Origin of the sequence: Aquimarina mycalae, assembly GCF_029906345.1 — a bacterium.
Taxonomy (GTDB): Bacteria; Bacteroidota; Bacteroidia; order Flavobacteriales; family Flavobacteriaceae; genus Aquimarina.
In genome coordinates this window covers 230,685-288,355 of sequence record NZ_JARYGY010000006.1, presented here as the reverse complement: position 1 = coordinate 288,355, position 57,671 = coordinate 230,685, and the positions used below count along the sequence as shown (strand labels likewise).

57 protein-coding genes (2 of these 57 cut by a window edge) are annotated in these 57,671 nt (G+C 31.9%); 34 read left to right on the top strand and 23 right to left on the bottom strand.

Annotated features, from left to right (window positions below):
* A protein-coding gene (locus QBK95_RS15820; protein ID WP_280935519.1) for a LytR/AlgR family response regulator transcription factor crosses the window boundary here: on the top strand, positions 1-19 show its end. The gene continues 701 nt to the left of window position 1, outside the view; only the last 19 of its 720 coding nucleotides appear in the window; its start codon lies off the left edge, out of view; it ends in the stop codon at positions 17-19.
* Positions 20-85: 66 nt separating this feature from the next.
* Here the strand turns inward: QBK95_RS15820 and QBK95_RS15815 are convergent, their stop codons facing one another.
* From QBK95_RS15815 to QBK95_RS15800, 4 genes are all read right to left on the bottom strand, one after another.
* Positions 86-1,132, bottom strand: a complete 1,047-nt coding sequence (locus QBK95_RS15815; RefSeq protein WP_280935518.1) for a TonB-dependent receptor — start codon at positions 1,130-1,132, stop codon at positions 86-88.
* Positions 1,133-1,155: 23 nt separating this feature from the next.
* A complete protein-coding gene (locus QBK95_RS15810; RefSeq protein ID WP_280935517.1) occupies positions 1,156-2,448 on the bottom strand; it encodes a tetratricopeptide repeat protein in 1,293 nt (430 codons plus the stop codon).
* A gap of 164 nt (positions 2,449-2,612) precedes the next feature.
* Positions 2,613-3,227: a DUF4331 family protein gene (locus QBK95_RS15805; RefSeq protein ID WP_280935516.1), complete on the bottom strand. Its 615-nt coding sequence runs from the start codon at positions 3,225-3,227 to the stop codon at positions 2,613-2,615.
* 26 nt (positions 3,228-3,253) lie between these two features.
* Entirely contained in the window at positions 3,254-3,937 is a 684-nt protein-coding gene (locus tag QBK95_RS15800; protein WP_280935515.1) for a DUF4331 family protein, read from the bottom strand.
* Between the two features lie 167 nt (positions 3,938-4,104).
* Here QBK95_RS15800 and QBK95_RS15795 point away from each other — a divergent pair, with 167 nt between their 5' ends.
* A complete protein-coding gene (locus tag QBK95_RS15795) occupies positions 4,105-5,286 on the top strand; it encodes an LETM1-related biofilm-associated protein (RefSeq protein WP_280935514.1) in 1,182 nt (393 codons plus the stop codon).
* Between the two features lie 40 nt (positions 5,287-5,326).
* Here QBK95_RS15795 and QBK95_RS15790 read toward each other — a convergent pair whose 3' ends face one another.
* Positions 5,327-5,950 (bottom strand): DUF8845 family protein, encoded by a 624-nt coding sequence (locus QBK95_RS15790; protein WP_280935513.1) that lies wholly within the window; start codon positions 5,948-5,950, stop codon positions 5,327-5,329.
* 2 nt (positions 5,951-5,952) lie between these two features.
* Positions 5,953-6,447, bottom strand: coding sequence for an RNA polymerase sigma factor (locus QBK95_RS15785; protein ID WP_280935512.1), 495 nt, complete (start codon positions 6,445-6,447; stop codon positions 5,953-5,955).
* Positions 6,448-6,656: 209 nt separating this feature from the next.
* Here QBK95_RS15785 and QBK95_RS15780 point away from each other — a divergent pair, with 209 nt between their 5' ends.
* Positions 6,657-7,955, top strand: coding sequence for an NAD(P)/FAD-dependent oxidoreductase (locus QBK95_RS15780; RefSeq protein ID WP_280935511.1), 1,299 nt, complete (start codon positions 6,657-6,659; stop codon positions 7,953-7,955).
* Between the two features lie 22 nt (positions 7,956-7,977).
* Here the strand turns inward: QBK95_RS15780 and QBK95_RS15775 are convergent, their stop codons facing one another.
* The 6 genes from QBK95_RS15775 to QBK95_RS15750 form a co-directional block, all read right to left on the bottom strand.
* On the bottom strand, positions 7,978-8,571 hold the full coding sequence (locus QBK95_RS15775; RefSeq protein WP_280935510.1) for an N-acetylmuramoyl-L-alanine amidase: 594 nt from the start codon (positions 8,569-8,571) through the stop codon (positions 7,978-7,980).
* A gap of 13 nt (positions 8,572-8,584) precedes the next feature.
* Complete coding sequence (locus QBK95_RS15770) at positions 8,585-9,730, bottom strand: amidohydrolase family protein (protein ID WP_280935509.1); 1,146 nt, start codon at positions 9,728-9,730, stop codon at positions 8,585-8,587.
* A 345-nt stretch (positions 9,731-10,075) separates the two neighbouring features.
* Positions 10,076-10,654: a hypothetical protein gene (locus QBK95_RS15765; RefSeq protein WP_280935508.1), complete on the bottom strand. Its 579-nt coding sequence runs from the start codon at positions 10,652-10,654 to the stop codon at positions 10,076-10,078.
* 32 nt (positions 10,655-10,686) lie between these two features.
* Positions 10,687-10,944, bottom strand: a complete 258-nt coding sequence (locus QBK95_RS15760) for a hypothetical protein (protein ID WP_280935507.1) — start codon at positions 10,942-10,944, stop codon at positions 10,687-10,689.
* A 4-nt stretch (positions 10,945-10,948) separates the two neighbouring features.
* Positions 10,949-13,333, bottom strand: a complete 2,385-nt coding sequence (locus QBK95_RS15755) for a hypothetical protein (RefSeq protein WP_280935506.1) — start codon at positions 13,331-13,333, stop codon at positions 10,949-10,951.
* A gap of 81 nt (positions 13,334-13,414) precedes the next feature.
* Positions 13,415-17,350 (bottom strand): hypothetical protein, encoded by a 3,936-nt coding sequence (locus QBK95_RS15750; RefSeq protein WP_280935505.1) that lies wholly within the window; start codon positions 17,348-17,350, stop codon positions 13,415-13,417.
* A gap of 537 nt (positions 17,351-17,887) precedes the next feature.
* Between QBK95_RS15750 and QBK95_RS15745 the strand changes: the two genes are divergently transcribed.
* The 17 genes from QBK95_RS15745 (at position 17,888) to QBK95_RS15665 (ending at position 33,739) form a co-directional block, all read left to right on the top strand.
* The gene (locus tag QBK95_RS15745) at positions 17,888-20,041 is read left to right on the top strand and encodes a TonB-dependent receptor (protein WP_280935504.1); all 2,154 of its coding nucleotides are present in this window, start codon (positions 17,888-17,890) and stop codon (positions 20,039-20,041) included.
* A gap of 98 nt (positions 20,042-20,139) precedes the next feature.
* A complete protein-coding gene (locus QBK95_RS15740) occupies positions 20,140-20,760 on the top strand; it encodes a hypothetical protein (protein WP_280935503.1) in 621 nt (206 codons plus the stop codon).
* Between the two features lie 6 nt (positions 20,761-20,766).
* Entirely contained in the window at positions 20,767-22,125 is a 1,359-nt protein-coding gene (locus tag QBK95_RS15735; protein WP_280935502.1) for a 2TM domain-containing protein, read from the top strand.
* Positions 22,118-22,462 carry a 2TM domain-containing protein gene (locus QBK95_RS15730; protein ID WP_280935501.1) on the top strand — a complete coding sequence of 115 codons (345 nt, stop codon included), beginning with the start codon at positions 22,118-22,120 and terminating at the stop codon, positions 22,460-22,462. The genes QBK95_RS15735 and QBK95_RS15730 overlap by 8 nt, the downstream gene beginning before the upstream one ends.
* Before the next feature lie 11 nt (positions 22,463-22,473).
* A complete protein-coding gene (locus QBK95_RS15725) occupies positions 22,474-22,806 on the top strand; it encodes a 2TM domain-containing protein (RefSeq protein ID WP_280935500.1) in 333 nt (110 codons plus the stop codon).
* 11 nt (positions 22,807-22,817) lie between these two features.
* The gene (locus tag QBK95_RS15720) at positions 22,818-23,132 is read left to right on the top strand and encodes a 2TM domain-containing protein (protein WP_280935499.1); all 315 of its coding nucleotides are present in this window, start codon (positions 22,818-22,820) and stop codon (positions 23,130-23,132) included.
* 55 nt (positions 23,133-23,187) lie between these two features.
* Entirely contained in the window at positions 23,188-23,502 is a 315-nt protein-coding gene (locus tag QBK95_RS15715) for a 2TM domain-containing protein (RefSeq protein WP_280935498.1), read from the top strand.
* A gap of 33 nt (positions 23,503-23,535) precedes the next feature.
* The gene (locus QBK95_RS15710) at positions 23,536-23,841 is read left to right on the top strand and encodes a 2TM domain-containing protein (protein WP_280935497.1); all 306 of its coding nucleotides are present in this window, start codon (positions 23,536-23,538) and stop codon (positions 23,839-23,841) included.
* A gap of 56 nt (positions 23,842-23,897) precedes the next feature.
* Positions 23,898-25,037 carry an amidohydrolase family protein gene (locus tag QBK95_RS15705; protein ID WP_280935496.1) on the top strand — a complete coding sequence of 380 codons (1,140 nt, stop codon included), beginning with the start codon at positions 23,898-23,900 and terminating at the stop codon, positions 25,035-25,037.
* Positions 25,038-25,050: 13 nt separating this feature from the next.
* A complete protein-coding gene (locus tag QBK95_RS15700; protein ID WP_280935495.1) occupies positions 25,051-25,806 on the top strand; it encodes a LytR/AlgR family response regulator transcription factor in 756 nt (251 codons plus the stop codon).
* A 168-nt stretch (positions 25,807-25,974) separates the two neighbouring features.
* Positions 25,975-27,648, top strand: coding sequence for a M66 family metalloprotease (locus tag QBK95_RS15695; protein ID WP_280935494.1), 1,674 nt, complete (start codon positions 25,975-25,977; stop codon positions 27,646-27,648).
* A gap of 100 nt (positions 27,649-27,748) precedes the next feature.
* Complete coding sequence (locus QBK95_RS15690; RefSeq protein WP_280935493.1) at positions 27,749-30,679, top strand: response regulator; 2,931 nt, start codon at positions 27,749-27,751, stop codon at positions 30,677-30,679.
* Between the two features lie 219 nt (positions 30,680-30,898).
* Positions 30,899-32,500, top strand: a complete 1,602-nt coding sequence (locus QBK95_RS15685; protein WP_280935492.1) for a helix-turn-helix domain-containing protein — start codon at positions 30,899-30,901, stop codon at positions 32,498-32,500.
* A gap of 145 nt (positions 32,501-32,645) precedes the next feature.
* Positions 32,646-32,807, top strand: coding sequence for a class I lanthipeptide (locus tag QBK95_RS15680; RefSeq protein WP_280935490.1), 162 nt, complete (start codon positions 32,646-32,648; stop codon positions 32,805-32,807).
* A gap of 206 nt (positions 32,808-33,013) precedes the next feature.
* Entirely contained in the window at positions 33,014-33,166 is a 153-nt protein-coding gene (locus QBK95_RS15675; RefSeq protein WP_280935488.1) for a hypothetical protein, read from the top strand.
* A 67-nt stretch (positions 33,167-33,233) separates the two neighbouring features.
* On the top strand, positions 33,234-33,434 hold the full coding sequence (locus tag QBK95_RS15670; RefSeq protein ID WP_280935486.1) for a hypothetical protein: 201 nt from the start codon (positions 33,234-33,236) through the stop codon (positions 33,432-33,434).
* Positions 33,435-33,568: 134 nt separating this feature from the next.
* On the top strand, positions 33,569-33,739 hold the full coding sequence (locus tag QBK95_RS15665; protein WP_280935483.1) for a hypothetical protein: 171 nt from the start codon (positions 33,569-33,571) through the stop codon (positions 33,737-33,739).
* Positions 33,740-33,845: 106 nt separating this feature from the next.
* Here QBK95_RS15665 and QBK95_RS15660 read toward each other — a convergent pair whose 3' ends face one another.
* The 3 genes from QBK95_RS15660 to QBK95_RS15650 form a co-directional block, all read right to left on the bottom strand.
* Complete coding sequence (locus QBK95_RS15660) at positions 33,846-35,222, bottom strand: beta-propeller fold lactonase family protein (protein WP_280935480.1); 1,377 nt, start codon at positions 35,220-35,222, stop codon at positions 33,846-33,848.
* Between the two features lie 430 nt (positions 35,223-35,652).
* Complete coding sequence (locus tag QBK95_RS15655) at positions 35,653-36,456, bottom strand: lysophospholipid acyltransferase family protein (RefSeq protein ID WP_280935478.1); 804 nt, start codon at positions 36,454-36,456, stop codon at positions 35,653-35,655.
* 168 nt (positions 36,457-36,624) lie between these two features.
* Positions 36,625-37,224 (bottom strand): NUDIX hydrolase, encoded by a 600-nt coding sequence (locus QBK95_RS15650; protein WP_280935476.1) that lies wholly within the window; start codon positions 37,222-37,224, stop codon positions 36,625-36,627.
* 38 nt (positions 37,225-37,262) lie between these two features.
* Here QBK95_RS15650 and QBK95_RS15645 point away from each other — a divergent pair, with 38 nt between their 5' ends.
* The gene (locus tag QBK95_RS15645) at positions 37,263-38,021 is read left to right on the top strand and encodes a peptidylprolyl isomerase (RefSeq protein WP_280935474.1); all 759 of its coding nucleotides are present in this window, start codon (positions 37,263-37,265) and stop codon (positions 38,019-38,021) included.
* Positions 38,022-38,117: 96 nt separating this feature from the next.
* Here the strand turns inward: QBK95_RS15645 and QBK95_RS15640 are convergent, their stop codons facing one another.
* Complete coding sequence (locus QBK95_RS15640) at positions 38,118-38,834, bottom strand: RDD family protein (RefSeq protein ID WP_280935473.1); 717 nt, start codon at positions 38,832-38,834, stop codon at positions 38,118-38,120.
* Positions 38,835-38,870: 36 nt separating this feature from the next.
* On the opposite strand from QBK95_RS15640, the gene QBK95_RS15635 reads away from it, so the two are divergent.
* From QBK95_RS15635 to QBK95_RS15610, 6 genes are read left to right on the top strand one after another with little or no spacing between them, the layout of a single operon-like run.
* Positions 38,871-39,830: a stage II sporulation protein M gene (locus tag QBK95_RS15635; protein ID WP_280935471.1), complete on the top strand. Its 960-nt coding sequence runs from the start codon at positions 38,871-38,873 to the stop codon at positions 39,828-39,830.
* Positions 39,827-40,705 (top strand): hypothetical protein, encoded by an 879-nt coding sequence (locus QBK95_RS15630; protein ID WP_280935469.1) that lies wholly within the window; start codon positions 39,827-39,829, stop codon positions 40,703-40,705. The genes QBK95_RS15635 and QBK95_RS15630 overlap by 4 nt, the downstream gene beginning before the upstream one ends.
* Before the next feature lies 1 nt (position 40,706).
* Positions 40,707-41,459: a DUF4129 domain-containing protein gene (locus QBK95_RS15625; protein WP_280935468.1), complete on the top strand. Its 753-nt coding sequence runs from the start codon at positions 40,707-40,709 to the stop codon at positions 41,457-41,459.
* A 1-nt stretch (position 41,460) separates the two neighbouring features.
* Positions 41,461-42,675, top strand: coding sequence for a DUF4350 domain-containing protein (locus tag QBK95_RS15620; RefSeq protein WP_280935466.1), 1,215 nt, complete (start codon positions 41,461-41,463; stop codon positions 42,673-42,675).
* Positions 42,676-42,721: 46 nt separating this feature from the next.
* On the top strand, positions 42,722-43,810 hold the full coding sequence (locus QBK95_RS15615; RefSeq protein ID WP_280935464.1) for an AAA family ATPase: 1,089 nt from the start codon (positions 42,722-42,724) through the stop codon (positions 43,808-43,810).
* 5 nt (positions 43,811-43,815) lie between these two features.
* The gene (locus QBK95_RS15610) at positions 43,816-45,147 is read left to right on the top strand and encodes a DUF58 domain-containing protein (RefSeq protein ID WP_280935634.1); all 1,332 of its coding nucleotides are present in this window, start codon (positions 43,816-43,818) and stop codon (positions 45,145-45,147) included.
* Positions 45,148-45,405: 258 nt separating this feature from the next.
* On the opposite strand, the gene QBK95_RS15605 is transcribed toward QBK95_RS15610, so the two are convergent.
* Positions 45,406-46,269: a hypothetical protein gene (locus QBK95_RS15605; protein WP_280935462.1), complete on the bottom strand. Its 864-nt coding sequence runs from the start codon at positions 46,267-46,269 to the stop codon at positions 45,406-45,408.
* 30 nt (positions 46,270-46,299) lie between these two features.
* Positions 46,300-47,085, bottom strand: a complete 786-nt coding sequence (locus tag QBK95_RS15600) for a hypothetical protein (protein ID WP_280935461.1) — start codon at positions 47,083-47,085, stop codon at positions 46,300-46,302.
* A 322-nt stretch (positions 47,086-47,407) separates the two neighbouring features.
* Between QBK95_RS15600 and QBK95_RS15595 the strand changes: the two genes are divergently transcribed.
* Positions 47,408-49,129: a hypothetical protein gene (locus tag QBK95_RS15595; protein WP_280935458.1), complete on the top strand. Its 1,722-nt coding sequence runs from the start codon at positions 47,408-47,410 to the stop codon at positions 49,127-49,129.
* A 209-nt stretch (positions 49,130-49,338) separates the two neighbouring features.
* Entirely contained in the window at positions 49,339-49,758 is a 420-nt protein-coding gene (locus QBK95_RS15590) for a DUF2141 domain-containing protein (protein ID WP_280935456.1), read from the top strand.
* Positions 49,759-49,849: 91 nt separating this feature from the next.
* Here QBK95_RS15590 and QBK95_RS15585 read toward each other — a convergent pair whose 3' ends face one another.
* On the bottom strand, positions 49,850-52,390 hold the full coding sequence (locus QBK95_RS15585; RefSeq protein WP_280935455.1) for a trypsin-like peptidase domain-containing protein: 2,541 nt from the start codon (positions 52,388-52,390) through the stop codon (positions 49,850-49,852).
* 320 nt (positions 52,391-52,710) lie between these two features.
* Entirely contained in the window at positions 52,711-53,010 is a 300-nt protein-coding gene (locus QBK95_RS15580; RefSeq protein ID WP_280935453.1) for a hypothetical protein, read from the bottom strand.
* A gap of 164 nt (positions 53,011-53,174) precedes the next feature.
* Between QBK95_RS15580 and QBK95_RS15575 the strand changes: the two genes are divergently transcribed.
* Positions 53,175-54,125: a LysR substrate-binding domain-containing protein gene (locus tag QBK95_RS15575; protein WP_280935452.1), complete on the top strand. Its 951-nt coding sequence runs from the start codon at positions 53,175-53,177 to the stop codon at positions 54,123-54,125.
* A gap of 19 nt (positions 54,126-54,144) precedes the next feature.
* Here the strand turns inward: QBK95_RS15575 and QBK95_RS15570 are convergent, their stop codons facing one another.
* From QBK95_RS15570 to QBK95_RS15560, 3 genes are all read right to left on the bottom strand, one after another.
* Positions 54,145-54,342 (bottom strand): hypothetical protein, encoded by a 198-nt coding sequence (locus QBK95_RS15570; protein ID WP_280935451.1) that lies wholly within the window; start codon positions 54,340-54,342, stop codon positions 54,145-54,147.
* 132 nt (positions 54,343-54,474) lie between these two features.
* Positions 54,475-55,275: a TIGR00266 family protein gene (locus QBK95_RS15565; RefSeq protein WP_280935449.1), complete on the bottom strand. Its 801-nt coding sequence runs from the start codon at positions 55,273-55,275 to the stop codon at positions 54,475-54,477.
* A gap of 125 nt (positions 55,276-55,400) precedes the next feature.
* A complete protein-coding gene (locus QBK95_RS15560) occupies positions 55,401-55,856 on the bottom strand; it encodes a DUF4442 domain-containing protein (RefSeq protein WP_280935446.1) in 456 nt (151 codons plus the stop codon).
* Between the two features lie 154 nt (positions 55,857-56,010).
* Between QBK95_RS15560 and QBK95_RS15555 the strand changes: the two genes are divergently transcribed.
* The 4 genes in view from QBK95_RS15555 to QBK95_RS15540 are tightly spaced (at most 54 nt apart) and all read left to right on the top strand, a layout consistent with a single transcriptional unit that may run on beyond the window.
* Complete coding sequence (locus QBK95_RS15555) at positions 56,011-56,463, top strand: DUF4870 domain-containing protein (RefSeq protein WP_280935444.1); 453 nt, start codon at positions 56,011-56,013, stop codon at positions 56,461-56,463.
* A gap of 6 nt (positions 56,464-56,469) precedes the next feature.
* On the top strand, positions 56,470-57,003 hold the full coding sequence (locus QBK95_RS15550) for a zinc metalloprotease (RefSeq protein ID WP_280935443.1): 534 nt from the start codon (positions 56,470-56,472) through the stop codon (positions 57,001-57,003).
* Between the two features lie 54 nt (positions 57,004-57,057).
* Positions 57,058-57,399 carry a PadR family transcriptional regulator gene (locus QBK95_RS15545; protein ID WP_280935442.1) on the top strand — a complete coding sequence of 114 codons (342 nt, stop codon included), beginning with the start codon at positions 57,058-57,060 and terminating at the stop codon, positions 57,397-57,399.
* Positions 57,396-57,671 carry the 5' portion of a PspC domain-containing protein gene (locus tag QBK95_RS15540; RefSeq protein WP_280935441.1) on the top strand. It continues 1,485 nt past the right edge of the window, so 276 of the gene's 1,761 nt are visible here — the first part of the coding sequence; it begins with the start codon at positions 57,396-57,398; the stop codon falls past the right edge of the window. Before QBK95_RS15545 ends, QBK95_RS15540 begins: the two co-directional genes overlap by 4 nt.

The following is a 57,671-nucleotide window of genomic DNA, read 5'->3' as shown; positions in this document are numbered from 1 at the left end:
TTTTTTACGAAAAAGTTGAAGCAGAAAAAGCCTGTCTGCGCCCCAGCAAACAAGCTTCTCCCATAACAACATCAAAAAACAAAAATTAAAAACTATATGTTATTCCTGCACTCATAAAAAAAGAATCCTCAGGCACAAAATATCCTTCATCAACAGATCCTATTTTATTAGTTAATCTAGATGCTGTAGCAAATTCTGGTTCTCCCCAAGCAGCATTAAATAGATTTTCGATTGCCATTCCGAATGTAAAGTTTTTATATGTGTAATTGATCGAAGTATCGACCACCAAATAATTTTCATTAGCCAATACATCCTCGGTAGTATCCCTACTAGAGTATCTATATCCTATTCCTCCCGAAAAACCTCTTAAATTATCTATACTGATTCCTCCTTCGGCAGCAAACTCGTATTCTAAGGAGTTATCTTCTATCTCTGATGTTGCATAGAAGAAATCTGAATTAAAAAATAACCAGTCATTAATCTGATATGTAACACCAATGTCTACTCCTATTCTTCTATCTTTTCCTCTTGAATCTACAAGTCCTTCATCATCAACATACACAAAACCACTATCTAGATTAAAATTCCAGAATGTTGTTTGTAAAGAGAGTTTAGAAGAAAGTAGGTACTGTAAACCGATATCAATTCCATAAGCACTATTTGTACGTCCTTTTTCCTCTATATTAATATAATTGTTCTGAAACCCAATTGTAGGTTTTACCAATACCGAAACCTCATCAGTCACTTGATACAAAGCGCTCAATTGTGTTGCTGTAATGATACTAGCTGTTGTTTGATCTACTAATGGGGTAAATAACGTAGTGTTATCTCCAAAATAGTCTAATCTAATCGCAGGAATAACGGTTAATCTTTTATAATCAAAAGCATGATCTATATATACATATTCATTAGTTGTATACGTTATTGGTTTTATAAAAGTGAATAAGTCTTGTCTTTGATCTACTTTTACAATACCATTAAAATAAGAATACTTATAATATTCTGTAGTACCCTTAAAATATGAAGGTTCTGAAGTATCCAAAGTGTTACTTATTTCTGTACTCTTTGTTACATCTTGGGCAGACACATTAAACCCGAGTACAACTATTACAATAATTACAAAAAATTTCATAGCCATAGATCATTTAAATGGTATTATAACTTCTGAATTTTTGAGAAGGTTACTGGGCCTAATTCATACCCGCTCTCCAACAACTCTTCTTTAATAGGGTCCATTGCTTCTAACATATTGTTAGCTTTATAGATTTCTGCGATATGATAATTCGCCATAGGCTCATATGTCTTATCTACAATGAACTCTTTTGCTATTTCTAATGCTTTTTGATGCTCTCCTTTTAGGCTAAGTATATACGCTTTTAGGTCATACGATTGTGGTGTAGGACGATCTATTATTTCTTCTTCAGCTATATCCAATGCCTGATCAAATGCCTGATACTCCTCTGCAAGAACCAAAGCATTGTAGGTATTGTACATTTTTCCGTATCGTTTATCTTTAACTGCATTTCTATATTTTTTAAGATTTGCTTTTTTAGTAACATTATCTTTCTTGAATTCGGCTATTTCTGCTTTTAAAAGAAAATAATCTGGGCTTTGATAAGTAGTAGTAATCGCATTTAATATTTTCAAAGCTTCTTCAGGCTTTTTTTCATATGAATATACAATCCAAGCAATTCCTTTTTTAGCATATGCATTCGAAGGATCAATTGCCAAAGCTTTTAGATAATGATCATATGAATCATTGATTCTACCTGCATGTCCATAATAATCAGCTAAATTGGTATAAGACCATAGCATCAGGCTTTTTTTCTTACTATTTTCTGCAATCGTTCTGGCTTTTTCCATGTTCCTGATGGTGGCATCAAGATTTCCTTTATAGTCATTCCATTTTGCCAATCTAATTAGAAAGTTATAATCACTTTGATCTGCGATTCCTTCTAAATATTTTTGCGCATTTTCATATTCTCCTAATTCCATAGAAATATCAAATAGCACCATTTCTGTAGCCTCAGTATTTGTTTTTAAAAGATATGCTCCTTGAGCAACTTCTTTAGCCTCTTTAAATCTATGCTGAGAAATATAATTACGTGCAAGTGCCAAAAGATGACCTGATTTTCCTATTGCTGCAACGGTTGCAGTTTTAGTTAATGCTTGTTCAGCCAGTTTTAGATATGTTATATCTCCCGTTGCCTGAAACAGTTTTGAATATGCTTGCGCTGCAGGAGCTAATGCTGTGATTTGTAAACTGTCAGTTTTTATTTTGGTATTCCAAAATTCAAGTTCTTTTTCTGCGTCTTTTGCTATTTGATTATGCTCCTCTTGCAAATAGATTGTATAATCTTCTGAGTTTGTTATAATCTTTTCATTTTTTTGACAGGAAATAACGAGTATACTAATCATTATACCTATGATACCGTGTAGAATTCTCATTTGTTTTGTTTTTTGAAATTTGTATTTTTTATTAATGTCTGTCATGCTGAGTCTATCATTTTCAGCGATTTAATTCGCTAAAGGTCATTTGAGGGCTGACTTTCTAATAATTAGTATCGACAGACTCAGTTTGACAGAGGTACTTATTTATTTAAGTCCTTGATTTATGAACCGTGAGGTGGTTCGACATAAGGAAATGTACTAGATGGAGTTTCACCTGCACTACTAACACCATCTGTTACTAATATTGGTAAATCTGGTGTTCCATCACCATCAAGATCTTGTCCATTAAAACGATCTCCGTTTTGTCCTCCAAATAATAATATTAAGGAGATATCAATAACATCATCAGTTAATGTTCTACCTGTTAATACATTTGTTCCATCAAAATATGATGTCGGAGTTCCTGGTGCTACTTGTAATACATCTGAAGCTAATACAGTGGTTAATGTGGTAATATCTAATCCAAGGATATTATTTTCATATGTCGCACCAAACGCACTGTGTAATCCTGCTAATTGTGTTTCGAATAAAGATTGAAAAGCGGCTCCTTGTTGTGAAGGAATGGTTACATTAAAGCTATTTTCGATATCTGGAGTTGCACTGAATACGGTGTTAATTCCAGGACGTCCCATTTGATCTTCTTGAGAAAAAGTTCCTGAAAAATCAACCACTGCTGGAGGATCAACTACAATTACATCATCATCACTACTGCAACTTGCCAAACTCATTACTACTAAAAAAGCTGCTGATATATTTTTTAAATTATTAAATTTCATAATATCTGTTATTTTAAAATTCTTGATTATTGTTTTCTTTTTGCTTCTACCCAAGTATTAAATACTTCAACTCCTGTTCCTGCAGGATGGCTAAATGTTCCTCCTAAAAGAGCATTAGGTACTTCTACGACAATGGATAACACATTCGTACCATCAAAATCATCGTTTCCTGGATTATTGAATCCATTAGGAGCCATTCCTCCTACTACCGCGTTAAATTGATTAAAATCAAAGAAGAAAGGATCTTCTCTCAAACCAGCAAAATATTGGATTCCGTTTGCCTCAGAAGTAGCAGCATTAGCTCCTGTACTAATCGCAACCTGACCTAAGTACTGTGTATCTTCATCAATGGTACTGTTAAGTCCAGTTTGTGAAGGTGTATACGGACCAAAGAAATACATAATTCCGTCTCTGGGAATAGCTTGAATAATAAGATCTTCTACTAAATCACCATCATTATCAATATTGATTTCTATTAACACGTTTTCATCAAATGTTGCTGAGTTTCCTGCTGGTGCCAGCGAACTTTGTACACTTGCTACAAAAACAGTATTCTCTGTATTTGCTCCTTCAAAAGCATAAAAATCCGTAATATCTGCAGTAGTTCCTCCTACTGCTGGAGCATCTAAATGATCCGCTGCCATCAGTACAACTCCTAAGCTAAGAAGTCCACCAATGATCCATAAATTTGTTTTTTTAACCTTGTTCATTTTTATTAAAATTTAAATGTTTACGGCAATACATACGAGGATATAAAAAGGGCGGTTTTCCGAGATGCGTTAAAACTTTGTTAATAAAAATAATTACACATCCAGTTGTAATCATATTCGGTTAGATGAAAAATAAATTTAACTTTGTAGTAAACACCTATTAACCAATGAACCCTTCAACAACTGGCTGGATAGATAAGTTTCTAAGGGACTTTGATATTGAGTCTCATACATTATCATCATTGGATAGTTTATATCCAGAACTTAAGAGTGTAGGTTTTATATACGGAACTTCTGTAGCATTAGTATTACCTAATGAATCAGGAATTGTCTATTCTGAAGAAGAAAGAACTAAAATCAATCTTTTTACGGCATTGGTGGTTACATATTATGAAACCATTGACAATGGAGATTCAAAAGATTGCATAAAAGCATTGATTGAGTTTTATGAATATCTGGATACCAAAAAATCTTTCTTTTCTTTCATTAATGCCTTAACCAGCAATAAAAGTGAAAAGCTAGAGAAAATCATGCACACTAGGATTCAGACAAATGAATCTATTTTTAAAAAGAATTTTAGTCACTTATTAACCAATGCTTTGTTATTCATTGATGTATTGGCATTTGAGCATTTTTTGATTCACGATAAAAATCCAATTGACTATGCATCCTCACTTGAAGAAACTTTAACCAATATTGTTTTTCTTGCTTTAAATTCTAAAATAGAGAAAGATACTCATGATGAGTTATTGGTTAAGTTATTTGCTTCATCTGTTAGGTATACTGAAGTGAATACAGAAGATGATGCCAGTTTTGATCAAATTCATCTTGAAGATTATACGGATGAATTAGAAAAGAGATATATTCTTGATCTCACAAGTTTAGCTGTATGGAATGATAAAGAAATTGATCTTGGTGAACAAGATTTTATACGTGCGTTAGGCGCAGAGCTTTCATTATCGAATGTCTGGGTAAAAGAATCTTTGCGTTCAGTACAGTCATTTGTAAAGGATCATAAAGAAGATATATCATTTTTTAATTATTCTAATCCTGCTCATCATTTTTACAAACAAACTTCCAGGACTGTAAGTGTTTTAATTCTTAGAAATAAGAAAAGATTAATCAAAGAGATCTCTGAAAGTAAAGATTTAATGATTCTATTAGGGCAATCTGCAGTAAGGGATTTATCTAAAGAAGAAAAGCGACAGGTAAAACAGCAGTTACTAGATGTTTGTAAAACGATACCTTCGCTTGCAATTTTTATCCTACCAGGAGGTAGTTTGTTATTACCTTTATTGGTTAAGTTTATTCCTCAATTACTTCCTTCTGCATTTAACGAGAATAAATAAAAAATCCCTGACGATTTGATCAGGGATTTTTTATTTAGTTCTACACTTCTAATTTTTGAAGTTCTTTGTAATTTTTTTTCAGTCTTCTGGTCAGTATACCATAGATCAACCTATATAGTAATGCCAACAATGTTACAAAAATGATTATTAACACTACAGATGATATTATAATTAGATATACAGGTACTTCTTCTCCTGAAGCTTGCTTGGTATATTCATCTGTAAAAAACGCCATATACATAGTAACAACAAAAGTTGATAATGCAATAAAACTTATATTAATCCAAACATACTGTTTTACAGTTTTTCTTGTATTCAATATATTTTTCATCAATACTGATGCCGAATCTGTAGTTTGAATATTTTTATAATTTATATAAAATCTTATCATGAAATATATTAATATCCCATAAGATATTATAGTTGCAACAATAGAAAAGTTTTCTAATCCAAGAACTTCTAATTCTTCATATCTTCCGCTTAATCTAACGATTATATCAATCGAAGACCATAAAACAAACTCTATAATACTTATGATAAAAATCCATTTTACCATAGATGATGATTTTTTTAATATCATCTTATAGATTTCGTTATATGATAACTTAGGAAGCGCATCGTCCTGATTCTTCCAGTCCTTTTTTAATAATTCTAATTCATCCATGCTTATGGGTTTAATATTTTTTTCAACTTCGTCTTCACTCTATTCATTTTTACTCTTGCATTTACCTCAGAGATTCCCATTGTCTCTGCAATTTCTTTATATGATTTATCTTCCAGATATAAGAAAACCAAGGCTTTCTCAATATCATTTAGTTGTTTTACTGCTGCATACATTAGTTTAAGCTGTTGTTCAGATTCATCGTCATATTCTTCGGTTGCTATTTTAAAATTCACTGCATCGAAATCTGCTGTTTTAATGCTTCGCTTCGATTTACGATATAGTGTTATAGCCGTATTCAACGACACTCTGTACATCCAGGTACTAAACTTAGCATCTCCTCTAAACTTGGGATATGCTTTCCATAACTGTATTGTTATCTCTTGAAACAAATCATTATGTGAGTCTGCATCATTTGTATATATTCTACAGACCTTGTGCACAATATTTTGATTTTGCTCAAGATTGGTTACAAAACTATGTTCTAATTCTTTATTCACACTGGTTAGTTACATCTTATATGTAGGTAAGAAAACGAATCCGTTACACATAAAAACTAAATTTATTATTTATTACATATATGCATTGACAAAACAACGCTTTTTATTCTTTGACAATCAACAAGTTTACCATTAAAACTTAACAAATATAAATATTATATAGTCTATATGATATTATCATTTTATCTTTGTAAAACAACACAACATGTATGAATATTCCTTATACTAATGTACCTAGATTAGTGATTATCGGAGGTGGTTTTGCAGGAGTTGCACTTGCCAGAAAAATGGCAAAAGAAAATGTGCAACTTGTTTTATTAGACAGACATAATTACCACACATTTCAGCCTTTATTATATCAAGTATCCACCTCTTCTTTAGAGCCAGATTCTATAGCATATCCTTTACGAAAAATCGTAAAACGTGGAAAAAACACTTATTTTAGGATGACAGAAGTTGATGCTATACATCCTGAAACTAAAGAAGTACACACTTCTATTGGTAGCATTACTTATGATTACTTGGTAATTGCAACAGGAGCTCGTACGAATTTTTTTGGTAATTCGAATATTGAAAAAAATGCGATGCGTATGAAAAATTTACCGCAAGCATTAAATCTTAGGAGCTTGATGTTAGAAAATTTAGAACAAGCCGTAATTACTACGAATCCAGAAAAAAGAAAAGAATTACTAAGTTTTGTGTTAGCTGGCGCAGGACCTACTGGTGTGGAGTTAGCAGGAGGAATTGCAGAATTAAAACTCAATGTACTTCCCAAGGATTATCCGGATATGGATTTTAGTGATATGAAAATTCACTTAATCGAAGGTGCTGATCGTGTTTTGCCTCCTATGAGTACACATGCTTCTGAAAAAGCTACCAAATTCCTAGAAAAAATGGGGGTTCATATTCATACCAATACTCAGGTAACAAATTATGAAAATAACCTTGTCAGTACCAATACGGATTTATCCATTAAAACAGCTACTTTTATTTGGTCTGCTGGAGTTACAGGTGCTCCTGTAGAAGGGTTAAAAGCAGATTCACTTATCCCTAGAGCCAATCGATACAAAGTAAATCAGTTCAATCAAATTGAAGGATATGATGATATCTATGCGCTTGGAGATATTGCACTTATGCAAACTAAAGAGTATCCTAAAGGACATCCTATGGTTGCACAACCTGCTATACAACAAGGAAATCACTTAGTAAAAAATCTAAAAAGACATCTACAAGGGAAACCTATGATTCCTTTTAGTTATTTTGAAAAAGGATCTATGGCAACCATTGGGCGTAATAAGGCAGTTGTAGATTTAGGAAAATTTCGTTTTGGTGGATTCTTTGCCTGGTTTGTATGGATGTTTATTCATTTATGGTTTTTAGTAGGGTTTAGAAATCGTTTTGTTACCTTCTTTAATTGGACATACAATTATATCAATTATGATAAAGCGGCAAGACTCATTGTAAGGCCTTTTAAGAATAAAGAAGAAAACGAAGTAGAAAGAGTATAGACTATTTTATTCTATTATATTTCTAAAATAGTTGACTTTTAACTTTTAGAATTGAATCTAAATGATATTTGATTATTTTGCTTCTACCTTCTCTTGTATTAAGGATATTTTCAAATTCTTCCAGATTGTCCATAAAAAAACTTTCTGTTAGTACAGCAGGCATTTTTGTTTTAGACAATACAAAAAAACGTTGTTCCTTATCTAAATCTCCATCACTAAAATCCGTACGCAATCTTCTGTCTGGGAATTCTTGTTTATACGTTTCGCCAAAAATTGTGGCTATTTTATCGCTTTTAGTATCACCTGGAGAAGTATAAAACTCTGATCCTGATCCGCCTCCTGCATTGCTATGCACACTAAGATAAAAACTTTTTGACGCTGGATATTGATTTGCTCTTTTCACTCTTGTTTCTAATCGCACATCTCTATACTCAGGAGCTATATTTACATAAGAAATCTTAAGCAATGTAAGCTCTTGAATGATTCCGTTAACAATTGCTCTATTAAATTCTCCTTCATAAATAATTCCTTTATCACCCCAATCTTTTCGTTTTCCTGGAGTTTGATACTTACCATTAATCAATCCTCCATGTCCATTATCTAATAAAACTATCATAAGCTTTTAATTTTTAAAATTTAGTTTGTAAAAAGCGTTTGGCATTTAGTTCTGAAATAAGCCAGTACTCATCATCTGTTAGATATCCTCTCAATTCAATCCCAAAACGACGTTCTCTATAATCCTTTTGTAACATATAAAAATCAGTTCCAAAAAGTACTTTCTCTCTAATTGGATAAGTGTTTGCTTTTCTAGAATGACTATTCACCAAATTTTTAAGCAATGGATACAATCGATCATCAAATACTGTAAAAGAGATATCACTATATACATTTTTATGATTCTCTATAAGATCTCTAATCTGAGAATACCAATCTTCTGCATCTGCCAAATACTCTGGATCCAAGCTTTTACTAAGTTTCGGGTTATCTAGGTATTTATCCCATTCTTCATTGCCTCCAAAATGAGCTATGTTTAATTTTAGATCGGGAAAATCTTTTAACAACTCTCTATACCAATGTGGGTGATTAAGGTATTGAGCAAAATCGTATTGTTTACGTGCCTCTTTCTCATCAAATGTTTTAATCTGTCGTGCCTGCAACAACATTTCTGAAGTTATTTTTGTCCTAAAATGGTTTTTATTTTTAGGAATACAGTGTGTTGTAATAGGTATTTGATGTTCTTCGGCATAACGCCATATAGGATACAATCGTTTATCTGTAGGGAAAAAACCTAAGGCTGGATATAATTTTATTCCTGCAAAATTATGCTCTTCAATATACTCTTTTACCAATTCTAATAGATTAGGACGTCTGGGATCTACGCAAATAAATGGCAATAAATTATCTTTATATTCGGGTTTTCTTTTTAAGGCTGCCAGGTCTTCAATTTGCTTGATAAAATTATTCTTGGCTTCGCCTGCACCCATATAATCAAAATCAACGGTTAACACTCCAAATTTGGCATTTCTGGGATAGTACTCTCTTAATTCATTATAAGCTTCTTCTTGTGATTTCTTTAATGCAGAATAAAAAAAAGCAGAGTATCTGTTTAAAGTTTTCTTTGCAACAGCTTGCCCTAATCTAGCGACCCACTTTTTTCTTGCCCAAGTGGTTGGAAATATTTTACTCATAAAATATTTGGGGATATACTCCATTGTAAAAATATGTGTATGAATATTATGAATTATATACTCTAATTTTGGTTTGGTTCCCGACATTTTATAGATATTACGGATTAGTACTCAAATTTCGTTTATTAAAATCACAAAGTAAAGAGGGAAAACACCTGAATTTCAATTAGTTTATAACATAATTAAGATGTAATCGTAACTATATTCAATTATGAACTACGTCCTAGTAATTACATAAGTCGATGTATTTCTTGTGCTACAAAATCCATAGTTTCGTAGCAACAACAATACGTATATTATAGTCAGAAAGAATAAAAACTATAAAGTTATAGACATTTGTATAGTATTAGTCATTAGACTTTAGGGAGTATACTATAGGATCTCATAGGTTATAAACATGCTTTTGTTTAACGAAACATAAACAACATCGCTTTATCCAAAATATCGTACCCATTTATCTTGATTGATAGTTAAAATAAACTTTGATGTACTAATCCTAATACTTGCTATAGGTGAGTCATTTACTACAAAAGTCGATTCCTGAGCAGTATCAGATCTAGAAAAAGACAATCCACTTAATTCTTCTGCTATTCCTTGAGTAAGTAAAATACGATCCTGAGATGAGATAAAAGCCAGTTCTAATTCCTTTAGAAAAAGAGAATTGTTTTCTACATCATCAAATCTCCTTAGAATTAAATGTTTAATATCATCTCTATCTATTATTTCTTTTGGTGCATATAAATCAGCTTCTTCATCTAAATTATCAAGAAATGAAAAATCTATTTTAGAGGATCCTAATATCAATATTTTTCTATACCAATACTTCTCTTGACCATATTTTTTCTTATACGCGAAAACTATTAATTTAATAAGATCAAATATTGAAGCAGTTTTTAGGTAAACGCTAAATTTTTTTATGTGAGAATCTAATTCTTCCATTTTTGGGTCTCTTGCATCCAAAATTGCCTTTTCCTGATAATACAGAAATGCTAAATCAAAATCAATATTCATGTTATTTTTCTCCAATTAAAGATTACATATCCTTATATAGGTACTGTACTGGTAACAAATTGCACTAAGTCTTCTAAATTTTCAAATTCTTTTTTTTCTCCTACAGTAGCATTTAACATAACTACAGTTGCTTTATTATCAATAACAAAAATATTGAATGCACTGTTGATAATTTTCGATTCAGGAATTGGTCCTTCATCTCCTTCTATTCCTCCCCATATGTAATCCTCCTTATCAAACATTATATATCCTAATGATTCTAATTTACTTTTAATTTTTTGTACTTCCATAATTCTAATTTTTAAACCAAAATGCATATTTATTAGATGCAGACCATATTTTTTCAAACTCATCTATTGTTAATACTGCTTCCACACCAGGTTTACCGCTCTTCACACCTTCAATTCCCTCTATTGGCCAAGGATCTCTAACTTTAACTAATCCATCTTCTATCTTATCAACTATAATAGCATGACTTATACTATCATTTCTACTATTTTTAACCCAGGCTACCCAGGAATTATTATTCCCCAATATTGAAGATATTTCTTTAGTTGAAATTGGAATATGCTCTAAAATTCCTTCACCAAATTTTTTACCTTTAAATATTTCCAAACTTGCTTTTGTCATTTCACCTTCATAAGTAGGAAAACCTTTAATAATTTCTCCGAATTTCCTTACTTGATTTTCCGTCAAAACGATTTTTTGATCTTTTGCTAATTGCCTAATGCACGCTATTGCACAGGACAATGAGTCTTCCTGACCAAAAACTTTTCTTGATAAAATCTTTGAATATTTTAAAAAACCACCTGTACCAATAACACTTTCTCTAATAGTACCTGAGAAATTTTCTAAATGTTCAATAATATCTTCTAAATCATCTGAATTTTCAGCATTCTTTGCTAAAGCTTCAGCTGCTTCCAACGCTTCTCCTGCCTTCTTCTTCAACAATCGTTCCACTACAGCATCTACACTCAGCGTTGCCAGGTCTACTAAGATAAGATATTCCCGCAGATGTTGGCATAAGGATTTTTGTCCATTTTCTTGTGGATCTGCTCCTGGATCACAACTCTCTACAAAATTAAGCATGGCACCCAATGCTCCAGATGTAACCTCTACCACAGATGCAGCAAACTTTAATCGTAACAATACTTTAGAGACGCCTCCTACATTCCTTAATTTTAGTAAATGTCTAAATTTAAGAAGATTCCCTACTCCTGTAAATGTGGTAATAATATCAATTGCTAACCAAGTACCTTTTTCAAAATTATTCCATGCTGCTTTGTCATCAAAAGCTTTGAGATAAAATGCAGGAATTACAGTACTATCGATTTTAAATGCTCCTTTCTCTGGTATCTCTGGCATACGGATCGGTTGAAAAGGATGATATGCGCCTACAACAGTTGTAAGAATATCACCAGTTCCAGCTTTTATAGATCCACCAGTTCGTTCTGTTCTGGTTACTTTAATCTGTAATCCGTTTTTAGAATTTTCAAAATTAAAATCAAAACCGTTTTGATAAAACCCTAATACTTTCTTATTGGTATATGCTATATTTTCTGGACCCGTAGCAGTATCATTGGAATACATCTCCTGATTTGCCCAACTACTAAAATACCAGATACCATATATAAATTGTATGAGGTTGGTAAAATTAGTTGCTCCAAATCCTTTATCATTCATTTTACTGTATAAACGCTCAAATAGTGTTTCTTTATTTACCTTATGTACCAACAAAGCATTCAGCAACGTATCAGCTCCTTTACCTATAAAATTGGTTCCTTTTCCTTCTTTTAAATTAATAATTGCTAACGCCTTCAATATTTTAAGAACTACTTTTTCTTCATCAGTACCTATTTCATCTACAAAAGTTTTTAAAATACTAGTTAGATCATTAATCAGTTGTTTTGCACCTCTGGTTACCAATGCAAAATCAGGAGCTTTTTCATACAACCAGTCCAAAATATTAGGATCTCCTCCTGCACGTTTAAATGCATTATTAAATCGCAAATCAATCTCTTCCTGTATATTTGATTCTCCTCCAACATTAATATTTAGTAATTGTAAGATTGTTGTAAATTGATCATAGAATTTACAACGTAACAAAATTGCATAATCTTTTAGTGGAGGTCTTTTCCCAACATCTTCGGCATATACAAATCCTAATTCGAAATATGCTTGTTCTTCTTTAAAATCTATTAACACCCTAAAATCAGGAGTAGTATGTACTAAACCTAGCTTTTTATTTAGTTTCTTGTCTGGAAACAGCGCTATCTTATCTCCTTGTGGAGTTTTTGCTTCATAAGGAACATTGATTCCTGTTTCTTGATCTCTAAAAAACAAAAAATCTTTGGTTGGAAAAAGCTTTTGCTGGTCAGCAGCTGTTGCTTTTAGAACAGAAGTACTTATATAATCTTCATAATCAAAAAGAGACGTAGTTCCATTATTTCTAACTCCAGAAATCAAAAAAGTAAACATTTTTTTAAAATCAACCAAGCCTTCATAAAATCCCTCCCTTTGCCAATTACCTATAGGGCTATCATCTTCTCTAAAACTAAAAATGCTGGTAGCAGTACTTTTTTGAAACTGGCTAGGAAAATCATTAATATCATTCTCAGAAGATCCCAATTGCTCAAATGCCTTGTTTCCTGTAGTATTCAACTCATCAAAAACTCCCATATACTATAGTTTTTAAACTCATTAGCAAAAACCATCCAGAAAAAGAATGGTTGTTCCTTTTTCTGGATAGCGATTTTTGTATTATAATTTTTGTAATAATGTTCCAAGTTGGATCACAGCGGCTCTTGCAATCTCTTCGGTACTATAGATAATACTGGTTGCAATGGGTGCTTCTCTGGTGATAAAAACGGCTACCTGAAATCCTCCTTCTACTGGATTTATGGCAACGGTATCTGTACCTCCAGAAATCACTTCTTCTACTACCGCATCCAATGCTTCTGTTGCTTCTGCCTCTGTAGGAAACAATTTGGTTCCTACTAAGACATCATTGCTTGTATTGTTTATAATCTGAGAAATTTTAAATGCAAACCCTTCTCGGCCGCCTCCACTAAACACCGAAGTTTCTGCACGAGATCCTTCTCCTGTGGTATCTCCGCCTTGATCCTGATCTCCGTTCTGATCTCCAGTATTACCAGAACTACCACCTCCTAGCGTTACAGTAGAATTCTCAAAAGATTTATGTTGTGTACAAGAACAAGGCAATCCTCCTTCATTAAGAGATGCAGATTCTGCCTGTACAATAGTAAGATCTGTAGGTACTCTGGTTTCCCACTCTTCTTCTACAATACCTTCTACTGGTTTTAACTCATCTACAATCGATAGGTATAGATCATTATCTTGATCTAAAGCCAGGTTATCTCCGTTAAATACTTCTCCAGTCTCTAGATAGTATAACACTGCCTCTTCAAACCCAGGACGTACAGGTACTACCATACGTGCCATACCACTCTGCATAAATGCCTGAAATATTGGATCAGATCCATTGCTTCTCTGGAATAACTTCTTCCATTTAGACTCATCTGCCCAATAATATGGATAGAAAAGATAAGCCATAATTTCCCACTCGAATGCTTGTTCAAAGAATTTAACCTGTCTGGTATACAACTCATATTCTTCGTTTAATATGATCTTTGGTATACCTGTTTCTGCTTCCAACTCTGTGTTATGCTTACCTATATCGATCCCAAACGGTTTTGCTAACATTTCGATTGCAGCACGCTTCAACTCTCGTTTCTCTAATGTTCTATTAAGTAACGGATTAAATTTAAGCTCCGTTCCTATAGTTCCTTCTTCATCTGATTCTATTGCTAGGTTATATTCATTAACTCTGTCTGTATACGCCTCTAATATAGCATCATAAGTATCATTCTGCCATTGTTGATATGCTTCTGTAGTACGTTGACATTTTATGAGGACATTTACATTAGAAATCCAGTTCCAGTTAAAAAAAGCAGATGCTGGCAATTCTTCTTTATAATAATTATCTGGATATAAGCTTCTAAATACACCGCTATTAATAGGAAACGTAATCCCTCCTACAGAAATTTTTACTGTACCGTTATGTGCTGTACCCGAGGTCTTAGCTGCTATTGCTTTATAGCCTATTGGTATTTTTATGATTTCTGATACTGCTTTATTATCTCTATCACTACCGTCCTGACCTACTTGTGACTTTGTAAACGAAATTCCTGTGTAATTATATTGAGATGGAGGTGCAGATACCACAGCATTATATTTAGCGGCATGTAACTGATAATTAGTTTCTGTGAGTGCAGAAGCCGAAGAAATACCATGATCCTTAGGGTGTTTCGGTTTTTCTGGTAATATTTTACCGTTTTCATCTTCATAATTTCCGCTTTCTGCATCTTTTATAATCGCACTTTTTAGAAAGATCGAAGGTTCTGGAATCATAAACTCATACATCAATCGCTTACCATAATTGATCAATGTATTTTTATAGATTTTATCAACCCAGCGATAAATACCTGTTACATGCTGATCTCCTTCTCTATTATCAAACCCGTGTTTGTTATTTTCTTCGAACTCTCTTAAAACTCTGGATGTTCTTTTCTTATTTACTTTTTGCACCACACGTTCTAATGTACGTTGTGTAATCTCCTGTGCATATGACTGAGCTGTGGAAGTAGAATTAGAAGTTGCACTAGAGGATGCAAAATCAGCATAGGCATCCGCATTAAAATTAACTTTCCCATAGGATCCAGAAACTCCTGCAGAAGCTCCGAAACTCTGAGAATCATCTTCATTTAATACAGAAGTTACTTCAGTCTGTAATTCATTTCTTTCTGTCGTGCTAGTATCCGTAAGATTTTCGGTTTCTGTTTCGGTTGATGTCTCTGTAGTACTTTCTGAGCTTATTAGTCTTCTAGTGGATCGTTCTTTATATTCTCTTGCTAAGATGTTTTCTATATGAGAGACTTCACCAGGCACATAACAACATACTTCTTGATCTACTTTCCTAAAATCAGCTATCCCGATCTTGGTAATACCATAAAAATTAGGTTTTGGTGTTTCGTCTCCACCGTCACCCGTACCATCTCCTGTTCCATCACCATCACCAGTACCATCTCCATCTCCAGACCCATCATCTGTATTCACCACAGTAGCACAGCCAACATTAGTCGAACTACTCAAGATTATATCAGTCTCAAAAGCTAGTTTTACACCATTATTTAATGTTATTTCACCTTTAAAAAGCATACTTCTTACACCTAAAGGAATACGAAGTTCATTAGGGAAAAAATTTATAAATATAGATTCATCTGTATTTGTGTTATTAAATATTCTAGTCTCACTACCATCTTGTTGACTGCCATTCTTAAAGTCTAATGTGTAAAAAGCATCGGTGATTTGAGCATTATTATATCCCACCTTTAGGTTCATAGACATTCCCGCATTACTAGAAATTGATATACTTGATTTGGTTGCTGTAGGCACACCTATTTCTATATCCGTATCTGGATCTGGATCTGGATCTGGTACATCACCTATGTCAATTAGTTGTCTAAGTACATAAATCGAATAACAATACCTAGCAACTGGAATTTTATTAGCATCAATGGTTACTCCATTATATTGAACTCGAGTATTAGTTTGCGTAGTATTATCTGTAATAACTTGATTTTCTTCTCTAACTCTATCCTCTATTACTTCTATGATTTGATTACAATCTGTATTAGGGTCCAAATTTAAGTTCTCAATAATATCGTAAGATTCGCTCGATATTTTATCTTCTAAGTATGCTATGCTAAATACTTCTGATGGTTGAAACTCAAACTTAGGTAATTGTATCCTTTTAGAAAGATTCGTAACAATCGGATCTGCTGAGTCATTTAAATTCTTAGTGTCTGTAGGTAATCCGTCTCCTTCGGATGCATATAGTATTTTATCTAATGCCTTTTCTTCATTAACTATAAATTCCTCGTACTTACCATCAAACTCTTTCTGGATTTTTGTATTTAAATCTTTGTCTACTTTTCTAACTTCTTTAATAGCCGTTTCTAAAACTTTAATATTTTCTTTAGCTACTGCTTCAACAAGCTCATCTTGTAATTTTCTATTAAAAACAGCATCAGAAAGAGAAGGTTTATTATCTCCTGTAGTATCCAAATTCCCTTTTATATCCTTTGGGATAACAACACTGGCATTAGCTAGACGCCTCATATCTTCTACAGTGTTTATTAACTTAAGGTTGGCAGAAGGTTTAGTTAAATAATCATTTTTATCTATGAAATTATTTCCAACCAGCATTTGGATACAAGCTTCTTTTATATTGTTATCACTACTGGTAATTGTTTGATACAGCAGATTTTCCCATAATATTTTTTCTTTGCCTCCTGATAGTTCTGAAACTCCAGTTGCAGCTTCTGATGCAGTCTCTGGAGTAATGGTATTACGATTTCTGGCCAGCCAAAATGAAAAATCATACATACTAGCATTAATTTTTCTTATCCCTTCAAGGGTCTTTATTGCTTCAAAATCCCTGGCGGCAGTAGCCAAAGCTTTATATATATCCTTTGGAGTTATCGAACGTGCGATTGCTTCTTTAAATGCACTTTGGTTTTCTTTTTCATAAAAAACAAAGCCTCTTTCTTTTTCTTTTTCTGATAGTAACTGTGGGTTACGAATTGTAATAAATCTGAATAAAGTGGATTCCATATGACTATTTGATTTTATATTATTGACTATTTATTATCCTAATTAGGTTTCATTTATTTAGAAACAATCTGTTTACTCTATAGCAAACTAGATCGTAGAATTTATAGGTTCGCTATTGTACACAGCGAAACCGAATCAGGTATTTCTACATGAAACACCTTATTTAAAATATGAAAGGTCATAACACTGAATAAAGCAGATATTCAGTTAAAAATTACGTGGGGTAATCTTTCTAAAGGTATATTTTTAAAAACTCACAAAACACTTGTTTGCTGCATGTAATTGTTAAATAGTTATTAGATATTAATCTATATTCTTAAAAAATTACAGTATTTAAATTTATAGCTTATAATATTAAGTGTCTTTTAGAGCAGATATGTTACCATAAAAAAGTAATAAATATTTCAATTTGTCAAAAAAGTTGTATTTACTCATCACAATCCGTCCTATTTTTTCTACAGTTCGGTAGCATTCAATTTTATTCGTTATTGTTTTACAAGATTTTTGGATCATCAATCAAAATAAATAACAAAATCCATGAAATCTTCACTAACCATTATTTTAATATTGACTAGTTTATTTTCTGCTGCACAGTCTACCATTTCGGGAGTTGTCACAGATCCATCAGGAACTCCAATTATTGGTGCAAACATCTATCTGGATGGCACCTATGATGGATCTTCTTCTGATGATCACGGAAATTTTTCTTTTACAACATCAGAGATAGCAGAACAAACACTCGTTATTTCATTTCTTTCCTTTGAAACCTATTCATTATATACTTCGGTTACAGAAATGAAAGATTTAAGAATTACACTAAAAGAAGATGTAAACTCATTAGGTAGTGTTATTCTTAATGCAGGTACATTTTCTGCTGGTGATAATAGTAAAGTATCCGTATTGACACCATTAGATATTGTAACCACTGCAGGAGCTGCTGGAGATTATATTGGAGCATTCCAAACGCTACCAGGTACATCTACAGTTGCAGAAGATGGCAGATTATTTGTACGAGGTGGCGATGCTAATGAAGCCAATGTGTATATCGATGGGCTTCGGGTTTTTCAACCTTTTTCGGCAACTGCCAATAATATCCCAACAAGAGGGCGTTTCTCTCCTTTCTTGTTTAAAGGAACAAACTTTTCTACTGGTGGATACTCTGCAGAATATGGAGACGCTTTATCTAGTGTATTACTATTAAACACCATAGATGAACCAGAACAAGAAAAAACAGATTTTTCTTTTATTAGCGTAGGTCTTGGAGTGGGAAACACTCAAAAATGGAAGAAAAACTCACTTAGTATTAATGCTTTTTATCTAAATCTAAAACCATATCAAGAAGTAATATCTCAGCGCGTTGATTGGATAAAACCTTTCGAATCTTTATCAGGAGAAGCAGTTTTCAGACATCAATTTAACAATGGATTATTCAAATTATATGGTGGGTTAAATTATACAGATTTCGAATTGATACAAGAAGACATTAATGTACCAGAAGGAATTAATTTTGGGCTTACCAACAGAAACTTATATATCAATGCATCGTATAAAGGTGATCTTGGAAATGATTGGACACTAGCTACAGGAGCAAGTTTTGCCAATGATCATAACGACATTAAAATTATAGAAACACAAGTCGATAATGACGACAACAGTGCACACCTAAAGGTAAAGTTGAGAAAAAGATTCAGTAATCGTTTTAAGTTAAGTTTTGGAGCTGAGCAGTTTATTGGAGATTTTAAAGAAGAAGCTAATGATCCTTCCTTCGGAAGTTTTCAGAGTAGTTATAACAACAATAGTACTGCCGCTTACTCTGAAGCAAACATCTTTTTTAGCAAAAAACTAGCTATGCAATTAGGAGTGAGAGGTACCCATAATGCATTGCTTGATTATACGAAGGTTTCTCCCAGAGTTTCATTAGCTTATAAAATTGCTCAAAAATCACAGATTTCGCTGGCTTACGGAGATTTTTATCAAGCACCTCAACAAAACGTACTTAAGTACAATACTGCATTAGATCCAGAGAAATCATCTCATTATATTTTCAATTATTTATATCAAAATAATGGACGAACCTTAAGAGCGGAAGCTTATTATAAAAAATATGACCGCTTGGTGAAATTTGATACAGAACGACCAGAATTTAGTAGTCTCTATAACAGTAACGGAGATGGATACGCTACAGGATTAGATTTGTATTGGAGAGATAATAAATCGATCAAAAACTTCGAATATTGGGCTAGTTACTCCTATCTCAATACAGAGAGAGATTACAGAAATTATACAGAAAGAGCTACTCCTAATTTTGCAGCAGCACATAATTTATCACTAGTAGGTAAATATTGGATTAAAGATTGGAAATCATTGATAGGCGCTACCTATAATTTCGCATCAGGTCGTCCTTATGATAACCCTAACACTGGAGTATTTTTTGGAGAAAAAACCAAAGCCTATAATGCACTAAATCTAAACTGGGCTTATTTAATTAGTCAACAAAAAATTCTATATGTTTCTGTTTCTAATGTGTTAGGTTTTGATAATGTATTTAACTATCAATATGCTAATACACCAAATGTTAATGGGGATTTTGCAAGACGCGCCATTCGTCCTACAGCTGATCGTTTTTTTATCATAGGATTTTTCTGGACTATTAGTGATAATAAAACAGATAATCAGTTAGATAATCTATAATACAGTTCGGTATATAAAAACAACAATTCGGTAATATATAATTTCAAAACATACAGTATTAAAGGATCTTTACACTGTAAAACTAAAACATCTATATCATGAAAATAATCATCATCATACTTACTTTTTTTACAGTTACCACTGTAAATTCACAAGCAGCCTATGAGAAAGGCATGAACAAAGCATTTGAGCTTTGGGGAAATCAAAAAAATGATGAAGCTGTTAATTTGTTCGAGCGTATTGGTAAGGCAGAAAAAGAAAACTGGTTACCGTATTATTATGCTGCACAAATACATATCATTACCACGTTTAATATCAAAGATGCTGAGGAAATTGAATCAAGACTTAAAAAAGCGCAAAATTACTTAAATGAAGCTAAAATATTCTCAAAAGATAATGCAGAAATTCTAATTCTAGAAGCTATGTTAAATACGGCATATGTAGTATATGACCCTGCTAATTACGGAATGACACATTCGCCCAAAGTAGAACAACTCTATCAAAAAGCAAAAGTGCTGGAACCACAAAATCCGAGAGCAATATTATATCATGCAGAGTGGCAAATGGGATCAGCAAAATTCTGGGGTAAAGACCCAAAATCCTTTTGTCCTGAAATAGAAAAAGCTATCTTGTACTTTGAAACAGCAGCATCTACGATCCCATTTTACCCAGATTGGGGAAAGGATCAGGTAACAAGGATTCAGAAAAATTGTAAATAAGACTTAATGAACATTTTTAAAGAAATAGGAAAAGGAATCTTAATCGGAACAGGAATTTTCATCGCATTTCTCATCGTATATTATTTCAAAGGAATCGAAATAAATTTTGACATTGAATTACTACACGAATACTTAGAGAATGTTGTGTTTTCTATAATAATTTATGTAGCCAACGTATACCTGTTTTTATTTCGAAGAAAAAAGCATCAAGAAAACCTATATACAGTAAAAAATTTAACAGTTACAATTATTCTGGCAACCATTGTATCCGTAGTTGCAATATTTGTTGCAAGGTTATTTTATAATGTATTTGTATATGAAAAAAGTTTAGTTCAGTTTTTGAACAATGAGAGACCTCAATATTACTTAGTATCCTTATCGATTGCCACTGTATTAACATTTATGTTTTATGGCATTTTCTATTGGAAACACAGGCAAGAATCAAAAGTTACTGAACAAAAAATAATAGCAGGAACAGCTTCAGCAAAATTTGCAGCGTTAAAAAACCAACTGGATCCTCACTTTTTGTTTAACAGCCTAAATGTATTGACATCATTAATAGATGAAAATCCTAGAATGGCACAGAAGTTTACAACATCACTATCCAAAGTGTATCGATATGTACTAGAACAAAAAGATAAAGAATTAATAACTATAGATGAAGAACTAAAATTTGCTAAAACCTATATGACTTTATTGAAATTAAGGTTTGAAGACAGTATTATTTTTGAGATGCCAGATCAAGCATCAAACCCAGAGGCAAAGGTAGTACCGCTGTCCTTACAAATTTTATTAGAAAACACCATTAAACACAATGTGGTCATGCCAGACAGACCATTACATATTAAAATTTATGAAAATGATGGTTTTCTAATTGTCGAAAATAATCTACAGCCCAAAGAAGTAATTAAACAAAGTAGCGGTGTAGGTTTAGGAAATGTAAAACAACGATACGGATTACTGACCAAAAAAGAGTTCTCTGTGTTTAAAACAGAAACTGCTTTTATTGCGAAGCTTCCAATATTAACAAAAAGAATAACATCAATCGATATGACAACATCACAAAATATACAAATCGTAAAAGATTTAAAGTACAAAAGAGCTAAAGAACGTGTTAAAAAAATGAAAGAATTCTATGGTAGCTTAGTCGCTTACTGTATTGTTATTCCGTTTTTGATATTTATCAATTATAGAACTACTGGTTTTAACTTACCATGGGTTATTTTTCCAATAGCAGGATGGGGATTAGGACTAATTTTCCATTATGCAGAAGCATTCGATCATCACCCAATATTTGGTAAAGATTGGGAGAAGAAGAAAATCAGAAAGTATATGGATGAATCTAACAAAAGAAATTATGAATAATATAGATAAAAGAAAAGCATATAAGCAAGCGAGAAAAAGAGTTATCGAGGAAAGATCTTTTTACTCACACGCTACTGTATATGTTATAATGAATATTGTCATATTTCTCTTTAAAATAAAAGTGGGTGATTATGTTGACAATGAAGAGTATAACAACTATATATTTTGGAATTTAATTAGCACTCCAGTATTATGGGGTCTTGGATTACTAGGACATGGATTATGGACATTTAGAGAAAAGAATGGATTAGGAAAACTGTTCAATAAATCTATTTTCAGTAAAAAATGGGAACAAAGAAAGATTAAAGAATTTATGAATGAAAATAAAGATCTCTAAAAGAACCAAACATGGAAAATTCTGAAATACAAAATAGATATAAAAAAGCTAAAAAGCGCGTTCAGGAAGAACAATCCTTTTACACACACTTAAGCATATATATTGTTATAAATATTGCAATTACTATTGTAATCCTACAGCTAAGAGAATATATATACGACGGCTATTTGATCCTAAACTTAATAAGCTCTCCAATATTATGGGGTATCTTCATACTAGGTCACGGATTATGGGCATTTAGAGAAAAGAATGGGGTAAGAAAACTATTCAATAAATCTATTTTTAGTGAAAAATGGGAACAAAGAAAGATTAAAGAAATCATGGATAAGAACAATCCTATTTAAAAAATTACGAAATGGAAAATTTTGAAAAACAAAAAAAATACGCACGAGCAAAAAAACGTGTTCATGAAGAAAAGGGATTTTACTCTCATCTTACTGCATATATCATTGTGAATGTTTTCTTGCTATTCATAAATTCTGATTTCATAGATGAAGGTTTTAGCAACTGGCTTAACTGGAATTTATATTTAACTCCTTTTTTCTGGGGAATTGGTTTATTCTTTCATTGGATAAAGGTTTTTAATCCTAATATCATTTTCAGTAAACAATGGGAAGATCGAAAAATTAAAGAAATTATGGATAATGATAATACAACGGATTTCCTGTAATCATTAACAACTCAAAAAAATCAATCAAATAAACAACAATCTAAAATTAATCATCATGCAAGATTTTGAAGACAAAAATAAATATGAGCTTGCTAAACAAAGAGTAGCTGACGAAAGAGGATTTTATACCCATGTAACTTTTTATATTGTCATCAATATAATTATACTATTTATCAATACTAATTTTGAAAGTCAGGGTTTTAAAAATTGGTCGCAACCTCACTTATATATTACTCCTGTGCTTTGGGGAATAGGATTATTATTTCACGGATTGAAGGTTTTTAAAAAGAATTTCATTTTTGGTAAAAACTGGGAAGACCGAAAAATCAAAAAACTTATGAAAGAGGATGACACCTTTGACGTATTATAATATCAATCAAAACACTAATAAAAACTAATCATCATGAAAGATTTCGAAGAACAAAAAAGATATGAACGTGCAAAAGAACGCGTAGATGAACTAAAGAAATTTTATAATAACCTCTTTTCTTACATTGTAATTATCGGGTTTCTTGCAGGTTTAAATTATTACCTAAATGAATGGCGAAATGCTTGGTTTTTATGGGCTGCTTTTGGTTGGGGAATAGGTTTAGCTTTTCACGCTGTAAAAGCATACAGACTTAATCCTATGTTCGATAAAGATTGGGAAGAACGTAGAATTAGAAAATATATGGATGAAGAAGATAATGAAAAACAACTTTGGGAGTAAACTACATATCAAAAAACGTTATCGATCATTAATCAAATAAATAATCATCGGTCAAAATGAAAACACTTTTACATCTTATTCTAGTATTCTTTGTAGGAATACTTTCAGCACAAGAATCCTTTGTTATCAAAGATGTTACTCTTTTTACAGGCGAAAAAGTAATCAAAAAAACGTCTGTATATATCAAAGACGGAATCATTGTTAAGGTAGCTCCTACTATATCCACAGAAGCTACGGTAATTAATGGTAATGGAAAGTTCTTAATGCCTGGAATGACAAATTGCCATGTACATGCTTGGGCACCGAATGCGCTTACCGAAGCTGCACAAGCAGGTGTACTAAACTTACTTGATATGCATGGAGTAGAGCCTTATCAAAAAATGATGAAATCCTTGAAAGATTCTACCGATTATGCTAGGTTTTATGTAGCTGGGTACGCCGCTACTGCTCCAGAAGGACACGGTACCCAATATGGATTTCCTGTACCAACGCTAACCAAACCCGAAGATGCCGTTAAGTTTGTAGAAGATCGGGTGAATGCAAATGTAGATCATATAAAGATTATTGTAGAGCCATGGAAACCTACCTTATCCCATGAAATCGTTAAGGCAATTATTAAAGAAGCTCATCAAAAGAATAAAAAAGTTGTAGTACACATTTCAAAAGTCGAAGATGCCTATCAGGTCCTCAATAATAATGCAGATGGTTTAGTTCATATCTGGACAGATAAACGAATGAAAGATGATTTGCTTACAGAACTTACAAACAATAAAGATTTTTTTGTCATCCCAACATTATTAACCAATATTTTAGTCCAGAAATTATACTTCAAAAAAAGTGATGAAGAAACTGCAAAAGTTGAACAGTTTCTCAAAAAAGAGATCAAACGATTATATGATGCAAAAGTACCAATATTAACAGGTACAGATCCACCAAACGCCAATATCAACCACGGCACTGATCTTTATAAAGAATTAATATTAATATCAGAAGCAGGAGTACCGAACCTGGAAGTTTTGAAAGGAGCAACATCCTATCCTGCTGATCGATTTAATCTTGGTAAAATAGGCTACGTAAAAGAAGGATATATTGCCGATATTTTATTACTTAGTAAAAACCCAATAGAAGATATAAAAAATATAGAAACTATTGAATCCATCTGGAAAGCGGGAAAAGAAATACAACCAAAAAAATAAATAACATCAACATATGAACGTACTAATAATTGAAGACGAAAAACCTGCTGCCAGAAGACTAAGTCGTATGCTGGATGATCTCGATATTAAAGTTGACACCATGTTACATTCTGTAAGTGAATCTATTGAGTGGTTTAATAATAACGAACATCCTGATCTGATCTTTTTAGATATTCAATTAAGTGATGGGCTATCATTTGAAATATTTGATACTATTACCATTAAAAGTTCCATCATTTTCACAACTGCTTATGATGAGTATGCTCTAAAAGCATTTAAATTAAATAGTATTGATTATTTACTCAAGCCAATTGATGACGAAGAACTAGAAACAGCTGTAAAAAAATACAAAGAACAAATACCGGCTACACAATCTTTGAAAGTAGATTTTGAGGATATTAAAAAACTGTTGATCAACCCCATGGATCGAGTATATAAAAAACGTTTTACAGCACGTGTAGGGCAACATCTTAAAATATTTTCTGTAGAAGATATTGAATGCTTTTATTCTGAAAACAAAGGCACATATTTACATACCACTGAAAACCGAAATTATCTTATAGACACCACTTTAGAATCTCTAGAGGATGAACTGAATCCACAACAATTCTATCGAGTAAATCGCAAGTTCTATATTAATATTAATGCAATTAAAGATATTATATCATATACCAACTCAAGATTACAGATAAAGCTACATCACTTTAATGAACAAGATGTGATCGTTGCAAGAGAACGCGTAAAAGATTTCAAAGAGTGGTTGGAATAAAAAAATGACAAAAACGGACATTAGATATTGAATACTGACAAAAACGGACATCATAAACAATTTTAATATTATTTAAGGGTTCTTTTAAATCGTAACCTAAACAGTATATTAAAAATATACTTAGGCTATACTTTTAAACCAAAATAATCAACCCTAAATAATCGAACCATGACCAATAAAGCCATTTCATTCTTTGCGCTAATAATAATGCTCATTGGCTGTAGCAATGATGATTCATCAGGACCAACAAACCCATATAATTCAGATAGAGATTTTGAAGTTTTCTTTGCACAAACACATGTGCAACATCCAGATGATGAAATGTTTAAATTAGTTAGTAATAAAGCTGCATTACTAAAAGCACAGATAACTTCTTCTGATGGCTCACCAGTTAATGCAACCTTAGAACTGGGTAGCACTACAACTACTCTTGAATTAAGTGGCCCTACTACTCCACCTGGCACTATTGATTTAAGACCTGGACAAGTCAATCATAATTATGAAGACAGTTTTACTGGGTTAATACCTAAAGAATGGGTGCAACCAGGTCTTAAGATTACGATACAATCAGGTAATCAAAATGTTATTTTTGATAATTTGAAAATTGGAGCACCTAACAAAGTAATCCTGACTATGTTTGATGCTCATTTTTTTGAATCTTCTCCTGGAGATTATCCTACAGGCTGGAAAGAAGAACTAGAAGCCAAATGGCCAGCTTCTGAGATCGAGCTTAAAAGGATTCCGAATATTATCTTTAATGAATTAACTGTCCCTCCAAGACGAGATGCCAATGCAAAAGCAACTAGAGTTAGCTCTACTCAAGAATATCAGGATCTAAACGGTGTTGGTTTTGATGGAGAACAGGCTACAGCTTCGCAATGGAACAGAGCGCTTAAAGCAGCCGCTGGAACCAAAGGACGAGTTTCTTTATTCTATGTCAATATTTACGGGGTTCCATCTGGTGGCCAAGCTGGAGGTTTCGGAGGTGTTGGAAATGGAAAAGCAATTGGTATTTTACATCATGAGCTTGGCCATGCATTATCTTTACCGCATTGGGGAAATAATCAAGAGTATCCTTACAAAGGCAATATGCACGGAATTAGTGCCCCTGATAATTATAAAAACACACACGCTGGTCCAACTTGGGCCTTTGATATACCAAATAAAAAGTTCATCCCGCCAACGGTTCAATCTAACGCAGTAGGTGGAACTATAGGTGTTTATAAACAAGATCCAATGCAAGGTGGTGGCACAGGTGATCAAGAAGAAGGTTTTTTGTTAAGACATTTTTCTGACTATTCCGTATTTAAAATGCAAAATTACCTCGAAGGACATGTCGTGATATGGAATCAACAATCTGGAAACTATGCAAGCTGGGACGATACCTCTCTGGATTACTCCAATACTATTACTAATGATGGTGTTTCTTATGCAATAGAAAGAAATATAGAAGTGATTAGTGTGATGGCTGGTGTAAGTTCAGTAACTCCTCAAGCCAATATTATATACAACCCAATAGGTCCATATACAAGTGGTATCATTGATTTATTTGATCCTACAATAGAGGACGATCGATTAAGAGCTGATGCTATTTACTGTCCGCAAGGCGGTTGTGATGTTAGCCTAAGAATTGTGCAAGGAGGAGTAACCAAAGTATATATGCTACCAATAGATTTAGACAACACTTTGGATCCTCTAGATTCAAAAAGTTTCAAGACCAGAGCAGTGAATCTACGTGCTAGTAATGGAACAGTATCCATGATAGAATTGTTATCAACACCAGATGCAGAAAAAAACGGGTTACCAACTAATCCTACTCTTTTAGATAGCTGGAGCCAATAAGAATCCGCTGTATTAAATCTTATTTTTGTACCTTAAAAAAAGTTTCTTTATTAGAATTTCAAACTATGTTCTAAAAAAGATCATTTAACTTCATGCTCCAATGAAAAAGAAACTTTCCTTACAAAACATGATATTAGTTTTTATGTTATTGTACTGTCTAGGTAGTTTTGCTTATCAAACCAAAGAAATTGATAATGGTATTGCTACAATAACTCAGTCTACAGATTGTAATAAAAATAGTTATGATGTTTTCTTCAAACGTAAAACTTCTAAGGAGATAACCCAGTTACGTAAACATTTTAACGTATCAACACAAAATATAGCGAAAGCTAATATTAGTAATCTTTTAGCAGAAGCTTACCATAAATTAAAAAAACCTGATAGCGCTAACTATTTTGCGCATACATCACTTAGGTTTATTCAAAATGAAGAAAAGTCTGATTTAAAAGAAAAAATCCATATCCAAAGTTTGATACGATTAGGTATTGCTAATCATCAATTAAACAACACTAATATCAGTATTTCATATTTAAAAGATGCCGAAGATATGATAGACATATCAAAAAATAAAAAGTGTCTTTTAAAATCGAGGCAAATAATTGCCTATGAACAAAGTCGTAATTATGTAACACAGGCAAATTTTGAAGAAGCCATTAATACATATACCTCTTTTCAAAAGTTTATAGAAACTAATGGATTTTCTGATTTTAATATACATCCAATTTTATTAATAAGAGTCTCTGAGAACTATTATGAACTTAAACAATTAGATCTATCATTATCCTTTGCCCTAGATGGTTGGAATGCATCGCTTAATCATGGTAATGATTTTAATATCGGAAGAGCAGGAAACGTAATGGCTCGGATTCTTATGCACAAAAACAAAATCGACGAAGTTCCTTATTACCTAGAAAAAGCACTTAAAAATGCCGTTAAATCTGGTCACAAAGCAATAATTGCTACTACCTATAAAAACCTTAGCCTATTAGAAAAGAAAAGAAGTGATCAAGAAAAACGATTACATTATGCAAAATTAGCTTATACATTTGCATTGCAAGACGTTCAATCCACTCATGAGTTATTTCACACTGGTATGCTCTATGCCGAAACGTTAAATGAATTAAATCAACCTGAAAATGCTCTTAAGGTTTTTAATAATGTGGTTCCATTGATTCATGTTTTTGAGCATAATATTTTTGACGAAAAAACTATTAAACTTGAATCAGAAATTCTGCGAGCTAAAATCGATGCCAATAGAGAACAAAATATGTTAGAGCAACGAGTAAGTAGACAAAAAGATTGGCTAATTACGATCTTAAGTTGTTTGTTTTTAATGATGATTATCTTGGTAATATCGCTTTATTATGGATTGAAAAGAAGACGAAAATTAAATCAATTATTATCGCAGCAGAAAGAAGAATTAAATGAATTAAACAACTCTAAATCAAGGTTGTTTACAAATATATCTCATGAACTTCGTACACCACTTACTCTAATATCAGGGCCCGCTACCCAAATACTACAAGAGCACAATGACTTCTTACCTGTCGGTGCAAGAGAAAAAATCCAAATAATTCAAAAAAATGCTAATTCGTTAAAAACATTAGTTGATGATATACTTGATCTATCCCGGTTAGAAGCTAATAAATCAGTACTGAACAATCATATGGTTGATATTTCTAAAACTTTTAAAAAAAGTGTACATAGTTTTAGTTTTTTATCAGAACAAAAAGCAATTAATTTTAGTTATGATTTTAATGACCTACATAAATACCTTATAGCTATTGATGCTTTTAAAATTGAAAAAATTATCAATAATCTGCTTTCTAATGCCTTCAAATACACTCCTCAAAAAGGTAAAATAAATTTTATTACTTCTTTAAACGATTCTAACTTACAAATACTAATAAACGACACAGGGACTGGAATTTCAAATAAAGATCTTCCTCATATTTTTGATAGATATTTTCAAAGCAATGACCCATTAAAACCACCTAAAGGTGGATCAGGAATTGGTTTATCATTAGTAAAAGAACTTGTAGATCTTATGCAAGGAGAAATTAATATAGAAAGCCAATTAGAAAAAGGGACTACGATTACAGTAAAAATACCTGTCTTAGAAAATAGTATCAAAAAAGTAGAACAGTCTAATATCAAACCAGATGATGCCAATGTATCAAGAGATCATCTAATATCTAAAGATATAGAAATAAACAAAAAGTATACTGTTTTAGTAGTAGAGGATCATCCAGATATGCAAAATTATATTGTTTCTATTTTACAAAAACAATATCAAATTGTAAGGGCAAATAATGGCTCTGAAGCTCTAAGTTTATTACAGCAAAATAAGATTGACCTTATCATTTCTGATGTGATGATGCCAGTGATGGATGGATATTCATTGTTAAAATATATAAAGCAAGACACGTCTTATTACGACATTCCTTTTATCATGCTTACTGCTTTGTTGGGTAAGGAAAAAAAATTAAAAGCATTAACTATTGGTGCAGATGATTATCTTTCTAAACCTTTTAATGCTTCAGAACTTCTTGCTAGAACCTATAATTTGATATACCGATATCAAGAACGTAAAAAGTTAAAAGAGAAAATCATACATCCTGTAAAAGAACTTTCTGAGACAACAAACCAAAAAGCTGACAATTACAGTGATAGAATCATTGACAAAAACTTCAGTAAGCAAAATAAATCTGATATTGATCTAATTAAAAAAGCTGCCGAAATTATTGAAAAAAACTTAGAGAGTTCAGAATTTAAATTATCAAATCTTACACAAGAATTAAATCTAGGAGAACGTCAACTAAGACGAAAAATAAAAATGGTTACTGGTCTGGGTCCTAAAAAATTTCAACAGGAAATCATACTAACAAAAGCTCGGTATTTGTTAGAAAATAAAACGTATGAAAATGTAAAAGCCGTTGCTCTATCTGTAGGATTTACCCATGTTACTAGATTTAGCAGACTTTATGAAACGCGATATGGTAAAAAACCTATTGATTATTTTGATACTTAAAATGAGTATACCTATATAATTATTATGTCGATTTACAGTTCATTTTTTAAGTATTTACTAAATAAAGTTACTTAACAACTTCATTTCAGTAAATATTACATAGAATCATTACTACACTGTTTATAATCTTTTCAACGGTAACCAATCGTAGTACCATATATAAATATTCTGTAAAAATAAAAGTATTACTTACATTTGACATTACACATATTCATCATAATGACAACTCATAAGAATTCCTCAGAACGTACATATTCTTTCTTATATCTATTAATTCTTCTTTTAAGTTCTTTTTACGTTACTGCTCAAAAAAAAAATATTCAAGATGCTATCGAATATATTGAACAAGCAGAAGTATTTTATGACAATGAAGATTATGAAGAAAGCCTGTCCTACTATAATATAGCAGAAGAAATAGTCAAAGAACACCGTAATGATTCTTTATTATCTATCCTGTATACAAGAAAAGGTCATGTTCATCTTAGAGATGGAAAAAATAAAGATGCTCTTAATGCGTATTCAAAAGCATTAGATGTTGCAAAATTAACGGAGCATAAAGTATTGGAAATAAAAGCTAATGCAGGACTTATAGTTATCCTAAGGAGAATGAATCGATTAGATAAAGCTTTAAAAATAGCACATCGTTCACTTAAAATGATACCTAACACCAATTTTTATAACAAAGGAGGTCACGTTAGCATTTTGGTACTTACCAGTGAAGTATATTTAGATAAAACGCAATATGATTCTACTCTATATTATATAGAGAAAGGGTTAGATATCAGTAAGAAACTAAAATACAACGAAGCCATTTTGGATTTATACATTAAAAAAGGAATGGTATATTATTATCAAAAACAATATAATAAATCTCTTAATTTCTTATTCAAAGCTAAAGACATTTTATCTAAGCAAGAAATAAACAATAAGTCTTTCCCAATAATAAACACAAGTTATTTTACTGCAAGTTGTTATTACCAACAAGAATTTTATGATAAGGCAATTACAGAACTAGTAAATAGTATAGGCCGCTATGAAGAAACTGATTTCTTAAAACCTCCCGCAATTCGATCTCATTTATTATTAGCCAATTGTTACAATGCAAAAAAAGACTTCGAAAAAGCAACCCTTTGGCATAGTAAATATAATACACTGAATGAATCTTATCAAAAGGATAAAGATCAAACGGTAGATATCATTCATGAAAAAGAAATAACAATCCTAAGTGCTAAACATGCTGAAGAGAGTAATGAAAAAAAAATAATGTTCTGGGTTCTTTTAATTACTACAATAGCATTGATATGCATCGTCTTCTTATACTTCAAAAAGCAACGATCTAATAAAACATTGTTCAATAAACTCATAAAAGAAATTGATCATTTAGAAGCTAGCAAACAAAATTCTATCCAAAAGATGGCATCTCCTAAAGAGATTATTATTGATGATCAAAAGGTTAATGAAATAATTAAAGGAATAGATAGACTAGAGTCACAAGAATACTTCCTAAAATCTGAATGCAATCTAAGAACAATGGCAAAAAGGTTAAAAACCAATGCTACCTACCTATCTAAAACCATAAACATCCATAAAAAGAAAAACTTTACAGAGTATATCAATGATCTTAGAATAGCGTATGTTTTAAAAAGGTTAAAAAATGACAAGAAATTTAGATCATTTTCTATTCAATCCATTGCTTCAGAGGTTGGATATAAAAGTAGTTATTCGCTAGTAAAGCATTTTAAGGCAAAAACAGGCATCAACCCATCCTATTACATTAAACATATTGAAAAACAACTAATAAACGAAGAAATCAATGTGTAATTCATGGCTATTTTAAACAATTTAGTCATATACCATTATTATAAATCCTTAAAATAAAATATATTTCTAACGAAATACATTTTTCAAAATTCTGATGTACTTCGATATCAATAAAAAAACTAACAAATAACTAAATCATTTTAAAATGAAAAAAGACAAAACGCAAAACATCAACTTCAAAAAGCTAACAATAGCAAGGATTAACATAGATGCTATGAGAAAAATAGAAGGAGGAACTAGTGTTTTAACAAGTGCCCTTGCTGAAGAAACTGGAGTGATTATTGATTTTTGTTATAACGAAAAATAAATATAGTTTTTTTCGAATAATACTTACCCTGCAAATTCTGCAGGGTTTTTTTATGGCTAATTTGTTTAAAATGGTCAACCTTCCTTTTTAATACCTCAGATTACCTTCTACTTTAGTATCAAAATCAGAACTATCATTACTAGATAAATTTTGATAAAGGGGTAACCGAAAACCTTTATATAGAGTAGGTAATAAAACATATCATCATGCTTAATAACATTTTAGAATTAAAAGGAGTAACAACATTAAACAAAAAAGAACAGCAAACAGTTAAAGGTGGCATTTATTATGGCGCTGACTGCCTTAGATTTTGTGGTGGTAGTTGTTCTTTTGGACATTGTTATGAACACATAAAATAATAAAAACTCTCTCTAAGATCACTTAGAGAGAACCTCATTGTATTTCTAACTTAAAAAATATTCAAAAATGATTCACCAAATTTTAAACGTAAGCGGAGTTACGGTTCTTAAAAAACAGGATCAAAAATCAATTCACGGAGGTGCTTTTGGCTGTCAAAATGTAGCCAGAAGATGTATCGACGATAGTGATTGTTGCTCTGGAAGCTGTGGAGTTGAAAAAATAATCAACGGAAACACCGTGACACTTTCTATATGCTCATTTATCTAATTAGCATATTTTTTTGAACAATTTGAGTTAAAAACAAGGGGAATTTTAATTGGAATAGACGGAAAAAGCAACTGTCTTAAAATGTTTGCAGTAATAATAAAAAAACAATTAATCTTAACAAAATGAAAAAATTAATGCAATTAAAAGGCGCTCAAGTTTTAAATAAAAAAGAGCAAAAATCCGTGAATGGAGGTAATACAGGTATGCAATGTTATAGCCATAATGATTGTAGTGCCTTAAATGGAATTCCAGGCTTTGAGTATGAAGAATTCTTCTGTCATTGGGGATATTGCCAAATCATGTAACAGATTTTTTTCATAACCATTGAGTTACTATAAAAAAGCCAAAAGGTCATTAGATCTTTTGGCTTTCTCGGAAAAAATAATAATTACTAAAACTACAATTACTTTTCTATATGGCTACAATACCTTGTGTATTGGTATCAGGAAGATTTCCTGATTCTTCTGCAATAAATTCTAAAGATTGACCATTTACCCTATAAATTCCAATAGTTCCGTCTAATCCATATAATTGGTATAAATACTGACCATCATCAGATATCCACATATCAATCCATCCATCAGTACTTGCAAATGCATCAGGTCCATTATCAGCTCCACCAGTTCCTGTTCCTGAAGCAGCCGCTTGATCTATTAATTCTACTACACCATTATTAAAACTATACGATGCTAATCCTGCTTCTATTGCATTAGATACAAAGAAGGTGTTTCCATCAGCTGTAAAATCCAACCAACATGCCGTTCTTCCAGTATTTCCTTCTCCCGATCGAACATCTAAACTTATCGGACTCAAGCTTCCATCGCCTTGGATTTGCCATGTGGATACAGAACCATCTTGCAACGCAGGAAACGCTGGTGGTGTGCCATCGGGCTGAAATTCTCTTGCTTCTGTAACTACCACATAGTTATTACCTACAATCTGAAATCCTATAGCAGAAGGAAGGTTTCTTCCTTCAGTATTATCTCTTAAAGTTGATGTTGCCCCAGCTACTTGATTTGCTGATAAAGTTCCATCAGGGTTTACCCCATATACTACAAGTTCATCTTCGCTTCCTGATGCTAATCCTGATGCACCTGCATTAATTGATGCAACTACAAGCCAATTACCATCTGGCGAAAACTGAACAGCAGAAGGTCTATTCGCTAAATTTCTTGTAGATCCTGCAATTGGAGACAAAGTTCCATCCTCTAATAACCAAAACCCAGTAATAGTTCCTTGTTGAGCAGGTTCTCCAGCAGCCAAAAACTCTGCTCTTGTTATATTAGATACATACACTATTCCTTTAACACCATCTGCATTACTAGAGGTATAGGCAATACTGTTAGGACCATCTGCTCCAGTTGACTGAGGTGAACCAGCCGCTTGAAGAGAAAAGTCATCCTGAATATTAAATGAAGTAATTGTATTACTACCTGCATTTACTGCCAATAAATTTTTATTATCATCAGTTTTTGTAAGCGCATAGGCAGAAATAAGAGGATCCAGGCCTTCTCCTCCATCAAAATCTCCTCCATTCCCACCAGTTGGAACTGGGCCAATTGGCGTTAATGTCCCATCAGAATTTCTACCATAAGAGATGATTGTATTAGCTCCCTGAACATTGCCAGGTACTTGTCCGCTACCATTTGTCATTGCATATACTGCTCCTACAAAATCGGTAGTCTCCTCACCTCCTCCATCAGAAATAAAATCATCATCATCACTACAAGATGTAAATATCAATATTACGGCCAAAAGCGTATATAAGCTTAATTTTAAATTTTTCATTTTATCTTTTTTGAGTTTTGTGTTTATGCTACAATTCATTATCTCAAGTTTTGATAACCTTAATGTCATCTTTTTAAGTAAAATAAGACAATGATCAGTTACTTTTTGCTCACTATATATTCGGCCGAATACAATGTAATACTTAAGAAAAGTGGGCGTATTAGTTCTAAGTACTTTGACTGATATTTGGTACGTTTGGATATTTGGTTACTTACAACCTACCCTAAAACATCACATAGGATAGCGGCATAAAAAAAAACGTATAGTACATTGAAAATCAATACACTATAAGTGTTTTTCAAACAAAAAAAAGAACAATCGCTTTATGTAGTTTACAAAAACATTAACACTCTTACAAGAATATCTTAACAGAGTGGTATGATCAAAAATGTTAGCTAGCTAACAAAAAGCATAATAGGAATTTGAAAAATTAATACTCCCATTGTCGTTTTTTATTTAATTCTTCTTCAGCTTCTAATTCTTCTTGTGGAATTACTTTAAGAAAGGATGAATGTTGTTCTATTGCATATTCTAGTTTGCCTACAATATCATCAATAGAATCGTTTTCGTAATCGATATCCAGAGGTTCTTTGATAACCATTGATTGAAGAATTCCTCGTTTTTTGATTCTTATACCTTTTTTATCAAAAGATCTTCTAAAACCATCAATAACAATCGGAATCACAATTGGTTTATATTGTCTAATAATATGGGCAGTACCTTTACGGATAGGTTTAAAAGGTTTGGTTGTTCCTTGCGGAAATGTAATCACCCAGCCATCCTCTAATGCTCTTTTTATATTCGTAATGTCGCTCATCTTTACCTGACGATTAACATCCTTTCCTTTTTCTCTCCAAGTTCTTTCTACAGTAATCGCTCCAGCATATGATAATATTCTTGCCAATAAACCAGCATTCATGGTTTCTTTTGCAGCTACATAATATAGATTAAGCTTAGGTTGCCATAAATAGCCTACATTTTTTATAGAATCAGTACGACCACTTAAACTTGCATTAAACACATGAAACATTGCAACTACATCAGCAAAATAGGTCTGATGATTAGAAACAAACAACACATTATTATCAGGAAGGTTTTTAAAAATTTCGCTTCCTTCTATTTGTAATTCGTTAAAACCACGATAACGTCTATGAGTCATAGTACCCATAATACGGATGAGCCATTTTTTTAGGAATAAAATATGTCCAAAAGGATTTCTTTTAAATAACCCCATAAAATAATTTCAATTTTTCTGTCTCTATTATTCTCTAAAGCGCAAACCAATGCAACTTATTATCAATTAGTTATACTTAAAACTAATCACAATTAATTAAATAACAGATAACATTTCAGTTAAATTCTTCTAAATATTCAGAAGAAAACAGGAGCCAAATATACAAAATCATGCATCTAACGCAGATTTTAGGAAGGTTTTAAGTTCACTAAGCATCATTGCCGTAGCACCCCAAACAACGTAACCGTTTAATTCAAAGGAAGGTACTTCGATATTTTCTGCATAAGAAGTTGATAATTTTTTAGATACCACATTGCTTTCATCTAGTAATTGTGCCACTGATACCTCTATCACGGCAGCCACTTCTTCTTCCTGGCAAACAAAATCTGGCATCTTTTTAGTCAATCCAAGAAAAGGATGTACCCAAAAATTGGATGGAGGAATATAAACCTTAGTTAAATGTTTCAGTACATCTACCGTATCTGATTTAACACCAATTTCTTCCCAAGTTTCCCGCAATGCAGCAGACTCATAATTTTCATCAAATTCCTCTACTTTACCACCTGGCAATGCTACTTGCCCAGAATGCACCCCTTCATATGTTGGACGTAAAATCAATGCCAAATACGCCTGATCTTCTTTAGGGTAAAAAAGCATCAATACTGCAGCATTCCTGGGATTCTGTTCTTCGATTTTAATTTTATAAAGCTCTTGTCTTCTGATTTCAGGAGCCATAATAAAATGAGAAGATTCTCCCGGTACTGACATTTTCTGTATTTTTGGAATCAAATTTTTAAATGTTTCGAATGTCATTTACCAGAGTAATTTTAGTATATAGTTTTATAGTTTTTTTTATATTCTGTAGTTGTGAAGATACACATTCTAAAAAAAATAAACAGCACGCTGTTTCTAAGAAAGATAGTATTGAAGTAAAAAAAACGATAAATAAGACAGATACTTTAGTAGATGACGCAACACAAAAAAATGATAGTTTAACAGTACCTGAGAAGGAATCTTTTAAACTTACAAACCAAAATATGAAAGATTTTCTTTTACAATATGGTGAAGAAAATCCTGAAACTCTTGTACGTATTAATACTACATATGGAGAAATTCATATAAAACTCTACACAGAATCTCCAGTTCATCGTGCTAATTTTATTTATTTGGTAAAACAAAAGTATTTTGATGAAACTTTCTTTTATCGTGTGGCCAAAGGTTTTGTAATTCAGGGAGGAAACAGTGATCGTAAACAAATGGCCCAAAAACGTTTCGATATTGGCGACTATACATTACCACAAGAACCTATAAAAGGGCTAAAGCATAATCGAGGTGCAGTTGCGTTATCCAAGCAATGGGTTAACAACCCTTCTAATCGTTCTACTCCTTATGAATTTTTTATAGTGATTGCTAAACAAGGAGCCTATCATTTAGATGGAGAACATACAATATTTGGTAAAGTAGTGAAAGGAATGAATGTTGCAGACAAAATCTCTAATGTTCCCGTTGACAGTAGTGAATGGCCAAAAGAAAATATATTCATCAAAGCAGAAGTGATTAAATAAGTTTGGAGTTTGGAGAAAGTACCAAATTATAATTATTTCAAATAATCAAAAATCAAGTTATTGTAATCAATTACAAAAAATAATAAATCTTTTCTTTTATAGCTTCTGGGTATAATAATTATAATCTTCTAGTACCTTAGAAAGAAATTGCACTGGTTTTTCTTGCGGAGTAATCTCCATAAGTCCACTTACCTTATTTGCTAGTTGCAGAATAATATTATGATTTCCATTTCTTCTTGCATCCTGATAGATTCCTTTTATTTTACGCATCTCTACATCACTAAATACAGTTACTTGAGGATATAAAGGCATATAATCATCTGGTATATCCACCAAAATCGTTTGATGAAACTTTACCTTTTGTTTTTCACTTATTACCGTAGTACCTGCAGCCATATCACCAAGTCTTTGTCCTGTCCCTTTAAAAAGAATCGCAACTACTGCAATACCTCCAGAGGCCAAAGTAATATCTAACAACCTAAGCAACCATCTAATTAAATATCCAGAAAACGCTGGTCTGGAACCATCTAATCGTACTACTCTAAGTTTCATAGAAACTTTTCCTGGAGTTCTTCCGTTCCAAAAAGTTTCCCATAACAGAAAATATAAAAAAGGAGGAAGACCTATCATTAACCAAAAAGCCCATTGGTCTCCAACATCCAAATCCAAAACTCCGATAAAAAAAAGTGTAACGATAAAATAAGCGATAATAATCAGAAGATCGATCAAATATGCTAAGATTCGTTCCCCTATTCCTGCAGCATTTTGTTGAATGCTTACATTTTGCGCTGTTTCTATTTGAAAATTATCCATTAATTATGTTTCTTTGAAGCTCCTAATTTTTGATCCATGCGTGAGGCGGCTTTTGTGAAGCAAAATAAAGATAAATGGTTAAAATTTGAAAGTGTTCTGCTTAATAATGCACAAATTACTCCAGATGAACTCTCCAGTTTATACATTGAGATAACAGATCATTTGAGTTACGCAAGAACTTTCTACCCTAACAGCCAAACATTCAACTACTTAAACGGACTAGCTTCAAACGCTCATCAAAAAATCTATAAAACTAAAAAGGAAAAGAAAAATCGTTTCTATTCGTTCTGGGTTAAAGAATTTCCCTTAGAATTTTATAAATATCAACGTCAACTGTTAATTGCATTTTTAGTTTCTGCGCTTTTTACAGCTATTGGAGTATACTCTTCTGCAACAGATGGAGCTTTTGTAAGATCTATTTTAGGTGACGGATACGTAAATATGACGCTAGAAAATATTGAGAACGATGATCCTATGGCTGTTTATAAGAAAATGGGAGAAACGAATATGTTTCTAGGGATTACAATAAACAACATTAGAGTAGCATTGAACTGTTTTATATTAGGTATCACGTTAGGTATTGGCACTATTTTTATGCTCATGCAAAACTTTATCATGTTAGGTTCTTTTCAATATTTCTTTTATGAGAAAGGACTTTTATGGGAAAGCGTCAGAACCATTTGGATTCATGGAACCATCGAGATATCGGTTATTATTATTGCAGGTTGTGCTGGATTAGTGGTTGGTAATTCTATTTTGTTTCCTAAAACTTATACCAGACTTACTTCTTTTGTAAAAGGTGTAAAAGCAGGATTGAAAATTGTGATTAGCACCATCCCATTTTTTATTATTGCAGGGTTTCTAGAAGGCTTTGTAACACGACATACAGAAATGCCAGATTGGCTAGCAATTCTAATTATTGGTGGGTCCTTAGGGCTAATTCTTTTTTATTACGTAATCTACCCCAGACAATTATATAAAAAATCATTACTATGAACAATCAATACATAGATTTTAAAAAGAAAAGAGAACTTGGAGATATTCTTACAGATGTATTTGCATTTTTAAGAACTAACTTCAAAACGTTATTTTCAGTATTACTTAAAACATCAGGTGTTGTTTTTATAATTCTTTTGCTATCAATCGGATATTATACCTATGCTTCATCTAATCTTATGGATCCGTTTAATATCGGTGGAGGTTCAGAACTATTTAATTCTGGAAGCTTAATAATATCAGTTTTGATTATGCTAGTAAGTGTTCTATTATTTTATGGATTAATTTTTGGCACTGTTTTACATTACATCAAAGTTTATATAGATCATGATGGAGTAATAGATCAACAACTTGTAGTAGATGGTGTAAAGAAAGATCTGGGAAGTATTATGGGTCTGGCTATTCTTTCATCTATAATGACTATGATTGGACTTGCATTGTGTATACTGCCAGGAATATATCTTTATGTTCCTCTAAGTCTTGTTTTTCCAATTCTGGTTTTTCGCAAATCCAGTGTGTTTGATGCTATTGGAGAAAGTTTTGAATTGGTTAAAAATGAATGGTGGATTACTTTTGCCACACTTCTTGTGATAGGAATATTATCGTATGTAATTAGTATGGTATTTTCAATCCCTGCAATTATGTATACATTTTTTAAAACATTTACTGCTGCAACAGAAGGAACATTTTCTGATCCATCGAGTATGTTTGATTGGGTATTTATTGTATTGAATACATTGGCTTCTGTCGTGCAGTACATTATTATATATCTTTTTACTTCAATATCTAGTGCCTTTATATATTTTAATCTTAACGAAAGAAAACATCATACAGGAACACTAGAACAAATCGATTCTTTAGGAAAATCCGAATAATTTGAAAACAGCACTGCTTTCTTTACTATTATTACTATCATTTTCTGTTTCTGCAGAGACTCAAGATACTATCGACGTAGCTGAAACAAAAGAAATCGTGTACGATCTTGATTCTAGTAAGGAGGTTAGAAAATTTAGTTCTGATAAAATTCAGGAATTACGAGATGACAGTGATTTTGACTATACAGAATATCAAGAACCTGATAATATCTGGACGCAGTTTAAAAAATGGGTTAGTCAACTCTGGAGTAAATTTATCCGATGGTTGTTTGGGGTAGAAAAAATTACTGGTTTCTGGGGTGTTATATTACAAATTTTACCATATCTCATTGTAATAGGTGTATTGTTTTTGTTAGGTTGGCTATTTATGAAAGTAAATCCCAGAGATATACTTTTAGAAAAACAAGAAGCTCCTCAAGTAGTGCTCACTGAAGATGAAGACATCATCCAAAATCAAGACATTCAACAATTAATAGAACTTGCGCTAAAAGAGAATAATTATAGGCTAGCTATTAGGTATTATTATCTTTCTGTACTCAAGAAACTGTCAGACACAGAACTCATCAATTGGGAAGCCCAAAAAACCAATACTGATTACTTAAAAGAGCTTACCGATGATTCTTTAAAAAATAAATTTCGAAACATTACTCGACTATATGATTTTATATGGTATGGTAGTTTTGAAGTTGATGAAAAATCATTTCATCAAGCGCAACAAAAATTTAAATCGATCACAAATAGTATACACACATAATTTGCTAAGTAAAAAGTCTAAAATATTCATCATAATTATTATAGCCGCAATTGGCTTACTTACTTTCTTGGAAGCAAGTGAACCAGAACCTGTAAACTGGTTTCCTAGCTATGCTAAAACAGATAAGATTCCATTAGGAACATTTGTTTCTTATAATTTGATTAAGGAAAGCTTTAGTGATGATATTGTAAAGGATATTAACAAACCTCCTTATGAGTTTTTATTGGATAATGATACCATATCAGGCACCTATTTCTTTGTGAATGGATCTATAGGTTTTGATAATAGTGAATTAGACAGGATATTAAATTGGGTAGAAAAAGGTAATACACTATTTATTTCTGCAAAATCAATTAGTAGTAATTTATTAGATACCTTATTAATTGATACCGATAACATGGTATCATTCGACGATATTTCTACCAAACCTTTGGTAGAACTAGTAAATAAAAATCTAACAACAGAAAGGCCTTTTCTTTACGATCGTGACATCTCTAATCCGTTTTTTAGTGAGATAGATACTATCAATACTACCATCCTTGGAGTTACCCAACTATATAACGATACTTTACAGATTAAAAATCCAAAATTAAACTATATCAAACAATCGTTCGGAAATGGCGAAATATTGCTTCATTCATTTCCAGAAGCTTTTGGTAACTACTTTATGTTAACAGAGAATAATTATGAATATACTCAGAACGTATTAGCGTATGTAGATTCAACTAAAAATATCCTTTGGGACAACTATTATAAATCTGGAAAGACATTTTATTCGTCTCCTTTGTTTTTTCTACTTAAAAATAGATACCTAAAATGGGCATATTATATATTGATTATTGGAGTTTTATTATTTGTTATTTTTGAAGGAAAGAGAAAACAAAGAAGCATCCCAATTATCGCACCACTAAAAAATCAAACTTTAGCTTTTACCAGAACAATTAGTGCGATGTATTATGAAAAAGGGAAGCATAAAGAAATTGTAGAAAAACAAAACCTTCTTTTTTTAGATTATGTACATCATGATCTTAGAATACCTACTAATACTTTAGACGAAAAAATGTTATTGGATATTTCTGCCAGAAGTAATAATGATTTAGAAGATACTAAGAAATTATTTAAGTATTTTGAAGAGCTGCATCGAAAAGCACATATTACGAAAGAAGAATTGACGAGATTGTATGATATGATCGTCGAGTTTAAAAATAAATCATAATAGAAACGATATATAAGACTCTCTTTTTGAGAATAAATAAAAACATATGGAAAACGAAGAGTTACAGAACGATCCTTTAGCACAAAACCCAAAGGAAGAGCAAGAAAATCCTAACGCAACAAATGATGTGCAAGATGTTACTGATACAACATCTAAATCTGACAATATCAGTTTCGAAAATCGCATTGACCTTAGTGAGCTACAACAAGCAGTAGAAAAATTAAAAACCGAATTAGCTAAAGTAATTGTCGGACAACAAGATTTTATTGAGCTATTAATTGTTTCGCTTTTATCCAATGGACATGTTTTAATAGAAGGAGTTCCTGGAATTGCTAAAACTGTTACAGCAAAATTGTTTGCTAAAACATTAAAAACAGGATTTAATAGAATTCAATTTACTCCAGATTTAATGCCAAGTGATGTATTAGGAACATCGGTATTAAACATGAAAAATAGCGATTTCGAATTCAAAAAAGGACCTATATTTTCTAATATGGTGTTGATCGATGAAATCAATCGTGCACCAGCAAAAACTCAGGCTGCCTTATTTGAGGTTATGGAAGAACGTCAAGTAACAATAGATGGAATTCGATATGTGATGGAACCTCCTTTTATGGTGTTAGCAACACAAAACCCAATCGAACAAGAAGGTACATATGCATTACCTGAAGCACAGTTGGATCGTTTCTTGTTTAAAATTAAAGTCGATTATCCATCACTACAGGAAGAAATAGATATTCTAAAAACACATCATCAAAGAAAATCTCAAAAACCATTGGAAATGGTACAAGCAGTGATGACACCAGAAAAGCTTGTAGAATATAAAGAAAAGACACAAGAAGTCATTATAGAAGAAAAAATTCTTGGATACATTGCAGAGATCGTTACTAAAACTAGAACGCACCCTCATTTATATCTTGGAGGTTCTCCTCGAGCTTCGATAGCAGTAATGAATGCTTCAAAAGCGTTTGCTGCAATTAATGGTAGAGATTTTGTTACTCCAGAAGATATAAAGAAAGCATTGTTCCCTGTTTTACGCCATCGTGTAATATTATCTCCTGAGCGTGAGATGGAAGGGATGACCACAGAAAATGTTATTGAAATGATTTTACAATCCGTAGAAATACCACGTTAATTGTGATCAAATTCTATAAATCATTATACCTAAGTTCAAGAGTATTTTATATACTTGCCATCATATCGGTACTATTTCTAGTATCATATTGGTTTCATGTATTATATCCATTTGCCTGGTTAATGGTATGGGGATTAATGATTACTTTCTTGTTTGATATTGTCATCCTTTTTAATAGTAAAAATGGAATTGAAGCAAATAGATTGCTTCCTGAAAAATTTTCAAACAGCGATTTTAATGCCATTCCAGTACGAGTAAAAAGCAATTATCCTTTTACTATTTATACTGAAATAATAGATGAGATTCCTATCCAGTTTCAAAAGCGTGATTTTTTAAAGACGGGAACGATTAAACCAAAATCAACTTTAGATTTTGAGTATTCACTACGTCCTGTAAAAAGAGGTGAATACGTTTTTGGTAATTTGCATATTTACACCACAACCAAAATCAACTTGGTAAAAAGAAGATACAGTTTTGACAAATCTGCAATGGTAAAAGTATACCCTTCTTTTATCCAGATGAAAAAATATGATTTTCTTGCTATTGACAATAAGTTGACACAATTTGGACTGAAAAAAATAAGACGCATTGGTCATACAATGGAGTTTGAACAAATTAAAGAATATGTTACTGGAGATGATGTGCGAACGATCAATTGGAAAGCTACTGCCAAACATGGTAATCTAATGATCAACCAGTTTCAGGACGAAAAATCACAGCCAATTTATTCCATAATTGACGAAAGTCGCGTAATGAAAATGCCGTTTAAAGAATTGAGTTTATTAGACTATGCGGTAAATAGCACACTAGCTTTTTCTAATATTGCCCTCAAAAAAAATGATAAAGTAGGAATGCTTACTTTTTCTAACAAGGTCAGTAATTTTTTACCTGCTAGCAGGAAGAAGACGTATATTAATAATGTATCCGAAACATTATACAATATAAAAACACAGTTTCTAGATGCTGATTTTGGATTATTATATGCACACGTTAAAAGACAAATAAATCACCGTAGTCTTCTATTGTTTTATACAAATTTTGAGCATATTTCAGCCTTAAAACGACAACTTCCATATTTACAAGCACTCGCTAAAAAACATCTTTTAGTTGTCATTTTCTTTGAAAATACAGAACTACATCAACTGATACATCAAAACGCTGAAGATCTACAGGCTATCTATGACCAAACCATCGCACAACAATTTGCTTATGATAAAAAGGTTATGGTAAAAGAATTACAAAGACATGGTATCCAGACTGTATTAACTTCTCCAGAAGATCTTACGGTAAATACTATCAATAAATATTTGGAGATTAAAGCTAGAGGGCTTTTGTAGCAAAATCATTGTAAATAACAACTATCACAAGTATTTTTTTTGTAATTGAGCTACTAATAATTCCTAAATGAATTTGCCAAAAGTCAAGAAAGATTTTTCTAGGCTTTTGACAAACCCAATAGGGCAAAAAAACAATATCTTAAAAGATTAAATTATACCACGTACTTCTATAGGAGAAGATAAAATATCTTGTACATACTTCTTAATTACATAGTGCAAATCCTTTAATGAAAATTCTTTAATCTAACATACTTGTGACTATTTCCATAATACATGGATAGAAGACGCTCGATCGTGATAACGAAATTGAGGTATTGAAAAAGCTCCTGCAAAGGCTATTTCTCGGTGCTTACCATTATTATAATCTTCACTAAAGATTACTTGACCTGCTTTACTATATTTTACAGATTTAAATGAGCTAAATTGATCATTAAGAGAGCTTATATTGCCTTTAATTTTTTGTTTCATTATACCACCACCCATCCAAATAGGTATATACTGACCATGAAAATTACTATGTTGATATGCTAATCCAGCAATGCGCTGCATCTTATCTTCGTTTGTAAAAAAGGCTAATTTATATCCTTTTGCTACTCTTACACGTATATTAGCAACCCCTAAGTCGTAGTCAAAATTTCCATCATAAAAAGCACCTCTATTTCTATTGTCAACTGTCATTGCGTGCCTTCCCCAAGTATCATAAATAACCAGTTTTGTATTAGGACGTAAAGCGATGGATTGGATTTCATCCTTTTGCACTATATAATTAAATTGTGCCCAGTATTGAGGCGCCCAAATCTGTCTTGGAGCGGGATCATTGTGATTACGATATCTATAAATCGTAGCTACTAATTTCTTTTCATAATTATGTATCAAATGATGTGTAGTTTCACTTTTCTGAGTACTCTGATTAACACCATTACTTTCTTTCTCTGACCAATCATTCACTTCTTCCATTATTCTTTTATCATTTTCTGATAAATTCTTGTCCCAATTGTAGATAGCATCATCATCTTGCTCTGTTGATGCTACAACTATTTCTTCTTCTATATCCTTTTCACAACTTATACATATCATACTTATGAATAAAACGCTACTTACCATTTTGATTATATTTTTCATCTTATTACTATTTTTTGATTATACTTTAAATTAATGTGTTGGTTCAATACTTGCATCTCTTTCACATACTCTATAGGCTAATGAACACTCTCTATACCCTTTTACCAATCCAATAACATCAGCTATAAGGGCTGCACTAACAGAGATACCTAAGGTAACGAGATTTATAGGTGTCAAAGCTCCAGCAGTATATGCTTCTCTTATCAAGAAAAAAGCACCAGCTGCACTAAATTGCACACTTACTAGAGATAGTGTTTCCTGGATAGCTCCTAATTGACATATAGAATAAGTATCTCTACACTCTTCTGAAGCTGAAAATTCCAACGTACGAATTGCTTCGTCATAGGTAATACTTGCTTTTTGTGATAACGGGGCAGTAGCTACTGATTTGGCTAATACATCTAATGAAGAGTCCATTACTAATGGAAGAAAAGCACTTATAGCATCTTTTTTACTCAAGCTGCCAGATTTGGCAAATGATCTTCCATTAAACCTATTTAAAGTAGCCTTTATTTTGTTTCCTAAATCTGCGCTTTTAGAAAAAGAAGAATTTTCACTTAAAAGCTCTTTTTTCAACCCCTCCAATTTTATCCCTTTACTTCGAGCTACTTTTGTTACTTCTTTTACTTCATGGAGCATTGTAAACAATGAGATATACTCATTAAGCGCTTTTTCTCTATCCGTTAAGGAACTTTTTTGATCCCAATTACTTAAGTTCATAGGTTCTACTTCTCTTTGGATATTACCTTCTTGTGAATTCCCTATGCCATAGCATACGATACAGATAATTACTAATATTCTCTTTGCTTTTCTCATCTTTAAAAAATTTTACGATTACTAAAAAAAATTAATGTTGATCAACACTACAAATGAACTATAATAAGTCCTTAGGTTTTATTTTTTTAGGTATGCAAGAAGTTCGCTTTGTAAAAAAAACAGGGTTGCAATTAGGTTGCAAAACAATATAAACATCTAATAAACAGTATTTTAAAATTTTAATGAAAATTATTCTTTATAGCAATTAGGCTAATCTGTATGTTCTATGATTACTTGCATTAGCAAAAAACACCACATTCAATTAAAAAATATATTTTGTAAATTATTCGTTATAAATCATTATCTAAACAAAATAAGATATATGCTTATTAGACATTTTATTGCATTCGTTATTTTTCCGTTGTATATATTTCCTCAAAGTAAAGGGCATAGCATTGATACTGTAAAAAGCAGTCAACTTTACAAACAATTAAAGAATAGACAGTTCGATGTTTCTGAAGATGGCAAGGAATTTTACCATGATATTATCAAACAATCAAAAGCAATTAAGTATCAAAAAGGACAATTGGTCGCATATGAAAACCTTAGTTATTATTATGCAAGTAAAAACAATATTGATAGCTCTTTATATTATATACAACTATTTGAAAATGCTCCAGATAGTGATGCTAAAAAAGATCTAAGTGTCATGCATTATTCTAATGCTTCTATTACCTATGAATATAACTTCGGACTTAAAGAAGCGGCCTACGAAGCCTTTCTAAATATTGAACAATATGTAGATAAAAATGATATCAACAAATTAACACTCTGGGAAATTAGAAAATCTAGACTATTATTAAATAATAATAAAAATATAGAAGGATTAGCGATATTAGAATCTCGTCTCAAGGATACATCAGATATCAAAAATACTGTAAAATCAAATTTATTTCATTCTATAGGTATAGCATATAGTAGGTCTAAAAAATATGATCTTAGTACAGCATACATGAATAAATCTATAAAAATTGCGCAAAAAGAGGGACTGGATGATTATAATATCTATGGAGACAAAATAATCATAATTAACAATTTATTACATCAAAAAAAATATCAAAAAGCACTAAGCCTTTTATTGCAATTACAAAAAAATGCTACAAATATTGATCGTACAACCCTGGATAGAAACTTAGCTACTGTTCTATCAAAATCGTATGCAGGTCTAAAAGATTATAAAACAGCAAAAAAATATATTGAGCAAGCAATTGCCAATAACTCAAACTATACAATGCTCCCTGAATTATATGAAAATTTATACGAAATCTATAAGAGTGAAAATAATTACTCTAAAATGAATGAAACATTATTAAAAAAAGTAGCAGTACAAGATAGCTTGCATAAAAAAGAGAAAATATATTTTTCTAAATACTTTAATGAAAAGATTAAAGTAGCTAAACATCAAAAAAATGAGCAAAAAGCACTTATTGATGTTCAGGCATTAACTATCCTAAATAATAAACAAAGACAATACATCTCATACTTAATAACTGCATTAGTTCTTTTGATAGTTTCTATAGTCTTTTTTATAAAATATAAAAAAACCAAAAAAGAGATAAAATTCTTAAAGAAAAATGAAAAAGAAATTTTAACCAACCACATCAAGGTTAGAGAAACAGAATTACTAGCATTAATGATGGATAAAAGCAAAAAAACTGAAGAGTTATCGAGTATAAAAACAAAACTATCTGTAGCTATTAGAAAAAATGATAGCTCTCAATTAAAGAGCATAGAAAAATCTTTAAACTTTTTTTTACGTAAATCTGCGGATGACACGCTCTTTTCAGAACGCCTGACATCTCAATATCCAGGGCTTACCTTAATTCTTAAAAATAGACATCCAGAACTATCGCCAAATGATATTAGACATTGTATACTTGTTAAACTAGGGCTATCTCTCAAAGAATCTTCTAATTTGTTAAACGTAAGTATTAGTGCTATAAAATCAGGTAGGAATAGAGCATTAAAAAAAATGGGGCTTTCTGAAGAAAAATCACTTAAAGAATATCTTCTAGAAATTAATGATGAAGTAATAGCGGCTTAATTTAAAATGACAAGTTTTAATCTATCAATAAGCAATTAGTTTAAAAAAATGTATCCAGGTTTATTAATTTCTTTTGAAATTAATAAACCTGGATACATTTCATCCCAGTTTTTCTACAATTCGGTTAGATACTTTATAAATACGCATACGCTTTTTAGACTTTTGAATCATCAAAACAAAACAATAGAAAATCAAAAAACTAAACTCTTATGAAAACTCTAATCTTATTTTTAGCAATGACTGCAGTAAATTTTGTAACCAAAGCGCAAGACACTACAGGAGTAACCATTACAGTAACTGTTCCTAACGTAACTAATAACGATGGAGCTATACTTTTCGGGTTATATGACGAAGCTACTTTTATGAAAGCTGCTCCTATTAAATCTGCAAAAGGGGAAATCGTAGACGGTGTTGCTAAAATTACATTCACCAATATCCCTGCTGGCGAATACGGAATCTCTTGTGTACATGATGCAAACAATAATCAAAGAATGGATTTTGAAGAGAATGGGATGCCAAAAGAAAGCTTCGGAATATCTAATAATAATATGAGTTATGGCCCGCCAATGTGGAGTGATGCTAAATTTACAGTAGGAACAGAGGATTTGGCATTAGAAATTAGGCTATAATCAAACAAAATATTCATCAATTAATCAATCAAAAAAGAGGTTGCCCGAAAAGGCATCCTCTTTTTAATACTACATTATTTTAAAATGAAAACTACTCAATTACAAATCGTTTACTGATTTTAGCATCATCACTTTCGATTCTTAATATGTATAAGCCAACATTAAATTCATCCACATTAATCAATCGATCCGCATTAATATTCCCTTTTTTGAGTACTTGCCCTGTTATACTTATAATAGTATAAGAAGTATTTAATAAATCTACTTCAGTACCAATTAACTGCAGGAAATTTCCCTTTTTAACAGGATTAGATGCAATTTGAATAGACATAAAAGTATCTTCATCTTCATCCCCTAAAATATCCACTCTAGCATCGTACGCTTCAAATACATTATTATTAACATTCCCACATGATCCTTCATAGACTTTTACATTAGAGAATGTAGAATTATTTCCAGACCCAGCATCATTATCATTTATAAACACTAATCTATTCATATTTCCTGTATAAGAACTACCTATAGGTATTACATATTTTATAGTTCCATTAGTATAATTATCATAATTGGTCACTCCATAATTTTGAGTTCCATGAACTTTAAAATACCTACTAGATGTTAAGCTATTATCATTTTCAAAACCTATCCCGTGAATCTCTCCTTGAGCAGTACTAGTAAACTCAAACTCCACAACAGTATTTTGAGTAACTGTATAGTCTAAAGGTATATACTTCCAAGTATTATTTGTTAATACCAATGAAGCACCATTTTCTTCTATTGAATAATCTCCCGAACTATCTTGATTTGCAAAAGCTGTAATGGTATAATCATTAAAATTAAATGCCTCACAAACTGGATCAGGATCAGGGTCGCTTCCTCCAGAACTTAATACTAGCTTATCAATTGCGATATCACTAGTATAGCTAGCACCTGTAGTTCCCACGAACCTTAATCTAAGTTCAGTTTGATCTATATAAGTACTCAAATCTACAGAAACGTTATTCCACTGATTACCTTGATTACCTGATTCACTCCATAAGCTAATCCAGTTAATACCATCAACAGAAGCTTCTATACTTAAAGATCCTATACTCGATCCATACATATGGTTACTAAAAGAAAAAGCAACATTAGATAACCCAGAAAGGTCAAAACAAGGGCTTTCTAAAATTGCAGTTGCGTTATTACCTATTTGACCAGTACTCCCATTGGTAGATGATTCTAAAAACATATAATAACTTCCGTCAGCACCAGAACTAGGCCCTGTACTCGAAGATGGAGTTCCAGATGCATCTCTCACCCAATTACCATCATCTCCAGTAACTTGAGTCCATCCATCATTAGATTCAAAGCTTTCACTATAAGGAAAAGAGTTTACAGTGGCATTACAAATAGGATCAGGATCTGGGTCTGGATCAGGATCTCCACCTCCAGTACCATCAACTCCATTATTAGGCATATCACTTCCTATAGCACTAATCAAATCGTCACATCGTCCAAAAGAACCATTTGGACACTCACCTGTATTATGAATGGCAATCACCAAATTCGTATTATAATCGATCACGGGTGAACCTGAACTACCGCCTTGAGTATCTGCAAAATAATTGATCGTTTTTTCGGGCACATTAGGTGTTGCGCAATTACCTACACAGGATACTTCAGCAAAACCAGTATCTGTATTTACAGAAACATCTTTTCTTTGTCCTCTAGGGTGTTGTGGAATATAAATTCTATCGCCAACAACTGGTACACGAGAACTTAAACTTAAATAACCATAAGTATTTGTAGGGTTTACTGGTAACTGTAGTAACGTATAATCTAAACCTTTATCAGTTTTTATTATTGTCGAAGATGTTGCTACCACATCTCTACTGGTTGAACTTCCTCCTGTACAATTCTGATACTCATAATTAAATATAAAATCAGTATTTCTAGAACCAGTAGATGAGCTAATACAATGATTATTAGTCATTAAATGCCCTTCACTTCCCAATAGCCATCCTGTACAGGCAGAAATCCCATTGACCAGGAGCCTGCAAACCGCCTTTGATTTTTCATATATTTCGGTTCCTTTATAGCAAGCTATTCGTTCCTTATTGTCACTAGAACAGATGGCTTTTTGTTCAGGAAAATCTTGGGCCATGAGTTCAGTTATTCTATCTTCAGTATATCCATAGGCTACTTTTGTGATTTCAAAACCAGCATACTTCTCTGCATTACCAAAAGAATATAGTTTAAGTTCTATGTTATCATCAAATAATACTTTTGACCAGAAATCACTAATCATAGTCATTTCGTTATCTACGATTTTTCCTTTCCCTCCATAGATTAAAGTTTCATAACTTTTTTTACCTATAATTTCTATATAATCTCCAGGAGCAAGGTCAAAATTTTCAAAATATAATTTGATATAAGATGAATTCTTTGAATAAAACTCTTTTTGAAAAACCAATTCTGGTTGGTTATTTTTCTCTCCAGAAAGTGATTTTTTAAATTTTTGATAAGAACTGGTAATTCTGATATCTGTATCAAATTCATCTCCGATTTTAATAAGTTTTTGTGCATTTAAAGCATTAACGAAAAGAAGAAAAGTAGCTAAAATTGCCACTTTAAAAACATAATTTTTCATGTGTATAGAGTTATTAATTTGTGTAATAAGCGCGAAACTAATTACAAATAGTTAAAAACCCTAATTAAATGTTAAAAAAATAAATATTATACATGCAAATACATTATTTAACACAATATTCCTAATTCTAATGTTAAATAAAAGCATTTTAATATATTTTAAACAACATCACAAGGTATTATGGTTTTAAAAAATCATTAAAAATTTCTTTTCATTCCTTCTTAAAAACGGTATGATAATATTGAATACACCTTTAACAAAAAAAAGATTTTACTTTATAAGTAAAATCTTTCTCGGCATATGTATAATGCTAATAAATATCAATCCTCACAGTTACTCTCACTAGCACTTCTTAAAGCTTCTTCTAAATCAGCATCGTCAATAAAAGGACAATCGTCCAATGCATTTAAATATGAGATGGCAGCTGCTTTATACGCTTCACAATTCTCAACAGTAGGATTATTATTAAAATTTTCCAGAGCCTCACTATATGTTTCTACTTCTCTAAACGAAAGACAATCTCCTGTTAACTCATCAATAATATCTTCTTCTGAACAAGAAATTAATACAGAGCTCATTAGTAACCCCAATACTACGATAGATCTACTTACTTTTTTCATTTGTGACATTTTTAAATTATTATAAGTTTTACTGTTTAGTGTAATTAAAAAGAGAGAGGTAAACACTTTTCTTAAAAAAACTCAATAGAAAAAATAAATTTTTAGCATATACTTAATAAGTTTTATCAATAGCTTTTCTATTTTTGTGATCCAAAATTAACGCCATGACCATTACACAATTACGATATGTACTAGCAGTTGCCGAGCATCAAAACTTTACAAAAGCAGCAGAGAAGACTTTTGTAACTCAGCCTACACTGAGTATGCAAATTCAAAAATTAGAAGAAGAGTTAGATATACAGATTTTTGATAGAAGTAAAAAACCTATTGAACTTACAGAAGTAGGTAAAAAACTAGTGCAACAAGCTAGAAATATTGTAAATGAGAGTGAACGTATTCAGGATATTGTAGACCAACAAAAAGGATTTATAGGAGGCGAATTTAAGTTAGGAGTCATCCCAACAGTAATGCCTACCTTATTACCCATGTTCTTGCATAATTTCATAAAAAAGTACCCAAAAGTTAAACTAAAAATTGAGGAACTTACCACAGAAGCTATAATGGAGCGTTTGCAAGATGGACATCTTGATGCTGCAATTGCTGCTACTCCTCTTCAAAATGAAAATATAAAAGAACGTGTATTGTATTACGAGCCTTTTGTAGGGTATATTCCACCGAGTCATAGGCTGAACCAAAAAGGTAAAATTGACATTACTGATTTGGATATAGAGGATATGTTATTATTAGAAGATGGGCATTGCTTTAGAGATGGAATTGTAAACTTATGCAAAACACAAAAAAGTTATGATGATGACCATTTTCAATTGGAAAGTGGAAGTTTTGAAACTTTGGTAAAACTATCAAATGAAGGATTAGGGATGACTTTATTGCCATATTTACACACACTAGACATTAACGATAAAGAAAAAAGAAACCTACATTATTTTAATGAACCATCTCCAGCCAGAGAAGTGAGTCTTATATTTCACAAAAGTGAATTAAAAATGCAAATTATCGAAGCACTACATACCACTATTGCAGGAGTTGTAAAAGGGGCCATTACATTTCAGAATGTTCAAATAATAAGCCCGTTATCAAAAATAAAAAGCGACTAAAAAGTCGCTTTTCAATTTTTTATGATTTTAGATAAATTAAACAAGGTTCTAACTCTGGTCTGTTTAAAGTTAAAGATTGAATCCAAAGTTTTAATTCTTCAATCTCGTGGGGGAGTAATCTGTTTAGTGCTTTAATTACTTCCTTTGTAAATAGATTCACATCAAAACTAACCTTTTTTAGTACAGTTTTAGTGTAATCAAACATTGCTCTCGCCATAAATTAATAGGGGTTTAAATGTTAGGTTTAAAACAAGTAGTTGTAGGATTATACTTACAGTTTTTAAAGTTGATATTACTAATATAGTCAAATTAAACTAAAAAACCGTTCTTTAACCCTTATTTAACTTTGTTAAAAACTATTATCGCCATCCAAAAGATCTCCTAAACCACCTAAGATACTGCCTTCTCCTCTACTCTTTCCTCCAGCCTTAGGAGCAGACGCGAATATTCTATTTGCTAACCTACTAAAAGGTAAAGACTGTATATAAACCACTCCTGGTCCAGTAAGGTTTGCAAAAAACAATCCTTCTCCTCCAAAAACCATATTCTTTATGCCTTTTACCATTTCTATATTGTAGTTAATACCTTTAGAAAACCCAATGATACACCCAGTATCCACTTTTAAAGTCTCTCCAATTTGCAATTCTTTTCTTGCGGTGGTACCACCAGCATGCACAAAAGCCATACCGTCTCCTTCTAACTTTTGCATTATAAAACCTTCTCCACCAAACAAACCTCTTCCAAGTTTTTTAGAAAACTCTATCCCAACAGAAACTCCTTTTGCTGCGCAAAGAAATGCATCTTTTTGACACACAAACTTTCCTCCGTATTTTGTAAGATCAATAGGAATAATTTTTCCTGGATACGGAGAAGCAAAGCTCACTCTCTTTTTGCCAATAACCTCATTATAAAAGGCAGTCATAAACAGACTTTCTCCAGTCAATAATCTTTTACCAGCACCAAAGATTTTATCTACAAACCCCTGATTTTCCTGGGAACCATCTCCAAAAATTGCCTCCATTTTTATACCATCATCCATCATCATAAAACTACCTGCTTCGGCAATTACCCCTTCTTGAGGATCCAACTCTATTTCTACATATTGCATTTCTTCACCATAAATGGTGTAGTCGATTTCGTGTGCTGTCATTCTTTGTTATTATTTTTAGTGATTAATGAATATCTTCAATATATATGTAATAAGTTACCATAAAGTGTTACACATTTATTTTTTAATTCTATAAAATTTCACGTCACTATTAGGCCAACATATTATTAGCTTTTCAATTTAATCGTCCACTCAAAATTAAAAGTTGAAACTTCAATACCTTCTTTATTGGTACCTACAGATTTCATCCAGACTGTTTGTCCTTCTCCTGTTTCAACAGCTTTTTGAATAGCTTCTTTAATCAATGATCCATCATTACATACAAATGTGATTCTACCTGTTGCTTTCTTAGTAAATGTTGCATTATTATTGGCCACCAACATAGATATTTTTTTACCACTCTTTCGAATTTGAGTGATTACCATAGCGCCTGTACTTAATTCTGCCGCCATTCCTTGTACTGCCCAAAACATAGAGTTAAAGGGATTTTGATTTATCCATCTATGTTTAACAGTAGTCACACAGCGATCCTCATCAATACTTTTTACGCGCACTCCACATAACCAGGCAGACGGTAACTTAAACACAGAGAACATATTAAACTTTCTAGGAGTAACTTTCATAATATCATATTTGTTTTCCCTAAAATATTGAAAAAGAATGGACATACAAAACATTCTAAAATCATAAATTTATGTTAAAATATGGTACTATGTTTTGCATAATACCTTCTTTTAGATATATATTTGCATAAGAAACTATTATATACTTTTTAAAATGTCCAATAACAACCACAAAAATATCGCAACATTTATGCACTTAGGGGTATTTACTAAATACTTCATTCCATTCGGGAATTTTATAGTTCCTATATTATTATGGACTACCAATAAAGACAAGTCAGAGTTTATTGATACTCATGGAAAGGAAGCTATCAATTTTCAATTAAGTGTATTATTATACACGGTAATTCTCGGAATGATATCCTTTCCTTTTTTTATGTTCAATATCCTTGGAGATGCATCTTTATATGATGTTTTCCACCATGATGGTTTTAATATCAACTTTTCTGATGGTGGAGGATTTAGAACATTAATAGGAGCATCATTTGTAGGAGTCATTGCATTGATAGGTTTCTTTTTAGAAATCATTTTTATCATCTCTGCAGCACTTAAAGCAAATAAAGAAGAATTATATAGATACCCTTTAACAATTAGATTTATAAAGTAAATTAGAATGAATTCATCAATCAACATAAAATATATTCTAATTACTGCCATAGCTGTGGTATCCTCCTTCTTTTTTCACGAGTTGGCTCACTTCATCACTGGGAAACTTTTAGGATACGAAATGGGAATGACGCTTAATTCTGCATTCTTGTTGGAAGGAGAATACCAATCAGCTTGGCATCAACAATTGGTAAGTGCAGCAGGACCATTATTTACCATACTGCAAGCTTTTGTTATTTATTATTTCATCAAAAAAACTAAAAATAAATATTGGTATCCGTTTTTATTCTTTGCATTTTACTCTAGAGTATTAGCTATGATTATATCTATTTTTAACCCAAATGATGAAGCTCGAATTAGCGCATGGCTTGGGCTTGGATATTGGATATTACCTTTACTCGTAGGTTTTACATTATTAATTCTTTTAATCAAAACATCTAAAGAACAGAAATACAATTTAAAATTTAACTTAATCAATTACCTTTTATCTACAGTGTTTATTGCTGGAGTAGTATTTACTGATCAATATATATTTAAATAACCATCAATCATTAATCAAAAAATGAACAGTTTAACTTTTTAAAAATTCAGTTTTATGAAGATCGAAAACACAAAAGCGCAAATGCGCAAAGGTGTTCTGGAATATTGCATACTTTCAATTCTTAGGGATGACGACGCTTATGTAGCAGAGATTTTAGAAACCCTTAAAGATGCAAAGATGTTAGTTGTAGAAGGCACAATATATCCCTTACTAACCAGACTTAAGAACGCAGGACTACTTAGTTATCGCTGGGAAGAGTCGACTTCGGGACCACCACGTAAATATTACGGACTTACAGAAACAGGAAAATTATTTCTGAAAGAATTAAATACCACTTGGGACGAATTACAAAATGCAGTAACCATAGTTACTAAACAAAAAAAGAAACAAAAATGAACAAGACAGTCAATATAAATTTAGCAGGCATATTTTTTCACATAGATGAAGACGCTTACTTAAAGCTGCAGCGCTATATTCAGGCGATAAAACGTTCATTTACCGACTCTCAAGGTAGAGATGAAATTATTGCTGATATCGAAGCACGAATCGCGGAGCTTTTCAGTGAAAAAATAAAAAACGAAAGACAAGTAATCGGAATCAAAGAAGTAGACGAAGTAATCGAAGTAATGGGACAACCAGAAGATTACCGATTAGACGAAGAAATTTTT

What these genes read in the sequence shown, in the direction of transcription:
- QBK95_RS15815 (WP_280935518.1), bottom strand. Translation starts at nt 1,132, where the DNA reads ATGAAATTTTTTGTAATTATTGTAATAGTTGTACTCGGGTTTAATGTG.
- QBK95_RS15810 (WP_280935517.1), bottom strand. Translation starts at nt 2,448, where the DNA reads ATGAGAATTCTACACGGTATCATAGGTATAATGATTAGTATACTCGTT.
- QBK95_RS15805 (WP_280935516.1), bottom strand. Translation starts at nt 3,227, where the DNA reads ATGAAATTTAATAATTTAAAAAATATATCAGCAGCTTTTTTAGTAGTA.
- QBK95_RS15800 (WP_280935515.1), bottom strand. Translation starts at nt 3,937, where the DNA reads ATGAACAAGGTTAAAAAAACAAATTTATGGATCATTGGTGGACTTCTT.
- QBK95_RS15795 (WP_280935514.1), top strand. Translation starts at nt 4,105, where the DNA reads ATGAACCCTTCAACAACTGGCTGGATAGATAAGTTTCTAAGGGACTTT.
- QBK95_RS15790 (WP_280935513.1), bottom strand. Translation starts at nt 5,950, where the DNA reads ATGGATGAATTAGAATTATTAAAAAAGGACTGGAAGAATCAGGACGAT.
- QBK95_RS15780 (WP_280935511.1), top strand. Translation starts at nt 6,657, where the DNA reads ATGAATATTCCTTATACTAATGTACCTAGATTAGTGATTATCGGAGGT.
- QBK95_RS15775 (WP_280935510.1), bottom strand. Translation starts at nt 8,571, where the DNA reads ATGATAGTTTTATTAGATAATGGACATGGAGGATTGATTAATGGTAAG.
- QBK95_RS15770 (WP_280935509.1), bottom strand. Translation starts at nt 9,730, where the DNA reads ATGTCGGGAACCAAACCAAAATTAGAGTATATAATTCATAATATTCAT.
- QBK95_RS15765 (WP_280935508.1), bottom strand. Translation starts at nt 10,654, where the DNA reads ATGAATATTGATTTTGATTTAGCATTTCTGTATTATCAGGAAAAGGCA.
- QBK95_RS15760 (WP_280935507.1), bottom strand. Translation starts at nt 10,944, where the DNA reads ATGGAAGTACAAAAAATTAAAAGTAAATTAGAATCATTAGGATATATA.
- QBK95_RS15755 (WP_280935506.1), bottom strand. Translation starts at nt 13,333, where the DNA reads ATGGGAGTTTTTGATGAGTTGAATACTACAGGAAACAAGGCATTTGAG.
- QBK95_RS15750 (WP_280935505.1), bottom strand. Translation starts at nt 17,350, where the DNA reads ATGGAATCCACTTTATTCAGATTTATTACAATTCGTAACCCACAGTTA.
- QBK95_RS15745 (WP_280935504.1), top strand. Translation starts at nt 17,888, where the DNA reads ATGAAATCTTCACTAACCATTATTTTAATATTGACTAGTTTATTTTCT.
- QBK95_RS15740 (WP_280935503.1), top strand. Translation starts at nt 20,140, where the DNA reads ATGAAAATAATCATCATCATACTTACTTTTTTTACAGTTACCACTGTA.
- QBK95_RS15735 (WP_280935502.1), top strand. Translation starts at nt 20,767, where the DNA reads ATGAACATTTTTAAAGAAATAGGAAAAGGAATCTTAATCGGAACAGGA.
- QBK95_RS15730 (WP_280935501.1), top strand. Translation starts at nt 22,118, where the DNA reads ATGAATAATATAGATAAAAGAAAAGCATATAAGCAAGCGAGAAAAAGA.
- QBK95_RS15725 (WP_280935500.1), top strand. Translation starts at nt 22,474, where the DNA reads ATGGAAAATTCTGAAATACAAAATAGATATAAAAAAGCTAAAAAGCGC.
- QBK95_RS15720 (WP_280935499.1), top strand. Translation starts at nt 22,818, where the DNA reads ATGGAAAATTTTGAAAAACAAAAAAAATACGCACGAGCAAAAAAACGT.
- QBK95_RS15715 (WP_280935498.1), top strand. Translation starts at nt 23,188, where the DNA reads ATGCAAGATTTTGAAGACAAAAATAAATATGAGCTTGCTAAACAAAGA.
- QBK95_RS15710 (WP_280935497.1), top strand. Translation starts at nt 23,536, where the DNA reads ATGAAAGATTTCGAAGAACAAAAAAGATATGAACGTGCAAAAGAACGC.
- QBK95_RS15705 (WP_280935496.1), top strand. Translation starts at nt 23,898, where the DNA reads ATGAAAACACTTTTACATCTTATTCTAGTATTCTTTGTAGGAATACTT.
- QBK95_RS15700 (WP_280935495.1), top strand. Translation starts at nt 25,051, where the DNA reads ATGAACGTACTAATAATTGAAGACGAAAAACCTGCTGCCAGAAGACTA.
- QBK95_RS15695 (WP_280935494.1), top strand. Translation starts at nt 25,975, where the DNA reads ATGACCAATAAAGCCATTTCATTCTTTGCGCTAATAATAATGCTCATT.
- QBK95_RS15690 (WP_280935493.1), top strand. Translation starts at nt 27,749, where the DNA reads ATGAAAAAGAAACTTTCCTTACAAAACATGATATTAGTTTTTATGTTA.
- QBK95_RS15685 (WP_280935492.1), top strand. Translation starts at nt 30,899, where the DNA reads ATGACAACTCATAAGAATTCCTCAGAACGTACATATTCTTTCTTATAT.
- QBK95_RS15680 (WP_280935490.1), top strand. Translation starts at nt 32,646, where the DNA reads ATGAAAAAAGACAAAACGCAAAACATCAACTTCAAAAAGCTAACAATA.
- QBK95_RS15675 (WP_280935488.1), top strand. Translation starts at nt 33,014, where the DNA reads ATGCTTAATAACATTTTAGAATTAAAAGGAGTAACAACATTAAACAAA.
- QBK95_RS15670 (WP_280935486.1), top strand. Translation starts at nt 33,234, where the DNA reads ATGATTCACCAAATTTTAAACGTAAGCGGAGTTACGGTTCTTAAAAAA.
- QBK95_RS15665 (WP_280935483.1), top strand. Translation starts at nt 33,569, where the DNA reads ATGCAATTAAAAGGCGCTCAAGTTTTAAATAAAAAAGAGCAAAAATCC.
- QBK95_RS15660 (WP_280935480.1), bottom strand. Translation starts at nt 35,222, where the DNA reads ATGAAAAATTTAAAATTAAGCTTATATACGCTTTTGGCCGTAATATTG.
- QBK95_RS15655 (WP_280935478.1), bottom strand. Translation starts at nt 36,456, where the DNA reads ATGGGGTTATTTAAAAGAAATCCTTTTGGACATATTTTATTCCTAAAA.
- QBK95_RS15650 (WP_280935476.1), bottom strand. Translation starts at nt 37,224, where the DNA reads ATGTCAGTACCGGGAGAATCTTCTCATTTTATTATGGCTCCTGAAATC.
- QBK95_RS15645 (WP_280935474.1), top strand. Translation starts at nt 37,263, where the DNA reads ATGTCATTTACCAGAGTAATTTTAGTATATAGTTTTATAGTTTTTTTT.
- QBK95_RS15640 (WP_280935473.1), bottom strand. Translation starts at nt 38,834, where the DNA reads ATGGATAATTTTCAAATAGAAACAGCGCAAAATGTAAGCATTCAACAA.
- QBK95_RS15635 (WP_280935471.1), top strand. Translation starts at nt 38,871, where the DNA reads ATGCGTGAGGCGGCTTTTGTGAAGCAAAATAAAGATAAATGGTTAAAA.
- QBK95_RS15630 (WP_280935469.1), top strand. Translation starts at nt 39,827, where the DNA reads ATGAACAATCAATACATAGATTTTAAAAAGAAAAGAGAACTTGGAGAT.
- QBK95_RS15615 (WP_280935464.1), top strand. Translation starts at nt 42,722, where the DNA reads ATGGAAAACGAAGAGTTACAGAACGATCCTTTAGCACAAAACCCAAAG.
- QBK95_RS15605 (WP_280935462.1), bottom strand. Translation starts at nt 46,269, where the DNA reads ATGAAAAATATAATCAAAATGGTAAGTAGCGTTTTATTCATAAGTATG.
- QBK95_RS15600 (WP_280935461.1), bottom strand. Translation starts at nt 47,085, where the DNA reads ATGAGAAAAGCAAAGAGAATATTAGTAATTATCTGTATCGTATGCTAT.
- QBK95_RS15595 (WP_280935458.1), top strand. Translation starts at nt 47,408, where the DNA reads ATGCTTATTAGACATTTTATTGCATTCGTTATTTTTCCGTTGTATATA.
- QBK95_RS15590 (WP_280935456.1), top strand. Translation starts at nt 49,339, where the DNA reads ATGAAAACTCTAATCTTATTTTTAGCAATGACTGCAGTAAATTTTGTA.
- QBK95_RS15585 (WP_280935455.1), bottom strand. Translation starts at nt 52,390, where the DNA reads ATGAAAAATTATGTTTTTAAAGTGGCAATTTTAGCTACTTTTCTTCTT.
- QBK95_RS15580 (WP_280935453.1), bottom strand. Translation starts at nt 53,010, where the DNA reads ATGAAAAAAGTAAGTAGATCTATCGTAGTATTGGGGTTACTAATGAGC.
- QBK95_RS15575 (WP_280935452.1), top strand. Translation starts at nt 53,175, where the DNA reads ATGACCATTACACAATTACGATATGTACTAGCAGTTGCCGAGCATCAA.
- QBK95_RS15570 (WP_280935451.1), bottom strand. Translation starts at nt 54,342, where the DNA reads ATGGCGAGAGCAATGTTTGATTACACTAAAACTGTACTAAAAAAGGTT.
- QBK95_RS15565 (WP_280935449.1), bottom strand. Translation starts at nt 55,275, where the DNA reads ATGACAGCACACGAAATCGACTACACCATTTATGGTGAAGAAATGCAA.
- QBK95_RS15560 (WP_280935446.1), bottom strand. Translation starts at nt 55,856, where the DNA reads ATGAAAGTTACTCCTAGAAAGTTTAATATGTTCTCTGTGTTTAAGTTA.
- QBK95_RS15555 (WP_280935444.1), top strand. Translation starts at nt 56,011, where the DNA reads ATGTCCAATAACAACCACAAAAATATCGCAACATTTATGCACTTAGGG.
- QBK95_RS15550 (WP_280935443.1), top strand. Translation starts at nt 56,470, where the DNA reads ATGAATTCATCAATCAACATAAAATATATTCTAATTACTGCCATAGCT.
- QBK95_RS15545 (WP_280935442.1), top strand. Translation starts at nt 57,058, where the DNA reads ATGAAGATCGAAAACACAAAAGCGCAAATGCGCAAAGGTGTTCTGGAA.